Annotated in this window: 55 protein-coding genes (2 of these 55 only partly in view); 25 read left to right on the top strand and 30 right to left on the bottom strand. The window is 68.6% G+C overall.

Annotated features, from left to right (window positions below):
- The 4 genes in view from LFM09_RS39080 to LFM09_RS39065 are tightly spaced (at most 50 nt apart) and all read right to left on the bottom strand, a layout consistent with a single transcriptional unit that may run on beyond the window.
- On the bottom strand, nt 1-813 hold the beginning of the coding sequence (locus tag LFM09_RS39080; protein ID WP_414101669.1) for an NACHT domain-containing protein. It extends 4197 nt beyond the left edge of the window; 813 of the gene's 5010 nt are visible here — the first part of the coding sequence; its start codon is at nt 811-813; the stop codon falls past the left edge of the window.
- 50 nt (nt 814-863) lie between these two features.
- Nucleotides 864-2471, bottom strand: coding sequence for a 5-guanidino-2-oxopentanoate decarboxylase (locus LFM09_RS39075; protein WP_414101668.1), 1608 nt, complete (start codon nt 2469-2471; stop codon nt 864-866).
- Complete coding sequence (locus tag LFM09_RS39070; protein WP_414101667.1) at nt 2468-4414, bottom strand: acetate--CoA ligase family protein; 1947 nt, start codon at nt 4412-4414, stop codon at nt 2468-2470. The genes LFM09_RS39075 and LFM09_RS39070 overlap by 4 nt, the downstream gene beginning before the upstream one ends.
- Nucleotides 4411-5577 (bottom strand): acyl-CoA dehydrogenase family protein, encoded by a 1167-nt coding sequence (locus tag LFM09_RS39065; protein WP_414101666.1) that lies wholly within the window; start codon nt 5575-5577, stop codon nt 4411-4413. Before LFM09_RS39065 ends, LFM09_RS39070 begins: the two co-directional genes overlap by 4 nt.
- Before the next feature lie 119 nt (nt 5578-5696).
- On the opposite strand from LFM09_RS39065, the gene LFM09_RS39060 reads away from it, so the two are divergent.
- The gene (locus LFM09_RS39060; protein WP_414101665.1) at nt 5697-6101 is read left to right on the top strand and encodes a DUF6228 family protein; all 405 of its coding nucleotides are present in this window, start codon (nt 5697-5699) and stop codon (nt 6099-6101) included.
- A gap of 1 nt (nt 6102) precedes the next feature.
- On the opposite strand, the gene LFM09_RS39055 is transcribed toward LFM09_RS39060, so the two are convergent.
- Nucleotides 6103-6885, bottom strand: coding sequence for a LuxR C-terminal-related transcriptional regulator (locus LFM09_RS39055; protein WP_414101664.1), 783 nt, complete (start codon nt 6883-6885; stop codon nt 6103-6105).
- Nucleotides 6886-7135: 250 nt separating this feature from the next.
- On the opposite strand from LFM09_RS39055, the gene LFM09_RS39050 reads away from it, so the two are divergent.
- Nucleotides 7136-8110: a methyltransferase gene (locus LFM09_RS39050; protein ID WP_414101663.1), complete on the top strand. Its 975-nt coding sequence runs from the start codon at nt 7136-7138 to the stop codon at nt 8108-8110.
- A gap of 3 nt (nt 8111-8113) precedes the next feature.
- Here LFM09_RS39050 and LFM09_RS39045 read toward each other — a convergent pair whose 3' ends face one another.
- From LFM09_RS39045 to LFM09_RS38990, 12 genes are all read right to left on the bottom strand, one after another.
- Nucleotides 8114-8467, bottom strand: a complete 354-nt coding sequence (locus LFM09_RS39045) for a GntR family transcriptional regulator (RefSeq protein ID WP_414101662.1) — start codon at nt 8465-8467, stop codon at nt 8114-8116.
- A 76-nt stretch (nt 8468-8543) separates the two neighbouring features.
- On the bottom strand, nt 8544-8855 hold the full coding sequence (locus LFM09_RS39040) for a hypothetical protein (RefSeq protein WP_414101661.1): 312 nt from the start codon (nt 8853-8855) through the stop codon (nt 8544-8546).
- A gap of 14 nt (nt 8856-8869) precedes the next feature.
- Nucleotides 8870-10192 (bottom strand): nickel/cobalt transporter, encoded by a 1323-nt coding sequence (locus LFM09_RS39035; RefSeq protein WP_414101660.1) that lies wholly within the window; start codon nt 10190-10192, stop codon nt 8870-8872.
- Complete coding sequence (locus LFM09_RS39030) at nt 10189-11220, bottom strand: tetratricopeptide repeat protein (RefSeq protein WP_414101659.1); 1032 nt, start codon at nt 11218-11220, stop codon at nt 10189-10191. Before LFM09_RS39030 ends, LFM09_RS39035 begins: the two co-directional genes overlap by 4 nt.
- A 76-nt stretch (nt 11221-11296) precedes the next feature.
- Nucleotides 11297-12712, bottom strand: a complete 1416-nt coding sequence (locus tag LFM09_RS39025; RefSeq protein WP_414101658.1) for a DUF4331 domain-containing protein — start codon at nt 12710-12712, stop codon at nt 11297-11299.
- 70 nt (nt 12713-12782) lie between these two features.
- The gene (locus tag LFM09_RS39020; protein ID WP_414101677.1) at nt 12783-13151 is read right to left on the bottom strand and encodes a hotdog domain-containing protein; all 369 of its coding nucleotides are present in this window, start codon (nt 13149-13151) and stop codon (nt 12783-12785) included.
- Nucleotides 13152-13177: 26 nt separating this feature from the next.
- Nucleotides 13178-13921: an OAM dimerization domain-containing protein gene (locus LFM09_RS39015; protein ID WP_414101657.1), complete on the bottom strand. Its 744-nt coding sequence runs from the start codon at nt 13919-13921 to the stop codon at nt 13178-13180.
- Nucleotides 13918-15486, bottom strand: a complete 1569-nt coding sequence (locus LFM09_RS39010; protein ID WP_414101655.1) for a lysine 5,6-aminomutase subunit alpha — start codon at nt 15484-15486, stop codon at nt 13918-13920. Before LFM09_RS39010 ends, LFM09_RS39015 begins: the two co-directional genes overlap by 4 nt.
- A 3-nt stretch (nt 15487-15489) precedes the next feature.
- The gene (locus LFM09_RS39005; RefSeq protein ID WP_414101676.1) at nt 15490-17037 is read right to left on the bottom strand and encodes an amidohydrolase; all 1548 of its coding nucleotides are present in this window, start codon (nt 17035-17037) and stop codon (nt 15490-15492) included.
- Nucleotides 17030-18040, bottom strand: coding sequence for an L-erythro-3,5-diaminohexanoate dehydrogenase (locus LFM09_RS39000; protein WP_414101654.1), 1011 nt, complete (start codon nt 18038-18040; stop codon nt 17030-17032). Before LFM09_RS39000 ends, LFM09_RS39005 begins: the two co-directional genes overlap by 8 nt.
- A gap of 70 nt (nt 18041-18110) precedes the next feature.
- The gene (locus tag LFM09_RS38995; RefSeq protein WP_414101653.1) at nt 18111-19619 is read right to left on the bottom strand and encodes an alpha-amylase family protein; all 1509 of its coding nucleotides are present in this window, start codon (nt 19617-19619) and stop codon (nt 18111-18113) included.
- Nucleotides 19616-20575, bottom strand: a complete 960-nt coding sequence (locus tag LFM09_RS38990; RefSeq protein WP_414101652.1) for a TIGR03885 family FMN-dependent LLM class oxidoreductase — start codon at nt 20573-20575, stop codon at nt 19616-19618. Before LFM09_RS38990 ends, LFM09_RS38995 begins: the two co-directional genes overlap by 4 nt.
- A 101-nt stretch (nt 20576-20676) precedes the next feature.
- On the opposite strand from LFM09_RS38990, the gene LFM09_RS38985 reads away from it, so the two are divergent.
- Nucleotides 20677-21072, top strand: coding sequence for an SsgA family sporulation/cell division regulator (locus LFM09_RS38985; RefSeq protein ID WP_414101651.1), 396 nt, complete (start codon nt 20677-20679; stop codon nt 21070-21072).
- On the opposite strand, the gene LFM09_RS38980 is transcribed toward LFM09_RS38985, so the two are convergent.
- Both LFM09_RS38980 and LFM09_RS38975 read right to left on the bottom strand, forming a co-directional pair.
- Complete coding sequence (locus tag LFM09_RS38980; protein ID WP_414101650.1) at nt 21069-21629, bottom strand: GNAT family N-acetyltransferase; 561 nt, start codon at nt 21627-21629, stop codon at nt 21069-21071. The genes LFM09_RS38985 and LFM09_RS38980 overlap by 4 nt on opposite strands.
- Nucleotides 21626-22090 (bottom strand): FxsA family protein, encoded by a 465-nt coding sequence (locus LFM09_RS38975; protein ID WP_414101649.1) that lies wholly within the window; start codon nt 22088-22090, stop codon nt 21626-21628. The genes LFM09_RS38980 and LFM09_RS38975 overlap by 4 nt, the downstream gene beginning before the upstream one ends.
- A gap of 130 nt (nt 22091-22220) precedes the next feature.
- Between LFM09_RS38975 and LFM09_RS38970 the strand changes: the two genes are divergently transcribed.
- Complete coding sequence (locus tag LFM09_RS38970) at nt 22221-23609, top strand: KamA family radical SAM protein (protein WP_414101648.1); 1389 nt, start codon at nt 22221-22223, stop codon at nt 23607-23609.
- A gap of 161 nt (nt 23610-23770) precedes the next feature.
- A complete protein-coding gene (locus LFM09_RS38965; protein WP_414101647.1) occupies nt 23771-24178 on the top strand; it encodes an ATP-binding protein in 408 nt (135 codons plus the stop codon).
- Nucleotides 24179-24266: 88 nt separating this feature from the next.
- Here LFM09_RS38965 and LFM09_RS38960 read toward each other — a convergent pair whose 3' ends face one another.
- On the bottom strand, nt 24267-24410 hold the full coding sequence (locus tag LFM09_RS38960; RefSeq protein WP_414101646.1) for a hypothetical protein: 144 nt from the start codon (nt 24408-24410) through the stop codon (nt 24267-24269).
- A 337-nt stretch (nt 24411-24747) separates the two neighbouring features.
- Here LFM09_RS38960 and LFM09_RS38955 point away from each other — a divergent pair, with 337 nt between their 5' ends.
- Nucleotides 24748-25539, top strand: coding sequence for an ANTAR domain-containing response regulator (locus tag LFM09_RS38955; protein ID WP_414101645.1), 792 nt, complete (start codon nt 24748-24750; stop codon nt 25537-25539).
- Nucleotides 25540-25606: 67 nt separating this feature from the next.
- Here LFM09_RS38955 and LFM09_RS38950 read toward each other — a convergent pair whose 3' ends face one another.
- Both LFM09_RS38950 and LFM09_RS38945 read right to left on the bottom strand, forming a co-directional pair.
- Nucleotides 25607-26626 carry a glycosyltransferase gene (locus LFM09_RS38950; RefSeq protein WP_414101644.1) on the bottom strand — a complete coding sequence of 340 codons (1020 nt, stop codon included), beginning with the start codon at nt 26624-26626 and terminating at the stop codon, nt 25607-25609.
- A 135-nt stretch (nt 26627-26761) separates the two neighbouring features.
- A complete protein-coding gene (locus LFM09_RS38945; RefSeq protein WP_414101643.1) occupies nt 26762-26902 on the bottom strand; it encodes a hypothetical protein in 141 nt (46 codons plus the stop codon).
- A gap of 16 nt (nt 26903-26918) precedes the next feature.
- On the opposite strand from LFM09_RS38945, the gene LFM09_RS38940 reads away from it, so the two are divergent.
- The 3 genes from LFM09_RS38940 (at nt 26919) to LFM09_RS38930 (ending at nt 30384) form a co-directional block, all read left to right on the top strand.
- A complete protein-coding gene (locus tag LFM09_RS38940; RefSeq protein WP_414101675.1) occupies nt 26919-27881 on the top strand; it encodes a flavin monoamine oxidase family protein in 963 nt (320 codons plus the stop codon).
- 396 nt (nt 27882-28277) lie between these two features.
- Entirely contained in the window at nt 28278-29159 is an 882-nt protein-coding gene (locus tag LFM09_RS38935; protein WP_414101642.1) for a ParB/RepB/Spo0J family partition protein, read from the top strand.
- Between the two features lie 31 nt (nt 29160-29190).
- Complete coding sequence (locus LFM09_RS38930; protein WP_414101641.1) at nt 29191-30384, top strand: MFS transporter; 1194 nt, start codon at nt 29191-29193, stop codon at nt 30382-30384.
- Here LFM09_RS38930 and LFM09_RS38925 read toward each other — a convergent pair.
- The gene (locus LFM09_RS38925) at nt 30381-30641 is read right to left on the bottom strand and encodes a hypothetical protein (protein ID WP_414101640.1); all 261 of its coding nucleotides are present in this window, start codon (nt 30639-30641) and stop codon (nt 30381-30383) included. The genes LFM09_RS38930 and LFM09_RS38925 overlap by 4 nt on opposite strands.
- Nucleotides 30642-30680: 39 nt before the next feature.
- Here LFM09_RS38925 and LFM09_RS38920 point away from each other — a divergent pair, with 39 nt between their 5' ends.
- Nucleotides 30681-30959, top strand: a complete 279-nt coding sequence (locus LFM09_RS38920; protein WP_414101639.1) for a LuxR C-terminal-related transcriptional regulator — start codon at nt 30681-30683, stop codon at nt 30957-30959.
- A 2-nt stretch (nt 30960-30961) separates the two neighbouring features.
- Here LFM09_RS38920 and ispG read toward each other — a convergent pair whose 3' ends face one another.
- From ispG to ispH, 3 genes are read right to left on the bottom strand one after another with little or no spacing between them, the layout of a single operon-like run.
- Nucleotides 30962-32086 (bottom strand): flavodoxin-dependent (E)-4-hydroxy-3-methylbut-2-enyl-diphosphate synthase, encoded by a 1125-nt coding sequence (gene ispG, locus LFM09_RS38915; RefSeq protein WP_414101638.1) that lies wholly within the window; start codon nt 32084-32086, stop codon nt 30962-30964.
- Nucleotides 32083-33873: a 1-deoxy-D-xylulose-5-phosphate synthase gene (locus tag LFM09_RS38910; RefSeq protein ID WP_414101637.1), complete on the bottom strand. Its 1791-nt coding sequence runs from the start codon at nt 33871-33873 to the stop codon at nt 32083-32085. The genes ispG and LFM09_RS38910 overlap by 4 nt, the downstream gene beginning before the upstream one ends.
- Before the next feature lie 15 nt (nt 33874-33888).
- Nucleotides 33889-34830, bottom strand: coding sequence for a 4-hydroxy-3-methylbut-2-enyl diphosphate reductase (ispH, locus tag LFM09_RS38905; protein ID WP_414101636.1), 942 nt, complete (start codon nt 34828-34830; stop codon nt 33889-33891).
- Nucleotides 34831-35096: 266 nt separating this feature from the next.
- Between ispH and LFM09_RS38900 the strand changes: the two genes are divergently transcribed.
- Entirely contained in the window at nt 35097-35963 is an 867-nt protein-coding gene (locus tag LFM09_RS38900; protein ID WP_414101635.1) for an SAM-dependent methyltransferase, read from the top strand.
- Nucleotides 35945-36790 (top strand): methyltransferase domain-containing protein, encoded by an 846-nt coding sequence (locus tag LFM09_RS38895; protein ID WP_414101634.1) that lies wholly within the window; start codon nt 35945-35947, stop codon nt 36788-36790. The genes LFM09_RS38900 and LFM09_RS38895 overlap by 19 nt, the downstream gene beginning before the upstream one ends.
- A gap of 37 nt (nt 36791-36827) precedes the next feature.
- On the opposite strand, the gene LFM09_RS38890 is transcribed toward LFM09_RS38895, so the two are convergent.
- Together LFM09_RS38890 and LFM09_RS38885 are read right to left on the bottom strand one after the other, a co-directional pair.
- Entirely contained in the window at nt 36828-37175 is a 348-nt protein-coding gene (locus LFM09_RS38890) for a hypothetical protein (RefSeq protein ID WP_414101633.1), read from the bottom strand.
- Nucleotides 37176-37207: 32 nt separating this feature from the next.
- Entirely contained in the window at nt 37208-38428 is a 1221-nt protein-coding gene (locus LFM09_RS38885; protein ID WP_414101631.1) for a cytochrome P450, read from the bottom strand.
- A gap of 283 nt (nt 38429-38711) precedes the next feature.
- On the opposite strand from LFM09_RS38885, the gene LFM09_RS38880 reads away from it, so the two are divergent.
- Genes LFM09_RS38880 through LFM09_RS38845 form a run of 8 tightly spaced genes read left to right on the top strand, consistent with a single transcriptional unit; the run spans nt 38712 to nt 47494 of the window.
- Complete coding sequence (locus tag LFM09_RS38880) at nt 38712-39716, top strand: polyprenyl synthetase family protein (RefSeq protein ID WP_414101630.1); 1005 nt, start codon at nt 38712-38714, stop codon at nt 39714-39716.
- A 25-nt stretch (nt 39717-39741) separates the two neighbouring features.
- Nucleotides 39742-40908, top strand: coding sequence for a cytochrome P450 (locus LFM09_RS38875; RefSeq protein ID WP_414101629.1), 1167 nt, complete (start codon nt 39742-39744; stop codon nt 40906-40908).
- A 10-nt stretch (nt 40909-40918) separates the two neighbouring features.
- On the top strand, nt 40919-41815 hold the full coding sequence (locus LFM09_RS38870) for a UbiA family prenyltransferase (RefSeq protein WP_414101628.1): 897 nt from the start codon (nt 40919-40921) through the stop codon (nt 41813-41815).
- On the top strand, nt 41812-42642 hold the full coding sequence (locus LFM09_RS38865) for an arylamine N-acetyltransferase family protein (RefSeq protein WP_414101627.1): 831 nt from the start codon (nt 41812-41814) through the stop codon (nt 42640-42642). The genes LFM09_RS38870 and LFM09_RS38865 overlap by 4 nt, the downstream gene beginning before the upstream one ends.
- Nucleotides 42639-44672, top strand: coding sequence for an aminodeoxychorismate synthase component I (gene pabB, locus LFM09_RS38860; RefSeq protein WP_414101626.1), 2034 nt, complete (start codon nt 42639-42641; stop codon nt 44670-44672). The genes LFM09_RS38865 and pabB overlap by 4 nt, the downstream gene beginning before the upstream one ends.
- Nucleotides 44669-45430 (top strand): aminotransferase class IV, encoded by a 762-nt coding sequence (locus LFM09_RS38855; RefSeq protein ID WP_414101625.1) that lies wholly within the window; start codon nt 44669-44671, stop codon nt 45428-45430. The genes pabB and LFM09_RS38855 overlap by 4 nt, the downstream gene beginning before the upstream one ends.
- Nucleotides 45420-46331 carry an AurF N-oxygenase family protein gene (locus tag LFM09_RS38850; protein ID WP_414101624.1) on the top strand — a complete coding sequence of 304 codons (912 nt, stop codon included), beginning with the start codon at nt 45420-45422 and terminating at the stop codon, nt 46329-46331. The genes LFM09_RS38855 and LFM09_RS38850 overlap by 11 nt, the downstream gene beginning before the upstream one ends.
- Nucleotides 46328-47494 (top strand): 3-deoxy-7-phosphoheptulonate synthase, encoded by a 1167-nt coding sequence (locus tag LFM09_RS38845; RefSeq protein WP_414101623.1) that lies wholly within the window; start codon nt 46328-46330, stop codon nt 47492-47494. Before LFM09_RS38850 ends, LFM09_RS38845 begins: the two co-directional genes overlap by 4 nt.
- Before the next feature lie 16 nt (nt 47495-47510).
- Here LFM09_RS38845 and LFM09_RS38840 read toward each other — a convergent pair whose 3' ends face one another.
- Together LFM09_RS38840 and LFM09_RS38835 are read right to left on the bottom strand one after the other, a co-directional pair.
- Nucleotides 47511-49160 carry a carbamoyltransferase N-terminal domain-containing protein gene (locus LFM09_RS38840; protein WP_414101622.1) on the bottom strand — a complete coding sequence of 550 codons (1650 nt, stop codon included), beginning with the start codon at nt 49158-49160 and terminating at the stop codon, nt 47511-47513.
- Nucleotides 49161-49198: 38 nt separating this feature from the next.
- Entirely contained in the window at nt 49199-50434 is a 1236-nt protein-coding gene (locus tag LFM09_RS38835; RefSeq protein ID WP_414101621.1) for a cytochrome P450 family protein, read from the bottom strand.
- A gap of 162 nt (nt 50435-50596) precedes the next feature.
- On the opposite strand from LFM09_RS38835, the gene car reads away from it, so the two are divergent.
- From car to LFM09_RS38810, 5 genes are all read left to right on the top strand, one after another.
- Complete coding sequence (car, locus tag LFM09_RS38830; protein ID WP_414101620.1) at nt 50597-53809, top strand: carboxylic acid reductase; 3213 nt, start codon at nt 50597-50599, stop codon at nt 53807-53809.
- The gene (locus LFM09_RS38825; protein ID WP_414101619.1) at nt 53802-55205 is read left to right on the top strand and encodes a GMC family oxidoreductase; all 1404 of its coding nucleotides are present in this window, start codon (nt 53802-53804) and stop codon (nt 55203-55205) included. The genes car and LFM09_RS38825 overlap by 8 nt, the downstream gene beginning before the upstream one ends.
- 59 nt (nt 55206-55264) lie before the next feature.
- Nucleotides 55265-56464: a cytochrome P450 family protein gene (locus LFM09_RS38820; RefSeq protein ID WP_414101618.1), complete on the top strand. Its 1200-nt coding sequence runs from the start codon at nt 55265-55267 to the stop codon at nt 56462-56464.
- Nucleotides 56465-56639: 175 nt separating this feature from the next.
- Entirely contained in the window at nt 56640-56900 is a 261-nt protein-coding gene (locus LFM09_RS38815) for a hypothetical protein (RefSeq protein WP_414101617.1), read from the top strand.
- A gap of 19 nt (nt 56901-56919) precedes the next feature.
- Nucleotides 56920-57130 carry the start of a PucR family transcriptional regulator gene (locus tag LFM09_RS38810; RefSeq protein ID WP_414101616.1) on the top strand. The gene runs 707 nt beyond the window's last position, so only the first 211 of its 918 coding nucleotides appear in the window; its start codon is at nt 56920-56922; the stop codon falls past the right edge of the window.

The raw sequence follows: 57130 nt of genomic DNA, 5'->3' as shown, positions 1-57130 counted from the left end.
CAGTTCGTAGCGCCCGGCCCCTGCCCGTTGCAGGGGCGCCAGCGTCCCGCCCTCGGCCGGCCTGGTCGTGAGCAGGACCCGGTAGGTCGACTTGGTCGCCCACGCCGCCAGGGTGTGCACGATCCTGAGGCGAAGGTCGCTGTCCGCCACCTCGTCCAGCGCGTCGATCAACAGCAGCCACCGGTGGCCGGCCACCCGGCGCGCGAACAGCGCCGAGTCCAGTGGTCCGCTCAGGTAAGGCCCGTACTCGGCGGTGGCGCTGCTCGCCAGCGTCTGCGAGAACGACTGGCCGAGGTGCGCCGCCAGCACGCGAGCGGGGATGCGCAGCGGCACCACGGGTTCGTCGAGGGGAGGTTCGTCCTCGTCCGGCACCGACCAGGCTCGCACGATCTCGGCGGTGAGCCTGAGGGTGAGGGTCGACTTGCCCTGGCCGGGGCCTCCGGTGATCACCAGGTGTTCGTCGGCGTCCAGCGCGGCTCGCATCGGTTTCGACGGCGGTCGCACCGTCACCCGGATCGTCGCGGGTCCCGACGGCGGCTCGATCAGCTGGCCGTGCTCGTCCAGCAACGGGGCGGGCGGCTGGTCCCCTGGCGCGTCGTCGACCCCGCTGCCGACGTCCTGGCGCACGTACACCGTGCCGAGTGAGGGTGTGCGGGCGCCGGGGAGCTGGTAGGGCAGCAGGTCGGCGGCCTGTTCCTGGGCCCAGAGCAGGTCCTTGATCTCGGTGGGCAGGCCGGTGGCCGAGGCCCAGCCAGAACGGGGCGCCATGCTGCTGCGGGCTTGGATGTTGAATTCCAGGTCATCCTCCGCCATCGGGGGATGGTCTCACGGCTGGGCGGTCCATTTAGTGCCAAATCGTGGACTTATGCGCCGGCCAGATCACCCGTCACGTGGATCACCGTGGGACGGTCGGCGGCGAACGCCTTGCGCAGGGCGTTGGCGAACTTGTCCTCGTCGTCGACGGTCAGGCCGTGGCAGTTGAGGCCCTTGGCGACCTTGGCGAAGTCGATTCCGGGGAGGTTCACGCCGTGGACGGGTTCGCTGCGGTCGACCATCTCGCGGCGGATCTCGCCGTAGCCGCCGTTGTCGGCGATGATCACCGGTAGGGGCAGACGTTCCTGAGCCGCAGTGGCGAGTTCGGGGAGCGTGAACATCACGCCGCCGTCGCCGTGCAGAGCGATCACCTGACGGTCGGGGGCGCCCATCTTGGCGCCGATCGCTGCCGGGAGGCCGTAGCCGAGGGTGCCGAAACCCGTGGGGTACAGGAAGCTTGCCGGGCCTTCGAGCGGCAGGTTGGACAAAGTGCCGTAGTAGCAGGCCATTGCGCTGTCGCCGGCGATGATCGCGCCTGGGGACAGGACTTCTCGCATGGCATCGACGAGTGGGAGCCAGGGGGCGCCTTGGGCTCGGGCGTGTTTGCGGAAGAGGCGTTGCCAGCGTTCGGCACGCTTCAGGGCTTCCTGGGTCGCTTGGGCCTTGCCGAGGCGCTGGTTCAGGGCCGTGACGGTGGCTTGGGCGTCGCCGACCAGGCGGTAGTCCGGGAGGGCGTTGGTGATCATCTGGGCCGGGTCGACGTCGATGCGGATGAGGTCGCCGGGGAACTTCAGCGGGCCGTTCCACAGGTCGGTGCTCGCCAGTTCGGTTCCGATGGCGAGGACCACGTCGCATTCAGCCACGAACTCGGCCACTGCTTTGTGGTGCAGGCCGGCGCCGATGGAGAGCTGGTGGTGTTCGGAGAAGGTGCCCTTGCCGTTGGCTGTGGCGACCACCGGGGCGCCGAGGCGTTCGGCGAGTGCGGTGATCTCCTCGGCAGCGCCCTTCGCGCCGCCGCCGATGATCAGGCCCGGTCGCGTTGCCGAGTTGAGGCGGCCTGCCGCTGCGGCGATCGTGACGGCGTCCGCGGGCGGGTGGGCGACGAGGACGGGTGCGACGTCGCTGACCTTCTCGACGGCGTCGATGAGGTCGAGCGGGATCTCCAGGTGTGCTGGGCGGGGGCGACTGGAGGTCATGTGCGCGAAGGCTTGTGCGATGGCCAGCGGGATCTCGGCGACGCTGTGCACGCGGTTCGAGTAGCCGATCGCCGCTTCCAGCGCGGCGCTCTGGTGGCGGACCTCGTGCAGGGTGCCGTTGCCGCGGCCGGGGTGGCGCAGGGGCATGCCCGGGGAGATCAGCAGGACCGGCACGGAGTCGGAGTACGACTGGGTCACCGCGGTCATCGCGTTGAGCACGGCCGGGCCGCTTGTCGTGAGGCAGATACCGGGCTTGCCGGTGACGCGGGCGTAACCGTCGGCGGCGAAACCGGCGCCCTGCTCGTGGCGCGGGGTGACGTGCTTGACGTCGTGCTCGGCGAGGTAGCGGTAGATGCCGAGGTTGTGGGTGCCGGGGATGCCGAACACCAGCTCGGTGCCGTGCGCGACGAGTGCGCGCACCAGCGCGTCACCCCCGCTGATGCGAGGAGGGGTCATCCTCATGCCACGCGTCGTCCGCTCGTGTCGTTCACCTTGTCCCCCGAAGGGATGATCAGCGCGTCGACGGCCAGCACGCCGTCGGGCCCCACGCGCACGGGGTTCAGCTCGATCTCGGCCAGGTCCGGTCTGGCCACGAGCGTCTCGGAGATCTGGGCGATCACCTCGGCCAACGCTGTCACGTCGACCGGTTCCGCGCCACGCCAGCCTGACAGGAGAGGGGCAGAGATGAGGCGTGCCAGCATTTCCCGCGCTGTGGCGGGGGTCACGGGGGCGAGCTCGATCGCGGTGTCCTTGAGCAACTCTGCGTGGATGCCGCCCGCGCCAACGAGAATCACTGGGCCGAACGAGTGATCGCGCTTCGCGCCGATGATCAGTTCGACGGTGTTCTCGCGCGTGTCCATCTCTTCGAGGACGTACGTGCCGGGGCCCAGCCTGGCCGTCATCTCGTCGAACGCGGTGGCCGGGTCGGTGAGGTTGATCTTCACGCCGCCGTGTTCGCTCTTGTGCTGGAGCCAGTCGGCCTTCAAAGCGTACGGGCCGTTGAGGTTGGTGGCTTTGACTTCCGCGGCGCTCGTGACGGCGTGAGCCTTGGGGAACCTGACGAAGCTCAGCAGTTCGCGGGCCGCGAGGTAACCGGGCTGGAACGGAACGACGGCCTTTGTCTGTGGCACGACCGTCTGCGTTGGCCTGCCGAGCCGTGCCGCGCCGCCCAACGCGTTCAGCGCGCGCTCGATCGTGTGCTGCACGGGCACTCCGCCGGCCTTGAGCGTCCGCACCGCGGCGGAGTCGGCGCACATGCTGTGCACCACCACGGAAACGCCGGTTTCCCTTGCCAGCGAACAGATTCTGTCGGAGACCGCCACTTCGAGGGCTTCCAGCGAGGGCGTGTCCGGGCCGTAGCTGCCGAAATAGCCGGACAACACGACCGAGTCGACCTCACCCCCGCGTGCCAGAACATCGATCGCGCGGACGTAGTTCTCCAGATCCTGCTCCCCCGCCCCGGCGAGGTCGACCGGGTTCCGCGGCACCGACAACCCCGCCGCCACCGCGAGATCAGCCGCGATCGCACCCTGTCCACCGGAGTCGGAGACCACCCCGACCCGGCTCCCGCGCGGCACCCCGGACGACACGACCGCCGCCAGGTCGACCAGCGCGGCCGGCGTCGCCACCCGCACCGCACCGGCACGACGGCAAGCCGCGTCCACAACGTCCAAAGAGGACGTCAACGCGCCAGTGTGGGAACGTGCCGCCTCCTGCGCCGCCCTGGAGGAACCGACCGTCAGCAGCACGACCGGCTTACCGGCCGCGCGCAGCTCCGACATCGCCGTGACGATCCCCGGCCCGAAGCTCTCCAGGTACACCCCCACGACCGTCGTCATGTCGTGGGAAACGAGGTCCAGCAACGCTTCCGTCGCCGTCACGTCCGCCTGGTTGCCGACCGAGACGAACCGCGACACCCCGATCCCCGACGCGGCCGCCAGCCCGGCGATCTCCAGCCCGACCTGCCCGCTCTGCGACACCACCCCCAGCGAACCGGGCTGGAACCGCCCCCACGCCAGGTGCAACGAGGTGGCCGCGTCGAACACACCCAGACAGTTCGGCCCGAGCAACCGCGCGCCGGCCGCACGGATGCGCGCGATCACCCCGTCGTCGATTCCCGAGGTGATGCCGACGAATCCACGCACGCCGACCGACAACGCCTCGTCCACCACAGCGGGCACGTGCGCCGCGGGTACCGCCAGCACAACGAGTTCGGGCGCCTCGGCCAGTTCTGACAGCGACCGGACCGTCGGCTCCGAGAGCACCGAGCCACCACCGCGGTTGACGAGGTGGACCGCACGACGATCACGGCCCGTGAGAGCCCCGCGCGCCAGCCAGTGCCCCCACTTCGCGGGGTCGTCGCTCGCACCGACGACCGCGACGGACGCGGGATCAGAGAAGATCATCTCGCACCGAGACCGCGGGAGATGATGAGGCGCTGGATGTCCGACGTGCCTTCCTCGATCTCTTCGAGCTTGGCGTCACGCATCCACCGCTCGACGGGGTACTCGCGGGAGTACCCGTAGCCCCCCAACGTCTGCACAGCCGCGTGCGTGCACCACATGGCGTTCTCCGACCCGACGAGCTTGGCCATCGCCGACTCCTGCGCCACCGCGTGCCCCTCGTCGTACAACGTCGCCGCCCGCACGGTCAGCAGGTGCGAGGTGTCGACCCGCGTGGCCATGTCCGCGAGCCGGAACGCCACCGCCTGGTGCTGAATGATCGGCACCCCGAACTGCTCGCGCTCCCGCGCGTAGTCGGTGGCGAAGTCGAGCGCGGCCCTCGCGAGGCCCGTCGTGGCAGCGCCGATGAGGATTCGCGAGGCGTCGAACGTCCGCATGAGGCCGGCGAACCCCTGCCCCTCGTCACCGAGCCGGTTCTCGAGCGGCACCCGCACGTCGTCGAGGAACACCTCGGCGTTCACGATCGCCCGCTGCCCCATCTTCTGGAACGGCGGCCCGACCTTCAGCCCAGGGGTGTCCCGCGGCACCACGAAGGCCGTGACACCACGCGACCTCAGCGTCGCATCCACGGTCGCGAAGACCACGAAGTACTCGGCGTACGGAGCGTTGCTGATCCAGGTCTTCTGTCCGTTGAGGACGTATTCCTCGCCCTCGCGCCTGGCCGAGGTCTGAATGCTCGCCGCGTCCGACCCGCTGCCGGGCTCGGTGACCGCGACGGCGGTGAGCGGCGGCCGGTCGCTCCCCAGTGGACCGAGGAACCGCTCCTGCTGCTCGGGCGAGCCGAGGTGCTCGATCGGAGCACTGAAGAAGCCGTTGGACGTGATCAGGTTCCCGATGCCGATGTCCCCGTGGCACAGCTCCTGCTGCACGAGCACCTGGGTGAGCAGATCGGTGACCCCACCACCACCGAACTTCTCCGGGATCATGAACGACGTCAACCCGAGCTGCGACGCCTTCTCCCAGACGTCGAGCGGCGACTCGGTGTCCGCCTCGTCGACGGCGCGCCCCCGCGGACGGATCTCCCTGGCGGCGAACTCCCTGGCCAGCTCGACGAACTGCTCCTGTTCGGCCGTGAGCCGCAGGCCGTCCCGGACGGTCCGCCCCATCTCGCACCCCTAAATTGACTGACGAATCAGTTATTCACGATCCATCGGGCAGCCTAGCTGTGTCAAGACGCTTCCGAAGGGTCGCGAACGGGTGATCCGCCAGGGGTACTTCGACCGCTGTGGAGGTAGTGATCACCTGCGTCGAGACGACCGGTGCCCAGGTGCGGCTGCAGGACTGCGTGGCGTTCGATCAGGACATCACCACGATGTCCGTCGAGCTGAGCGCGAACGGCGTCGAGGCGCGGCAAGGCGTCGAGGTGCTGGACCACGACGGGCTCGCGGTGTTCTTCGAACGGCTCGCCGACGACTTCCAGGGCTGGGACGGCGAGCGGGCGTGGCGGTCGTATGACGAGGAACTGGCGGTCACGGCGCGCTTTCACTCGCGCGGACACGTCGAGCTGAGGTGGAGCCTCGCGGACAACCTGACCCACGCGTGGTCGGTGAGCGTCACGACGTGGATCTACGCAGGCGAGGACATGCGCGGTCTCGCGGGCCGTCTGCGTGAGCTGTTCGACGCGCGCTGACTCACGTGTTCTCGATGCCCCGGACGATCAACCCGGGTGGCTCGGAAACCGGCTTCTCCCACCGAGTCGCGTAGTGGTCGAGGAAGATCTGCCCGACCAACTCCCCGCGCGTCCGCACCCCGGTCTTGTCGAAAATGGACTTCAAGTGGTCCTGCACGGTGTACGGCGACATGCACAACACCTTGGAGATCTCCTTGGTGGGCCGCCCCTGGATGCACTGCATCGCCACCGACGACTCACGATCGGTGAGCCCATAAGCCAACGCCACCACCGGTGCGACGTCGTGCGGGGTGGCAGGATGGATGATCACCGCGGTCCGCCCGCCAGGCCCGAGACAGGTCCCGTACAACAGCTGCCACGTACCGGCACGCGTGCGGACCCGAGCCCGCGCGGCCAGCTCGAGCGGGTCGGTCCCCGGCGGAATCACCCTGGCCCGGGCCGCGATCGACTGCACGATCTTCGACTCGCTCGGGTGATCCGGCGGCGGATGCTCGACCAGCTCGCTGATCCAGCGTTCCGCCGCGGCCGAAGTCGACTCGGGCGACCCGTCGGCGTCGAACACCACAACGCCCGGACCCCAGTCCACGCGCGGAGAACCCGCCAGCGAGGTGGCGAGAGTGCGCCGCAGACCGGTCGCGACCAGTGACGACAACGCGGACAGGGCGGCGACCTCGGCGTCGGTGAACCACGGCTGGTCCGCGTGGCGCAGGAAGCCCGCCGCTCCCCAGTAGATGCCGTCGGCCACCAGCGAGACGCGCAGTTCGTCGCCGAAGCCGTACGTCACCTGCGATCGGTGTCTGGCGGAACGGGTCAGGTCGCCGTGGGTGTCGATGCTCGTCGCGCCGGCGATGCGTCCGCTGTTGGCCAGGAACGACCACTTGTTGACGTCGTCGACGACGTACTCGTAGTGCGCCAGCCAGGAGACTACGCCCGCCGCACGACACCCACACTCCCAGAAATCTGGGTCCTACCTGCGGCGATCACCCGGTGTTCTGGGATGGCCCAGGCCGCCGGACGAGCAGCACGCTCGCAGCATGACAACCACACCAGACCAGATCTTCCAGCTGGCACAAGGATTCATGGCCAGCAAGCACCTCTTCGCCGCCAGCGAGCTGGGGCTCTTCGAGGCCCTCGGCGAGGGACCGGCCGACCTCAAGGGTTTGGCCGCCCGCACCGGCCTGCCCGAACGCTCGGCCCGCATCAGCGCCGACGCCATGGTCGCGCTCGGGCTCCTCGAACGGCACGGCGACCAGTACGCGAACGCCCCGGTGGCCGCGACGTTCCTGTCCGGCGCCACGCCTGCCGACTTCAGACCGCTGCTGCGAATGTGGGACAGAGTCAGTTATCCGGCGTGGACGGACCTCGCCGGGACGCTCGGCCGAGGCAAGCCCGCCCACGAGATCTTCGACGTCGACGACGACCTCGTACCGATCGTGTCTGCCGGGATCGACGCCGCGACCGCCGGTGCCTGCCGAGCGCTGCCGCACGTCGCCGGGTTGCCGGCCGGAAGCCGGGTGCTGGACATCGGTGGCGGCCCGGGGTCGTGGTCGATCGCCCTCGCCCAGGCCGATCCCGGGCTCACGGCGACGGTGTTCGAACTGCCCGAGGTGGCCGCCATCGCCGCGGAGCGGGTGAAAGGCCACGAGCAGATCGATGTGCGCACCGGCAACCTCCTGACCGACGATCTCCCGCCGGGCCACGACGTCTTCCTGCTCGCCAACGTCATCCACTACTTCACCCAGGACACGAACCAGGCGATCCTGCGCAAGATCCGAGACGCCGCCGAGCCGAAAGCGCGCTTGCTGCTCGCGGACTTCTGGACCGACCCCACGCACACCCAGCCGTTGCCCGCGGCGCTCATGGCCGGGGAGTTCGCGATCCACCTCAACGACGGCGACGTCTACAGCGTCGAAGAAGGCGCCGAGTGGCTCGCAGACTGCGGCTGGTCGTTCACCGGCCACCTGCCGCTCGCCGGGCCGATCACCCTCGTCACGGCCGAGGCCGCCTGAAGCTCAGAACCGCCGCAAAGCCGCCCGAACGATCTCCAGCGCCTCATCGGACGTGAGGCCCAGCTCAGCGGACATCGTCGCGTAGTGCGCCGCCGCCGCCCGCACCCGCTCGCGGTTGCTGTCGCCGTTCGCGCTCACCACGGTCCCGGCGCGGCCTCGGGTTTCGACAAGACCGGCCTCTTCGAGCTCGCGGTACGCGCGCGCCACCGTGTTCACCGCTAAGCCCAGGTCTTTGGCCAGGGCTCGCACCGTCGGCAGTTTGGCGCCGACCGGCAGAGCGCGGTTCGCGATGGCGTGCGCGTAGTGCGTCCGCACCTGCTCGTACGGAGGTGTGTCCCCTTGGTGGTCGATCTTCACTGCGCCCCATCCTCCCCGACACGTCACTACCTCTGTATTGACCAACGGAGGAGTGCGGCGGAGGTTGCGGGTCGATTCAGCGAAGATTGGTCTGGTCCGCACCCATCTGCACGTAGAGCTTGCGCCAGCCCTGGTCGGCGGCGGTGGCTTCTCCGCCGTCGCAGTAGGGTTTCGACCCGTTCGAGGTGTAGTAGCGCAGGATCGACAACGAGACGACGGTGTCCCAGTTGCCCTCGTCGAAGTACTCCTCCCCCGGAGTCTGCTCCTGGTGTTTCATGCAGGAGATGTCGGACTGCTGTTCGTCGTCGAACTGGGCAGTTGCCGAACCCGACGTGGAACACGCACCCAGTGCGAGCAAAGCGAACACGGACACAACCAGCTTCTTCATGATCCCTCTCTCAGTTAACCGGCCAGCGCGCGCGTGGCCAGACCGACTCCGACGAGCATCACCAGCGCCGCCGTGCCCAGCGGCGTGAAGTCCGCGTATTTGCGGAAGCGGGCCAGACGCGGACCGAAACGGTCTCGTATCGAAACCAGCAACAGCCCCGCAGCGGTCAACGTCGCCGCCATGCCCAGGCCGTACGCCAGCACCAAGATCACTCCGAACCACGTGCGGCCCAGGGCGATCGCGCCCAGCAGCACGACGAGAGCGGAGGGGGACGGCACCAAGCCGCCCGCCACTCCCATTCCGACGAGCCCCGCCCGGCGGTGCCCATGACCATGACCGTGCCCATGGGAGTGCCCATGTCCGTGCCCATGACCATGTCCGTGGTCGTGCCGCTTACGACCACGGGAACGCACCGCCGAGCGGAGCAGCACTCCTCCGATCACCGCGACCAGCAGACCGCTCGTGACGCCGAGCCAGCGGAGGACTGACTCGCCGGCGATCACGCTGGACACGCTGAGCAGCAGCCCCAGCACCAAGACCCCCGCCGTGTGGGTGATGGTGACCGTGGCCCCCACGAGGAATGCGTCGCGGCGGGTTCCTCTCGAACCCGCCAGGTAGGCGGCCATCACGGTCTTGCCGTGGCCGGGCAGCGCCGCGTGTGACGCGCCCAGCACCAGAGACAGCAGGACCGCACCGATCCCGACCACCGGGGTGAGATCACCCACCAGGCCGACGGCCGCCTTCGTGGCCTCTCCCAACGCACCAGGCGGGGTCACAACGGTTCCCTCGCCTGGTTGAGCTACGAACCGGACCGCGCGCACGTCCAGAGGTGACGACAGCAGGTCCTCCGGGTACGAGCGCAGCTCGTTGCTGATCGACTCGGCCGGCGCGCCGGAGACCGCGACGTCGACACCGACGACGGTGATCTCGCGCCAGCCGGGCTTGTCCTTGAGGTACGAGTCGCTGAACGTCACCTCGACCTCACCGCGCACCGGCAGCAACGCGACATGGTCACAAGTCAGGCGCATGGTCGGCAGGCCGGCCTCACCGGGTGGGCGCACCACGTCGGCCTCGCGCACCTCGAACCGCAGTTCCTGCTCGTCCGCCATGGCGTTCAACGACTTCGCGCGTTCCGTGCACCGCTTGCGGGCGTCCACGAAGTCGCGGTCCTGCAGAGTCGGGATCTCCGCGCTGTCCACAACGGACCGCAGCTCGATCCGGTCGGGAAACACCCGCAGTCCGTCGTAGTGGTTCACGCTGAGGTTGCTCAACGGGTGCGCCTGCGCCACCCCGCCCATCAGCAGCATTCCGAACACCACCAACAAGAACACCCTCATCGCAGACTCCCCAGGATCGCCTCGCGGTGCCGGAGAACCTCCGGGTCCTTCCAACCGAGTGCGACGGCCTTGTCCGAGTACGGCAGGGCCTCCGCAGAGCGCTTGTTGACGTGCAACGCCCAGGCCATCGCGTCGGCGGTGAACACGCTCTGCCGCTTCGTCCATTCCTTCTCGGCGAACCGCAACGCCTCAGCGGGATCCCCGTGATCGGCGGCGATCAGCGCCGCGGTCAGGTCGTCGCCACCCAAGGCCCGCAACTGCTGCAACGCGAGGTCGAACTGCGCCCGCGCCTCCGCCGGCTTGCCCGTCTTGTCCAAAGCCTTGCCGTACTTCACGAGGTACTCCGGCGACGGCGCCTTCGACACGAGCCCGCCGTAGACCTCAAGCGCCTCCGCGTCGGTCCGCCCCTTCAGCTCGTCCAGGTGGAACTGGCAGAACCCGGCCTCCTCAGGCGAGGAAGCGGTCTCCAGCGCCCGTTCCAGAGCCACGCGCGCCTCGTCCAGACGGCCGTGCAGCTCGAAGTGGTACGCGGCGCGGGTGAACGACGCGACACCGGGCCTCAGGTCCAGCATCCGTTGCAGCGCAACGGCAGCACCGGCATCGTCACCGAGCTGCGTCAGCGCGTCGACCAGCACGCCCTGAGCCTGTGCGGAGTCCGGCAGCGCCGAAACCGCGCGCTGACCCCAGTCACGGGCGGCAACGAAGTCGTGCCGGGCGTTGAACAGCGCGCCCTGCCCCATGAACGCCTCACCGTTGCCTTCGGGCTTGAGCCGCAACGACTCCTTCAACGCGCGCTCGGCACGTGAATAGTGCTGCGGATCGAAAGTGGTGCGAGCCAGTTCGACGTGCGTGGCACCGAGCTGGGCCCACGCGGAGGCGTCATCGGGCGTGCGGCGGAGCTTGGCCTGCAGCGACTCGGCGTTGCGCTGCAAGGAAGAAGTCTGAGTGACGGGCTGAGAAACGGGCTCCTGCCGGGCACAGGCGGTGACCACGAGCAGGGCAGCGAGCAGCGGCACAACTTTCCACATTTTCCGGCTCCCTTGAAGGACCTGGGGACGCGTGCGGGGTGTCGGGGGGGGCGACCACGCGTCCCCAGGGGCTCACTCAGCGGTAGTTGACCGCCACGTTGCTCGGCAGGCCCACATAGGGGAACTTGTCGCCGAAGCGAACGTCGTTCTTGTCCACCCGGTCGCCCTTGGCGAGTGCCGGCACGAGCTTGCCGGTCAGGGCCGCGCCCACGACCGCCTGGATCTCGATGTCCACGACGTCGTCGGTGAGCCTGCGCCCGTTCGGGAACCCTTGCAGGTCACCGCCGAGCACACCGAGCCGGTTGGGCTTCGCCGACACCGGCGTGGACATGTTGAGCCGCAACATCTCCGACGGCGTGAACTTCTTCGGGTCCACGTCGGCGTTGTTCAGCTGCGAGTTGAGATCGGCCTTGATCGGGCCGCCCGCCTTCGTGGTGATCCCGGTCAGGAAGATCTCCACCAGGTCGGCCCGCGGCGTCTTCGGCGCCGGAATGCCGTAGATCGCCTGGATCAGCCGCGCCAGCTCCGGGTCGTTCACCCGGTCCAGCAACGCCTGCACCTTCCCGTCGTTCACCGGTTCCAGGCCGTTGAACGCGTCCTTGATGGGCGCCGACGCCACGACCTCGTTGACCAGCGGGTTGCCCAGCCTCGACACCTGCACGAACGGACCCTGCGGGGTCGCCTTGCCGGGTTCGAGCTTGAGCGAGCGCCGCTCGGTGTCGCTCCACACGCCGATCACCGGGTTGCGCGTCGGGTCGCCCTTCAGCGCGAGCATCGTCTTGGGCACCTGGATGGCGACGGTGTTGACGTTGTAGCCCATCAGGGTGTCCTGGTTGACCTCCTTCAGGTTTCCGCCGTAGAGGAGGTCGAACACCCGCAGGTCCAGGAAGAACGAGTCCTCCGCCGGTCCCACGTAGACCTGACCGCCGCCTGGGATCTTCAACGTGGCCTGGTCCCTGATCGCCCCGAAGTTCGGGAACGACGCGGGCCCGGTGTTCGACGGCGCCGCACGACCGTTGCGCACGAGCGTCATCGTCTTGCCGGGCTCGATGAGCTCCAGGTTGTAGTTCTGGCGGAACAACAGGTTGTCGTCGTTGATCGAGGTGACGGGCCCGTTGTTGTAGAGGAAGGTCGGCGACTTGCCACCGCGCCGGTCGTCGGTGGTGAACGTGAACCGGAAGGTCTTGTCCGGCACCGCATCGCCGTCGGCGTCGATGTTGACGTCGTACCTGGCGTCCGTGGCCCACGGGTAGAAGTTGGGGCCACCGTTGGGTTCCTGCAGTCCGAACCAGTTCGCGATGAGCGTCACGGTGTCGGGTCTGTCCGGGCTGGTGAACGCGTACACGTCGGTGTTGTCCACCGCCGGGTCCGCCGCGATCAGCGGTGCTTCGCGGTGGCTGGACGCCTGCGCCGCCGGCACCGCCGCCGCTATCGCGACCACAACGACGGCGATCGCACCGCGCTGTAATCGCTTCTTGTTGCTAGTTGGCATTGTCCTGCTCCCTTCCCACGGCCGGGGATTCGGAAGCAGGACGCCTGCCGGTTCGAGCGTTATTTTTCTGTTATTCGGCGGCTTTCGGTGCCACAACGGTGCCGCGAGCCCGCGTTACGACGATCGGCTCAACGAGCACGTCCGCCGCCGAAGGACCGCGATCGGGCGCCGAACGGCACACCACGCGTGCCTCGAACACGATCTCGCGCGAGCGCTTTCCTATGCGCACCAACGTCGCCGTGGCCTCGACGACGTCGCCTGCCTGGATCGGTGCCGCGAACTCGACCGAGCTGTACCCCGCGAACAGCCCCTCGTCCGAGTCCGTGTGGATGAGCAGCTCGGTGGCGACGTCGCCGAACATGCCGAGCCCGTACGCGCCGTCGACGAGGTTGCCGCCGTAGTGCGCGTGCGAGTGCGGCACGTAACGGCGGTGCGTCACGGAAAAGCCTTCGACCAAAGCCCCGCTCACGCGGCGACCCCCTTCTTCTCCTGCATCGCGTGCACCAGATAGCTCGCGACCTCCCCCGGAGTCGTACCCCGGGAGAACACGCGATCCACCCCCAACTCGGAGGCCATCAGCGGATCGAACCGCGGTCCGCCGGCCACCAGCAGCGGGCGCTTGTCCCCCATCGCCTCGCGGAACGCCGCGGACATCTCCTGCGTGTTCAGGATGTGCGCGTCCCGCTGGGTCACGACCTGGGAGATCAGCACGGCGTCGGCCTTCTCCGCGCGTGCGCTGCGGACCAGTTCGGGAACGGAGACCTGCGCGCCGAGGTTCACGACCTTCAGCTCGCGGTAGTACTCCAGGCCCTTCTCGCCCGCGAACCCCTTGATGTTGAGGATCGCGTCGATGCCCACGGTGTGCGCGTCCGTGCCGATGCAGCCGCCGACGACGACCAGCTTGCGGCGCAACACCTTCTTCAGCGTGGTGTTGACCTCGGCCGGGCTGAGCAACGGGTACTCGCGCTCGACGACCTTGACCTCGTCGAGGTCCACGAGGTGCTTGACCGAGCCGTAGACGACGAAGAACGTGAAGTTGTCGCCGATGGGGTTCGAGTGGACCACCATCGCGGGGTCCATGCCCATCTTGTTCGCGAGCTGCTGCGCCGCGCCGTCCGCCTTGGGGCCGAAGGGGATCGGCAGGGTGAACGACGTCTGGATCATGCCGTCGCCGGTGGTGTCGCCGTACGGCCGGACGTACCTGCTCATGCCTGTGCCTCCAGCATCTCGCTCGCCGGGTTGAAGTACGCCTCTGCCTTCTCGATGACGCCGTCCGCGCCCTTGCCCTTGTCCGCCGGACGCTTCATCAGGCCGAACGTGCCGTCCGCGATCGCGTTCAGCAGGCCGTCGTCGACGATTCGTTCGAGGAGGTCCACGGCCTCGCCGAGCACCTGGTGCGCGCGCTTGACGATCAGGCCGTCCGGTGCCGGGCGGAAGTCCTCGGCGAGGCTGCCCGCCGCGTTGAGCACGTACCGCACGTTCTGCAGCGCGAGGTCGCGGTCGGACAGGAACGGTGTGACCACCGCTTCCGTCATCATGCCGACGAGCAGAATGGACTGTCCTGTTAGGACACCAGCGAGGTTGAAGAACCCGTCCAGCAGATAGCCGTTGAACACGTCACCGGTCATGTGCTTGGTCGGCGGCATCCACTTCAACGGCGCGTCCGGGAAGAGCTCGCGGGCCAGCAGCGCGTGCGCGAGTTCGAGTCGGAACGAGTCGGGCACCTTCGGGTTGATCTCGAAGGCGTGCCCGAGGCCCAGCAGGTGGTCGGGCAGTCCCGCCTCGTGGGCGAAGTGCTCGTTGAGGAGCTGGCTCACCGTCACCGTGTGGGCGGCGTCGACGGCGTCCGCGGTGGTGAGGTAGTTGTCCTCGCCGGTGTTGATGATGATGCCGGCGCGGGCGTGGACCTGGCGGGAGAAGCGCTGGTCGACGAACGTGCGGATCGGGTTGATGTCGCGGAACAGGATGCCGTACATCGAGTCGTTCAACATCATGTCGAGCCGCTGCAGGCCCGCCAGGACCGCGATCTCGGGCATGCACAGGCCGGAAGCGTAGTTGGTCAGCCGCACGTACCGGCCGACCTCCTTCGACACGTCGTCCAGCGCCGCCCGCATGATCCGGAAGTTCTCCTGCGTGGCGTACGTGCCCGCGAACCCGTGGTGCGTGGCACCTTCCGGCACGTAGTCCAAAAGGGACTGTCCGGTCGAGCGGATCACCGCGATGATGTCGGCGCCCGCCCGTGCCGCGTTCTGGGCCTGGACGACGTCCTCGTCGATGTCGCCGGTCGCGACGATCAGGTAGATCCACGGGCGCTGTGCGGGGTCACCCCACTTCGCGACGAGCTTGTCGCGCTGGGCCTTGTTGCGGTCGACCGTCTTGAGGCCCTTCGACACCGCGGACGTGGCGGCTTTGCGGGCCGCCGTCAGGTCCTTGCCCGTGGGGATCCCGAACTGGATCTGACCGGCCGCAGTGGCTTCCGCGAGTTCGGTGAGGGTGCCGAGGTTGTGCTGGCGCAGCGCGTGGAACGCCGGGAGCACCACGCCGTGCTCCAGCCCGCACTGCTCGCGCACCGTGTCGATCACGCGGTTGACCCACGGCACGTCACCGGCGCGGTGGGTGGAGTCCGCGCCGGTGATGCCGGCCAGGCGGAGTGTGGCGCGCTCGACGGCGACGGTGGTGTGCGCCTTCGCGAGGGACACCACCGGTTCCGCCGCCCGCGCCGCGAGTTTGCGCGCGGTGGCGACGACCTTGGGGTCGAGGTCGAGCAACGCCATGAGTCACTTCCTCTCGTAAATTGTCCGGCCGTTCAGCACGGTTCGCACGCAGACGGGCGCGGGACCGGTGAGATCGGGCAGTCCGGGAACCCCGGAGCGGGGGTCGGTCGACCAGCGCTGCACCCGCGAGTCGCTCGCCGCCACGACGAGGTCGCCGGTCTCCCACACCGCGTAGGTCGCGGGCGCGCCGGGCTGAAGGGTGCCGGTCAGGCCGTCGTCCACGCCCGCCGCACGCCAGCCGCCACGGGTGTGCGCGGTGAACGCGGCGCGGGGCGAGATGCCGAAGCCCTCGGTGCGGTGATGAACAGCCGCCTTGACCGCGGCCCACGGGTCGATCGCGGTCACCGGGGTGTCCGAGCCGAACGCCAGCACCACCCCGGCCGCGGCAAGACGTGAAAAGGGGTTCAGCCCCACTCCGCGCTCGGCCCCGAGGCGCTGAACGTACATTCCGGCCTCGCCGCCCCACTCAGCGTCGAAAAGAGGCTGTACGGAGGCGATGACGCCCCACCCGGCCAATTTCTGCGCCTGCTCCGCGGAGACCATCTCGACGTGCTCCAGACGGTGGCGGGCACTCGCCAGGGTGGGCGCGCCGAGCACCTTCTCGGCCCGCTCGAAGCCGTCGATCACGGCGGCCATGCCGGCGTCGCCGATCACGTGGAAGCCCGCCTGGAGGCCCTGCTCGGTGCACCGGACGAGGTGGTCCGCGATCTGCTGTCCGTCCAGGTAGAGCGCGCCGGTGGTGTCCGCGTCGGCGTAGGGCTCGGTGAGGGCGGCGGTGCGGGAGCCGATCGCGCCGTCGACGAAGTGGTCACCGGCCAGGCCGCGGACCTCGACGCCGGGCAGTTCGTGGGCACCCCAGTAGGCGACGACCTCGGGGCCGTCCGTGTGCGCGAGGAGTTCGCGGAGATCGTCCTCGCCGGAGATGTCCGGGCCGGCGCACTCGTGGACACTTGCGATGCCCTTCGAGGCGGCGTGGCTCAGGAAGGTCTGCTGTGCGGCCTGACGCTGCTCAGGCGTGATCGCCGCCTTGGCGACGCCACGCACGTGATGGTGCGCTGCGCGCGCGAGAGGACCTTCTGCGTCGTACCCGTCGGCGTTCTTCGTTTCGTCGGTGATCAGGTTCGACGAGACCAGCGCCGAGTGCACGTCGATGCGCGACAGGTAGACGGTCTTGCCGCCGGCCGCCTCGTCGATCTCCGCACGCGACGGCGGACGGTTCTCCGGCCATCGGGTCTCGTCCCAGCCGTGACCCCACACGAGAGGCCCTTCGGCTTGGCGTACCTGATCGAGAAGTTCTTGCGCGGAACCCGTGCGGGTCAGGTCGAGACCGGTCAGCAGCAGACCGGCACTGGTGGCGTGCACGTGCGCGTCGACGAACGCGGGCGCCACGAACGCGCCGTTCAGCTCGATGACCTCCGCGTCCGGGTGCAGCGCGCGGCCGACCGAGTCCTGTCCGATCCACACGACGACGCCGTCCGTGACAGCCATCGCCGTCGCATCCGGTGCGTAGATGCGGCCACCGACCAAAAGTTGCGTACTCACGTCACGCAGTCTGCCGTTGCTCGAACAACGCCCGCACACCCGGCTGGGTCCGGACCAGGTCCAACGCGAAGGCGGCGTGACCAGGCACATACCCGTTGCCGACCAGCATCTCCACGTCGGCCGCCAGCCCCTCGGCCCCGAGGGCGGCGGCGCTGAACGAGGTCGCCATCGAGAAGAAGATCACGGTCCCGCCGTCCGCGGTCGCGAGGATGGCGCCGTGCTCGCACCCCGGCACGTCCACACACACGACCGTGACATCAACCTGCTTGCCGACCGCTTCGGCCACGGCGACGGGGTTGCGCGCGTCCGCGATCACGACCTCGTCCGCGAGGCCCGACTTCCTGACCTGCTCGGCTTCCTTCTCGGTCGGGACGAGCGCGACGAGTCGTTGCGCACCTGCCTGACGCGCGGCCGCAAGAGAGAGCGACCCAGACTTGCCGCCACCGCCGAGCACGAGGACAGACGCGCCGGGGTGCTTCCTGACCACACGGTCGGTCAGCGCCGGTGCACCACACACGTCCAGCACGGACAGCGCGAGCTCGTTCGACATGTCGTCCGGCAACACGGCCGCGATCGACCGCCCGAACAGCACCGCGGTCCCGCGGCACGGCACCTGCTCGTCCTCGCCGCTCCAGTCCTGCAGCCCGTCGTTGATCTTCAACGGCGTGAGCGTGAGGCTGACCAGCGTCGCGATCCGGTCGCCGGCCTTAAGCCCGAGTGGCGACTCCGGCCCCACCTCGAGGACCGTGCCGAGCAACATGCCGCCCGAGCCGGTGACCGGGTTCTGCATCTTGCCGCGCTCACCGACGATGTCCAGCACGGCCTGCCGAACGGCCGCACCGCTGCCATGCTGCTCCCTGAGCTGCCGGAACGACGCCGCGTCCAGGTTGAGCCGCTCGACCGCGACGATCACCTCGTCGGCGGCGGGGACGGGTTCCGCGTCCAGCCGCCACGCCTGCTGCGGCAGGACGCCCTGGGGCTCTAGGACGCGGTGCAGTCCGTACGCGCTCACCTGAAAATCCTTCGGTCGACGACGCTGTCTCGAAGATATCTTCACGTGAAGCGTAAAGATCCCGCAAGCATCACTCGGTAACGAGGCGGAACCAGCGGCAGTCGTAGGGCGCGAGATCGACCTTCGCGCCGATCTTCGCCGTCCTCACCTTCCCGCCGGTCAGCAGGTCCGTGAGGGCGCCTTCGGCCGGAACCCGCACGCTGACCTCGCGGTCCGCGAAGTTGTGCACGGCGATCACCGAGCCGCCGTCGCAGTCCGCACGATGGGCGAACACGGTCGGATCGCCGACGTCGAGCACCTTGACATCGCCCCACGCCAGCTCCGGGCACTCCCGGTAGACCTGGATCAGTTGACGCAGCCAGGTCAGCAACGACTCGGGGTCGTGGCGCTGCTCCCCCGCCTTCTCCCAGTCCATCGGGACGCGCACCGCGAGCCTGCCCTCCAGCGACAGGTCCTCCACCAGGCCGATCTCCTCGCCGTAGAACAGCACCGGGGTGCCCGGCAGCGTGAACAACAGGCTGTAGACCATCCGGATGCGGCGCTGGTCGCCGCCGAGCATGCTCGGCAACCGGCGGCGCAGGCCACGGCCGTAGAGCTGGTGCTCGGGCTTCGGGCCGAAAGCCTTGAAGACCTCCTGCCGTTCGTCGTCGGGCAGCTTGTCCAGGGTCAGCTCGTCGTGGTTGCGCACGAACGTCGCCCAGTGGCCGTCGCGGGGTGGCTGCGGGCGTTCCTGCAGGGCCTTGACCAGCGGGCCGGTCGAGTGGCGGGCCAGCGCCAGGTACATCGCCTGCATGCCCACGAAGTCGAAGCACATCGTCAGCTCGTCGCCGACGCCCTGGCCGTAGAAGGCCATCGTGTCCTTGTACGGCAGGTTGACCTCGCCGAGCAGGACGCCTTCGCCGTTGCGGCGGTTGAGGAACGCGCGCAGGTCGGTGAGGTAGTCGTGCGGGTCGGGCAACGAGAGGGCGTCCGTGGCGTCGTTGGGTTCCAGCAGGAACGGGACGGCGTCGACGCGGAAGCCGCTCAGCCCCAGTTCCATCCAGAAGCCCATGATCCGGGCGATCTCGTCGCGCACCTCGGGGTTGGAGACGTTCAGGTCCGGTTGGTGCTTGTAGAAGCGGTGCAGGTAGTACTTGCCGACCTCCTCGTCGTACTCCCAGAGGGAGTTCTCCTTGTCCGGGAACGTGATCCCCTGCGGGCCGTCGGTCTGCGGCTCGTCGGCCCAGACGTACCAGTCGCGCTTGTCCGGGTCGTGGAACCACGGGTGCTGGTCGGACGTGTGGTTGACGACGAGGTCCGCGATCACGCGCATGCCCCGGTCACGGGCGGCGCGGACGAACTCCACGAAGTCGCCGAGCGAGCCCAGGCGCGGGTCGACGCCGTAGAAGTCCGTGATGTCGTAGCCGTCGTCGCGTTCGGGCGTCGGGTAGAAGGGCATCAGCCACACACACGTGACGCCCAGGGCGTGGAGGTGGTCGATGCGTTCGGTGCAGCCGCGGAAACCGTTGTCGGAGAACGTTTCCACGTCGAGGCAGTAGAGGACGGCGTTCTTCCACCAGACGTCGGACGTGCGGATCATCTCGTCACCTCCGGGAGCACGTGCTCGCCGAACGCGTCGACGAACGGGATCAGGTCCTGGCCGACGTGGTGCAGGTAGATCTCCTCGAACCCCAGCGAGGCGTACTGGAACAGCTGCTCGGTGTGCCACTTCAGGTCCGAGGACACGTCGACGACCTCGGCGACCTGCTGCGGGGTGACGTGCTCGGCGATGACGTCGAAGTGCTCCGGCAGCTCCAGGTCCCAGCACACGGGCGGACGGAACACGTTCGAGCGCCACTGTTCGTGCGCGATCTTCAGCGCGGTGTCGTCGTCTTGTGCCCAGCTCAGGTGCACCTGCAGGTGGAGCTTGCCGCGACCGCCGGCGTCCCGGTACGCGTCGACCAGTTCGCGCAGGCGATCGGGCGGGGCGTTGACGGTGATCAGTCCGTCGGCCCACTCGGCGCACCAGCGGGCGGTCTTCGCGCTCACCGCCGCGCCGATCAGCAGCGGGGGTTCGGGTGGCCGGGTCCAGAGTTTGGCGCGGTCGACCCGGATCAGGCCGTCGTGGCTGACCTCCTCGCCGTTCAGGAGTGCGCGGATCACGTCGACGCACTCTCTCAGCCGCGCGGTGCGGACGTCCTTGCGCGGCCAGCCGTCACCGGTGATGTGCTCGTTGCTGGCCTCGCCGGTGCCCAGCGCGGCCCAGAACCGGCCGGGGTACATCGCGGCGAGCGTGCCGATGGCCTGGGCGGTGATGGCCGGGTGGTAGCGCTGGCCCGGGGCCGTGACCACGCCGAACGGCAGGTCGGTGGCCTGGAGTGCGGCGCCGAGCCAGGACCAGGCGTACCCGGACTGACCCTGGCGCGCGCTCCACGGTGAGAAGTGGTCGGAGCTCATCGCGGCTTGGAAGCCGGCCTCCTCGGCCCTGTGCACGGCGGCGAGCAGGTCGGTGGGGTGGATCTGCTCATGTGACGCGTGGATGCCGTAGAGGGTCATGCGACTTCAGGTACCCACAGAAGAGTTCAAGAAAGCGTTGAACCGAACCTGAACGGCATCCGTGTGTTCGTCAACGCCCTCGAAGCGGAGGAGGAACGGCGATGTTCAACGAGACGCGGGTCGGGACCGCCACCATCGTTGAGTTCATTCGGCCGGACGGCTCGGTCGAGCCGATGAACGTCGACCTCCAGTACCGCACGGACGATCCGCATGCCGTCACGCTGCGGTTTCACACCAAAGACCAGGAGTCGACCTGGCTGGTCGGGCGCGAGCTGCTGTCCGAAGGACTGCTGGCGCCCGCGGGCATCGGCGACGTGCGGCTGCGGCCCCACCACGGCGACGTGCTCGTGCTGGAGCTCTTCACCGAGGACTCGCACGCCGTGTTCCACCTGTCGGCCGACGAGCTGCACCGGTTCCTCGAGTCGACCTACGCGGTGGTGCCGGCCGGGGGCGAGGTCCTCGACTTCGAGCTGCTGCTGAAGGACCTGCTGGCTTAGAGGCGCAGCGCCATCGTGAGCTTGTCCGCGGAGTCGATCACGCGGAACCCCAGGTGCTCCCAGAAGCCGATCGCGTGTGTGTTGTGGTGCCGCACGTGCACGTGGACGCCCTTCTCCAGGCGTTCGAGCACGGTGCGCACGAGCTTGCCGCCGAAGCCCTTGCCCTTCGCGCGCGGCAGCAAGTTCGCGTGCATGTGCGCCGGATAGTCCAGCACCAACACCAGGTCGGCCCGCGCCGGCCTGTGGATGTGCTGCACGACCCGGTTCGCCGTTGGCGTCAGCGGATAGCGAACGCGCAGGTCAGGCCACCAGTCCCGTTCCATCCGGTCCTCGAAGGCCTCGCTGTCGGAGGCCGCGATGGCGTAACCGCAGATGCCCTCGTCGTCCTCGACGACGAACGCGAGGTCGGGCTCGAACGCCAGGTACGGGCCGACGTAGGCGTGACCGAGCAGACGCGGGTCGTCGAACAGATGGCGCGCACCCCGGCCACCATCACCGGTGTCGAGGCAGATGTCGTAGAGCGCGTCCAGGTCAGCGGGCCGGTACGCGCGGATCACGTCAGCTCGCGCCGGTCCGTGATGATCACCGGGTCGGCGTCGACGTCCACGACCTCGCCCTCGACGACCTGACCGGCCCCGAAGCGCCGCTCGTGCTCGAACTTCAGCGCGGCCGCCTCCGCCTTGCGCGCGATCCTGCGGCTCACCAGCTTGCGCGTCGGCGGGAACAGCAGGAACAGCGCCGCGACGTCGCTGATGAAGCCCGGCACCATGATCAGCGCACCGGCCGCCGCGATCAGCACGCCGTCGGCCATCTCCTGGTGCGGCTGCTGACGCTTCCACACCGCCTCGGAGAACGCGGCCATCGTCTGCGCACCCTGCCGGCGCACGAGTTGGAGGCCGACAAGGGTGCCGACCAGCAGCAACGCGATCATCCACAGCCCGCCGATGGCGTTACCCACGGCGACCATGACCGCGATCTCGGCGAACATCCCGAGCAGCAGCAGCGCGAAGAGGGGCATGCCGGTTGAACGTACGGGACGGCCCAAATGCTCCCGACCCGCCCTCCACCAGGCGTTGAGCTGAAATATTTACGGCTCGCTAGCGATGTGACAGGATATCTTTACGCGACCTCGACGCTGAGGAGTACGGATGACTGCGCTGCACGACGCCCCCACGGCGTTGGAACGGCTGGACCGCCAGCCGTACACGTACGTGCGCCGTGAGCTGGTCGAACCCGACTGGCGACGCTTCCCCGGCTGGTCACACGTGACCGAGGCGCAGTGGCGCGACGCCCAGTGGCAGCGCGTGAACTGCGTGAAGAACGTGAAGCAGCTCCGCAAGGTCGCGGGCGACCTGCTCACCGACAGGTTCTACGACGACCTGGCCGCGGACATGGAGAAGTTCGCGACCATGTCGATGCTGATCCCGCCGCAGATGTTCAACACGATGGCGGTGAACGCCGAACTTTCTCCGGACGCCTTCACCGAAGCGTTCCTGGCCGATCCGGTCCGCCGCTACATGCTGCCGGTCGCCTCCGACCGCGACCCGAACTGGCCGTCGCACCCGCACTCCCAGCGCGACTCGCTGCACGAGGCCGAGATGTGGGTCGTCGAGGGCCTGACCCACCGCTACCCCACCAAGGTCCTGGCCGAGATGGTGTCGACCTGCCCGCAGTACTGCGGCCACTGCACCCGCATGGACCTGGTCGGCAACTCGACGCCGTTGATCGACAAGCACAAGCTCTCCTTGAAGCCTGTCGACCGCCAGGACCAGATGATCGAGTACTTGAAGAAGACGCCCGGCGTGCGCGACGTCGTCGTCTCCGGCGGTGACGTGGCAAACGTGCCGTGGCCGCAGCTCGAGTCGTTCCTGATGCGCCTGCTGGACATCGAGACCGTGCGCGACATCCGCCTGGCCACCAAAGCCCTGGCCGGCCTGCCGCAGCACTGGCTCCAGCCTCGCGTCGTCGAGGGCCTGGAGCGCGTGGCCCGCACCGCTTCCCGCCGTGGCGTCAACCTCGCGATCCACACACACGTGAACCACGCCCAGTCCGTGACGCCCCTCGTCGCCGAGGCCGCGCGCACGGCTCTTGAGGTGGGCGTCCGAGACGTGCGCAACCAGGGTGTTCTGATGAAGGGCGTCAACGCCACGTCGGACGACCTGCTGGACCTTTGCTTTGCGCTGCAAGGGGAAGCGAACATCCTGCCGTACTACTTCTACATGTGCGACATGATCCCCAACGCCGAGCACTGGCGGGTGGCGGTGTGGGAGGCGCAGGAGCTGCAGCACGCGATCATGGGCTACCTGCCCGGGTACGCGACGCCGCGCATCGTGTGCGACGTGCCGTACGTCGGGAAGCGGTGGGTGCACCAGCTTGCCGAGTACGACCGCGAGCTGGGCATTTCCTACTGGACCAAGAACTACCGCACCGGGATCGAGCTCGAAGACCCCGAGGCGTTGGACCGCCGGTACCCGTACTACGACCCGATCTCCACGCTCGGCGAGTCCGGCCAGAAGTGGTGGACCGACCAGAGCTGACGAGTCACGACGAGGCCGCTTCCGGAGCAACTTCCGGAGGCGGCCTCAGTCGTTCGCGAACGAGCGATTCGCCACCGCGGCGAGCGGGCATCCAGCAGATACCGAAGGTGATCGAGAAGGCAGTGCTCTGAGGAGATCAGTGTGCGGCGGGGAGGATGATGGTGACGAACGGCACGGCCTCTTCTGATCCGGCGCACGTTCTGGAGCTGGACCGCGAGGCCGCCGATCTGGGCAGGGTTCGCAGGTGGGCGCAGGCGACGTTGTCCGGCTTGCACCAGGACGATCTCGTCGACGTGCTGCTGGTCGTCACCGAGCTCGTCACGAACGTCTACGACCACGCGCGGTTCCCGGCACGCCTCCGGTTGCGGAGGTCGGCTGGGCCGTGCCTCATCAGTGTCCTGGTCGAGGACGCCTCATCGTCGGCGCCCGTGTTGCGGCCGTCCTCGCCCGACTCGGTGCGCGGGCGTGGCATGGTGCTCGTGAACCAGCTGGCCAAGCAGTGGGGCGTTGTTCGGCGCACGGCGGGGAAGTCCGTGTGGGCCCTGGTCCCCTGTCCGCTCACGCTGTGAGTCGCTAGGCACGCCGTTGAGGTGGCAGCGAGGTGTCGCGAAGGCCGGGCAGGTTCGGGAACGACGACGAGGCCGACGGGCGCTCGGCTCAGCTCGTTTCCGCTTCGGCCAACAGCATTTCGTCCGTTGTCATGTCGATCTCGCCGCCCAGCGCGACGATCGCGATCGCGTCCTGGATCAGCACGTTGGAGAACACACCGTCCACGGCTCTGCTGGATGAGTCGTCCGTCATCACGTTCCCTCGGTCAACCGCGAGAAGAGCCAGCGCGAGCCGGCGCTCAACTCGCCTGAATGATCGACATGCGGTGACGGAGGAGTGAGATCTAAACCTGTGGGTACAGAGAGAACGCCGTGCACGTGCGTGCAAAGCACGGAAGGCCCGCCTCCGGGCGGTCCGGCCGGTACCGGCGCGGGATGTTGAGCACTACAGCTACCCGCTGCCGGTCCGGTTGAGCCGGAGTTCACCTCAGCAGGCCAAGCCTCCGCGTGGTCAACAGTCGTACCATGCACTGGCGAGCGTCGAGAAGCCTGCGCCGCAGCTTGGGCCGACGATCGAGGAGAGCTGCGGCATGGCCGATGAGATTCGAACGTTCCACCCGTCACCGGATTCTTCCCTCGACGGAGATCGGCCCGATCCCGTGGAACGTCTCGACGAGACCGCCGACGCGCTCGAGGTGCTGCGCGACGCGTTCACCGGCGAGGAATCGCTGGAAGACGCGCTGCGGCGGCTCGCGGAGACGGCGGCCAGGGCGATTCTGGACGCCGACGCGGTGACCGTCTCCGTGCTCACGCAGGACCAGCCCCGCACCGCTGCCGCCACCGACGAGCGGCTGATCGAGATCGACGAGAAGCAGTACAGCGCCGACCGCGGACCGTGCCTGGAGGCCGCCCGCACCCTCACGATCGTCCGCGCCGTCGTCGGCGAACACCGTGACGAATGGCCCGAGTTCGAGGCCGCGGCTGCGGACTGCGGCATCCGCGCCTACCTGTCCGTGCCGGTGGTGCTGCCGGCGTCAGAAAGATCCGAGGCGCGGCACGTGGGCTCGCTCAACGTCTACAGCCACACGGCCGCCGCCTTCGACCCGTTCGACGAAGGCCTGATGCGGCTCTTCACGACCGCGGCCTCCGCCACGATCACCAGCGCCCAGCGGTGGCAACGCTCCCGCGAACACATCGAGCACATGGAACGGGCACTCGTGTCGCGCGCTGTCATCGACCAGGCGAAGGGCGTGCTGATGGCCGCGCACCAGTGCACGGCCGACGAAGCGTTCCGGATGCTGGTCGAGCGGTCACAGCAGGAGAACGTCAAGCTCCGCGACGTCGCCCAGAACCTGCTGGAGACCGTGACGCGATCTGAGTGAGTGCCCAACGCCACGTCGGCAGTGACGGGTGGAACGGCAGGCGGCCGCCTCGCCGGAAGCCGTCACGTCATTCCTGCGCCACACGATCGAGCAACCCGCCGTGAGCGGAGATCGCTTGTTCGTACACGTAGGCGGTGTCGGTGGCGATGCGATCCCACGAGTAGCGGACACAAGCCCGGTCACGTGCCGATGTCCCGAGCAGATCGAGTTGCGAGGGATCGGCCAGCAAAGCGCGCAGGGTGCGAACGAGTTCGACGTGCGCGTCGCGGGACACGTGCACACCGGTGACACCGTGGACCACCACGTCGGTCGGCCCACCGGGAACGATCACCACGGCGGGCACACCGCACGCCATGGCCTCCAGCACCGTCCTCTCGTGTTCAGCCGTGGATCCCGCGCACACCACGACGTCGGCCGACCGGATGAAGGCTGCCCGCTCCGCCGTCGCCAACCTACGCGTGGACTCGTTCTCCTGCACGAACTCGGTGTCGCGCACTGCCTTGAGACGCTCGACGCCGTATCCCGACGGAGACTCCCCGACCCACAAGACTCGATGCGGCCGCGCACGACTCGCCCTCGGTCCGTCGGGCTGGAAGACGTCCGCGTTCACCCCAGGCGGCACCACGCGGACGCGCGCCTTCCTGGCGCCCGCGCTGACCAACTCCGCCGCCCTCCGCGCGCTGGTGACGATGATCCGGTCGGCTGCGTTGCAGAGCGCCCGTCGGGCTGAAGGTGGTTCGTTCTCGCCGTCCCCGTGCGGTGCCAGCACGAAGGGAACGCCGGCCCGGCGCGCGCTGAGCCCGCTCACGACGCCGGACTCCCAGGACCGCGCGTGGACGACATGCGGCCTGTCCTGCCAGTGCTCGACGAGCCCGTCGGCGAACTCTCCGAGATCCTGCGGAAGGTGCACGACCGCGTATCCGTCACGGGTGGTTCGTCCGGGAAAACCGTCGTGCGCACTCGTGTACACCGTCACGGAGTGCCGCTGCCGGGCGAGCGCTGCCGCGAGTTCAGCGATGTGCAGCCCGCGTGGATCGCTGTGTGCCGTCAGCGGACTGGCGCCGACGGACACCATTGCGATCTTCATGCCACGGCTGTGGAAATCGTGCACTGTCAACGGGGAGGCTCCTTGGACGACTCGGCATCACCACAACCGAGCTGTCACCTCAACCCGAGACTTCAACCGTATTGCGGTCACGGTGCCGCGGCAACTTGACGCGGGTCAGCCGTCCAACGCGTCGGAGGCTTCGTTGATCAGGTCGACGACGTGGCTGCCGGAGTCGGGGTAGGCGCGCAACAGCCCTCGCAGCGCTGACCCGCCGGCACGCGCCTGAACAGCGGCGACCAGCTGGACACGAGCCACCGCGGGCGTACAACGGCTGCACGGCAACCCGATCGACGTACCGGCACGCCGCTACCGGTCCGGTGCCGCCGCCCTGACCGACCGACTGACGGCCGCCCTGCCTGCGGGCACGCTGCACTTCAGCACACCCGTGACCGCGATCGCCGCCACCGATGACGGTCTGGACGTCCACACACCGGACACCGTTCACCGCGCCGATCATGTCGTACTCGCCGTCCCGCCCGCCCTCGCGCTAGCGCGCATCGACCTCGTGGACGGACTGCCCGCCGACCTGGTGCTGCTCGCCGAGTCGACCCCGGTGTGGATGGGCGCCGTGACCAAGGTCGTCGCCGTGTACGAGGACGCGTTCTGGCGGCGCGACGGCCTGGCCGGAGCCGCGTTCAGCCGCACCGGTCCCCTGCGGGAGATCCACGACATGTCAGGACCTGACGGCTCCCCCGCGGCGCTGTTCGGTTTCGCCCCGGCCACGGGACCGGGCTTCCGACAGGCCGTCGTGGGCCAGCTCACCGACCTGTTCGGCCCGGCAGCGCGGTGCGGGGAGCTGCACGTGCAGGACTGGAGCGCCGAACACTGGACGTCGCCCCGCGGTGTGCAGTTCCTGAACGACTACAGCAGCTTCGGACACCCGCTGTACCAGCGGGCCGCGCTGGACGGGCGGCTGCACCGGGCCTCGACCGAGACCGCCGCCGACCAGCCCGGCCACGTCGAGAGTGCACTGGCCGGAGGCGAACGCGCCGCCCACGCCGTTCTGACCGCGTACCAGGACAAATCCCAGGAACCGCAGATCGCTGAACAGTCCATTGTGGACTCTTTCTTGAACGAACATGTCAGCCTTCTGTCCACGCGTTCGAATTTCCATTCGAACGCGTGGAACAAATTCCCTTCGCGAGCCTTGCGGGCGCGTCTCAATTGGGTGGCACCTTCGGACAGGGTTTCCCCAGGTCAGCCGACCCGGTTCGGGGGCAAACCACAGGATTAGGCACACTCCGGGGTCGACTGTTGACCGAACGTGAGGTCTTTCGTAGCGTTGCAGTCAACAACCTGGAACTTTCGATTCTTTCACGAAATCGGCGCGTAACTGTCCTTTTAGGACGATCAGGTTTGTCGGGCAGTGGGACGGGACTCGATGAGGAGCCGGCGAAGACTGCGTACATGCGCAGTGTCGGGTCGCTCACCGACCTGATTCGCTGGTGAATGGATGAGTTGCTCGCGATCGATCGCGTACCGAAGGACGGCTTTGATGCGGCATCAGGGCTTTGAGTGCGGCGACCAGGAACTGCCATCTCCGTGGCGTGCCCATCAGGCAGGCGACGTACCGATCGAGATGGTGCCGATCAATCGGCTGCGGCTCGGTGGTTCGCCGAGGACGAGCGGTGTGAACGCCGAATACACACGTGCTTTGGCGCGAACCGGCACCCGGATGCCGCCGATTCTCGTGCACCGTCGCACCATGTGCGTCATCGACGGTGTGCATCGGGTGCGTGCCGCGGAACTGAGCGGTCGCGAGCACGTCGAGGCGCAGTTCTTCGACGGCGACGAGGACGACGCGTTCGTGCTCGCGGTCGAAGCCAACACGGCGAACGGTCTTCCGTTGTCGGTGGCTGATCGCAAAGCGGCCGCCGAGCGGATCATCGTCACTCATCCGGCCAGATCGGATCGGTGGATCGCCTTGGTCAGCGGGCTTTCCGCGAGCACCGTGGGCGAGATCCGCAAGTGTTCGAGTGTTCAGGGTGGTCAGTCGAACACCCGGATCGGCAGGGACGGCAGAGAACGCCCGCTCGACAACTCGGAAGGTCGCAGGCTCGCCGGTGAACTGATGCGTGCCAATCCGAACCGGTCGCTCCGCGACATCGCCAGAGCGGCGGGTATCGCGCCTTCGACAGTACTTGATGTGCGTAACCGGATCAGCTGCGGAGAAGACCCGGTTCCTGCCCGAAAAGACGCGGCGGAACGGCAAGCGGGCAGTGCGGGTCCGCCGCGTCGCCAGGCTGCCCCCAGGGACGAGCTCGATCCCGTCGCGATCATGCGGACCCTGTGCAAGGACCCGTCACTGCGGCTCAGCGAGGTCGGCCGGGCACTGCTGCGCTGGCTGGACACCCACAGCGTGACCGACCAGGCGCCACCACCGGTGGAGGAGATCCCGGCGCACTGCGCCGGCCCGATCGCCGCACTGGCGCGGCACAACGCGCGGTTCTGGACGGCGTACAGCGATCGGATCAGCGATCAGCCGCGAAGTGACGATCACACGGCTCTCTGACGAAACCCGACGACTGAATGGACTGGTTCGCGTGAGTGGATCCAACCGGTGGGTTGTGCTCGTCGGCTCGTTCGTCGCCTACATGTTCGACGCGCTGGAGATCCTGCTGCTGTCGTTCACACTGCCCGTGATCCGCGCCGAGCTGGGACTGACGACCACCCAGGGCGGTCTGCTCGCCACGGCGACGTTGCTCGGCATCGGGGTGAGCAGCCTGACCGTCGGCTGGCTCGCCGACAACTACGGGCGCAAGCGGGCGTTGATGGTGTCGCTCGCGGTGTTCGGCGTGTTCACGGCGGCGATCGCGTGGGTTCCCAGTTTCACCGTGTTCGTGGTGCTGCGTTTCCTGGCGGGCATGGGACTCGGCGGTGTTTGGGGTGTGGTGTCGGCCTACGTGGTCGAGACCTGGCCTGCCGCGCAACGAGGTCGTGCCGTCGCGTTCGTGCTCAGCTCGTTCCCGATCGGCGGTGTGGTCGCGGCGGTGCTGTCGGGTGCGTTGCTGCCGGACTGGCGGTTGTTGTTCTTCATCGGTGGTGCGGGTGTCGTGATTCCGTTGGTGATCGTCGGGTTGTTCTTCCGCGAGTCGGCCGAGTGGGCTCAGCAGAAGACCACGCCGGTGAAGGTGACGGAGATCTTCGCTCCGGAGCTGCGCAAGCGCACGGTGCTCGGTGCGATCGTGACCGGGTTCGCGATGTTCGGGGCCTGGGGCGCGTCCACGTGGCTGCCGACCTACCTGCAGACCGACAAGGGCATCCCCGCCGCGACGGTCGCGTTGTTCCTGACGGTGCTCAACCTCGGGATGTTCGTGGGCTACAACGTCTTCGGTCTGATCGCCGACCGGATCGGCCGCAAGAACGCATTGGTGCTGTCACTGGCCGGGGTGGCGCTGACCCTGCCGCTGTACGTGATCGCCGCCGACCGCACGGCGTTGCTGTGGCTGGGCCCGATGTTCGCCTTCTTCGCGGCCTACGCAGGCATCTTCGGCGCATACCTGGGCGAGCTGTTCCCGACCAGGGTGCGGACGACCGGTGCCGGGTTCTGCTTCAACATCGGGCGTGGTGTGTCCGCGTTCGCCCCGATCAGCTTGGGCGCGCTGGCGGCGGGCGCGGGGTTCGGCGCCGGGCTGTTGGTGTGCGCGGGTTTCATGGCTTGTGCGGCGGTCGTCATGACCTTCCTGCCCGACCTGCGTGACGCGACCCGCCTGCGAACACCCGCGGTGCGCGGCTAGCTGTCGCCGGTTCGCCACAGGTAGCTGCGCACCGAGAGCGACGCCGCGCGCATGGTCGCGCGGATGTGGTCGAGGTCCTCGCCGGCGAGCTCGTCACGCGTCTGGTCGAGGGTGTGCAGCATCAACCGGGCCGCTTCCAGCAGACACAGCACCGCGTCCAGCTGTGCACTGGCCGGCAGCCTGCTCAGGTCCTCGTGCAGGGACTGGATCAGCGCGTCCGCCGCTGCAGGCCTGGTATGACGTGTCAACGTTGTCACGGCCGTTCCTCAAAACTGTTCCGGGAATGGATGGGTGCCATGTACGCGCAGACCGAGATTCAGAACTGCGAGCACCACTGCTGGGTTCTCAGTTCCGTCCAGGCCAAGATCCTGGAGGGCGTCGCGGCCGGCTTCTCCAGCGGGCGGCTGTCGAGGGAGCTGTACCTCAGTTCGAAGACCATCGACTATCACGTCCGTGTCATGTCCGACAAGCTGCAGGCTCCGAACCGGGTCGCGTTGGTTTCGCGGGCGTTCGTCCTCGAAATCCTGCGAACGGATTCGTGGCCACCGCGTGTCACGTGCGAAATCGTGGACTGAGTTCACGCCTCCACGTCCACGCCCATCTCCTCGGCGATGCGGACCGCCTCGGCCAGGAGGGTCTCCACGATCTGCGACTCCGGGACCGTGCGGATCACCTCGCCCTTGACGAAGATCTGGCCCTTGCCGTTGCCGGAGGCGACTCCGAGGTCGGCCTCCCGCGCCTCGCCGGGCCCGTTCACCACGCAGCCCATCACCGCGACCCGCAACGGCACCGGGAACCCTTCGAGTGCGGCGGTGACTTGCTCGGCCAGCGTGTGCACGTCGACCTGAGCCCGGCCGCACGACGGGCACGACACGATGTCCAGTCCCCGCGGCCGCAGCCCCAGGGACTCCAGAATTTGGCTGCCCACCTTGACTTCCTCGACCGGTGGCGCGGACAACGACACCCGGATGGTGTCGCCGATGCCCTCCGCCAGCAGCGCGCCGAACGCGACCGCGGACTTGATCGTGCCCTGGAAACGCGGACCTGCCTCGGTCACGCCGAGGTGCAGCGGGTAGTCGCACCGGGCGGCGAGCTCGCGGTACGCCTCGATCATCACCACCGGGTCGTGGTGCTTCACCGAGATCTTCAGGTCCGTGTAGCCGTGCTCCTCGAACAGCGAGCACTCCCACAAAGCCGACTCCACCAACGCTTCCGGCGTCACGCCGCCGTGCTTGTCGAGCAGGCGCTTGTCGAGCGACCCCGCGTTCACGCCGATCCGGATCGGCACACCTGCATCCCCTGCCGCGCGGGCGATCGCGCCGACCTGGTCGTCGAACTGGCGGATGTTGCCCGGGTTGACCCGCACTGCGGCGCAACCTGCGTCTACAGCGGCGAACACGTACTTGGGCTGGAAGTGGATGTCGGCGATCACGGGGATCTGCGACTTGCGTGCGATCGCCGGCAAAGCGGCCGCGTCGTCCGCCGACGGCACCGCGACCCGCACGATCTCGCAGCCGGCCGCGGTGAGCTCGGCGATCTGCTGCAGCGTGGCGTCGACGTCCGCGGTGGGCGTGGTGGTCATCGACTGCACCGACACCGGCGCGTCGCCGCCGACCGGCACCGTGCCCACCATGATCTTGCGGGAGATCCGGCGCGTGGCCACGGAGAGCGGAACCGCGGGGATGCCCAGGTTGACGGTCATCGTTCGTCTCCTGACATGACCGGCCACGGATCCTCCACGGGCGTCAGCAACTCCACCACGGACCCGGAGATGTCCTGCGCGGTCAGCCCGCAGGCGGCGAGCACCTCGGCCCGGGAGCCGTGGCTGAGGAACCGCCGAGGGATGCCGAACTCGCGCAACGGGGTGGTGACGTCGTTGTCCCGCAACGACTGCCCGATCGCGGAACCGACACCGCCGACGCGGCTGTTGTCCTCGACCGTGATCGCGAGCCGGTGGCGGCGAGCCAGGCCGGCCAGCGCGGGGTTGACCGGGGCGACCCAGCGCGGGTCCACCACGGTCACCCCGATGCCCTGTGCCAGCAAGCTCTCCGCGACCGTGAGCGCGAGCCCCGCCAGCGCGCCGACCGCGACGATCAGCACGTCCAGCGAACCGGAGCGGCACAGCACGTCCATCCCGTCGAACCTGGCGATGGCCGGCAGGTCGTCACCGGCAGGTCCCTTGGGGAACCGCAGCAGTGTCGGACCTTCCTGCCACGCGACCGCCTCGGTCAGCAGCTCGGCCAGCCGGGTGCCGTCGCGTGGCGCCGCGATCCGCAGGCCCGGCACCACCTGCAACACCGACAGGTCCCACATGCCGTTGTGCGACGGCCCGTCGTCGCCGGTCACGCCGGAACGGTCGAGGACGAACGTCACCGGGCGCTTGTGCAGCGCCACGTCCATCAGCAACTGGTCCAGCGCGCGGTTCACGAACGTCGAGTAGATCGCCACCACCGGGTGCACACCGCCCAGCGAGAGGCCCGCGGCCATCGTGACCGCGTGCTGCTCGGCGATGCCGACGTCGATCACCCGGCCAGGATGCTTGCGCTGCAACGGGAGCAGCCCGGTCGGCTCGGCCATCGCGGCCGTGATCGCCACCAGGTCGTCGCGCTGTTCGGCCAGCTCCACCAGCTTCTCGCTGAACACCGAGGTGAACGACCGCGGCGAGGACTTCAGCGCCTGCCCGGTGTGCGGGTCCATCGGTTTGACGGCGTGACCGAGGTCCAGGTCGTTGCTCTCGGTGTGGAGACAACCCCGGCCCTTGGCGGTGATCACGTGCACGACGACCGGCCTGGCCAACGCGGCCGCGTGGCGCAACGCGTCCTGGACCGCCTCCAGGTCGTGGCCGTCGACCGGGCCGAGATAGGCGAGCCCGAGCTGTTCGAACACGCCGGGCCCGCGTCCGGCACGCAGGCCGGCCAGGTGCACGGCGAGGCCGCCGACCGTGGGCGCGTAGGAACGGCCGTTGTCGTTGAGCACGATGACGAGCGGCCGCTCCGGCCCGCCCGCGATGTTGTTGAGCGCCTCCCAGGCCATGCCGCCGGTCATCGCGCCGTCACCGATGACCGCGACGACGGCCCGGTCCCGCCGGCCGAGGTGGGCGTCCGCGCGCGCCAGACCGTCCGCATAGGACAGTGCGGTGGACGCGTGCGAGTTCTCCACCAGGTCGTGCTCGGACTCCTCCCGGCTCGGGTAGCCCGAGACCCCGCCGGAGCGGCGCAACCGGTCGAACCCGGCCTGGCGCCCGGTCAGGATCTTGTGCACGTACGACTGATGTCCGGTGTCCCACAACAACCTGTCGCGCGGGGACTCGAAGACGGTGTGCAACGCGATGGTCAGCTCCACCACCCCCAGGTTGGGCCCGAGGTGTCCCCCGGTCGCGGAGACCCGCTCGATCAGGAACGCGCGGATCTCCCCGGCGAGGTCGCGGAGCTCCGCGGTGGTCAGCTCACGCAACCGCGCCGGGTCGCGCACGGTTTCCAGCAGCGCCATGTCGAACAGTGCTCCTCAGCTGGTCTCGGTCAGCCGCGCGGGCGGGGTGAACACGATGTCCTCGGTCGCCACCCGGTGCACGGCCGTGTCCGCGTAGCCCAGTTCGGCGAGCAGGTCGAGCAGCTGGTTGACGAGGATCTCCGGCGCGCTCGCCCCGGCGCTCACGCCGACGGTGTTCACCCCGGTCAGCCACGCGGGGTCGAAGTGGGTCACGTCCGGCACCAGTTCCGCTTCGGCACCAAGCCTTCTCGCCACCTCGACCATCCGGATCGAGTTGCTGGAGTTGGTCGAACCGACCACCAGCACCAGGTCGCACCTGTCCACGATCGACCTGATGCCGTCCTGGCGGTTCTGGCTGGCGAAACAGATGTCGTCGGTGCCCGGCCCGCGCAGATCGGTGAATCTGCGCTGCAGCACGGCGATGATGTCCCTGGTCTCGTCCACGGAGAGCGTGGTCTGGGTGAGGTAGGCGACCGGTGCGTCGGACGGGAGGTCCAGTGCCTCCGCGTCGGCGACCGTCTCGACGATGATCGTCTGGTCGGGAGCGTGCCCGAAGGTGCCCTCGACCTCCTCGTGGTCCGCGTGCCCGACGAGCAGCAACGTCCGCCCGTCACGGGCGAACCGGCGGGCCTCCTGGTGCACTTTGGCCACCAGGGGGCAGGTCGCGTCGATCACGTCCAGCCCGCGCGTGTCCGCGTTCTGCCGCACCTGAGGGGAGACTCCGTGCGCGGAGAACACGCAGACCGCGCCCTCCGGCACCTCGTCCTCGGAGTCGACGAACCGCACGCCCCGTTGCTGGAACTCGCCCACCACGTGGTGGTTGTGCACGATCTCCTTGCGGACGTAGATCGGCGCGCCGTGCCGTTCCAGCGCGAGCTCGATGATGGCTATCGCGCGCCTCACGCCGGCACAAAAACCCTGCGGCTCGGCCAGCAGGACCTGCTTACCGCCACTCATTCTCACTCCGTTCCGCTGCTGCGGGTACGGGCATAAAAGACACCAATCCGCAGAATAGTGGATTCCAGGCTTTGCGCCGTCTCCTTTGGGGTTTTTCCCAAAGTCGAAACTGCACAGTCGGTGTCGTTGACACGACCCTTGACGCGCCTCCAGGATGGAATCCGATCGCTATTTGCGACTAATCCGGTCGGCATCCGAGCCCTGGAGACGTGACCGTGTCAAATCTTTCAAGTTCACCTCTGGCAGCGCTGGACCCTCAAGATGAGGTGAGGGTGGTCGGCCAGTACTACGACGACAAAACAGCCAAGCTCGTCCGCAAGTACGGGCCTGGGCCCCGGATCCACTACCACGTGGGCTACTACCCGTCCTCCGAAACGCCGCCGCACGCTCACAACGCGACGCCGGAGTCCATTCGCAGCAGCATCCGGCTTCATCAAGAAGGTCTGCTGCAGTACGCGGCCAAGATCTGGGGCGCCGAACACCGGCTGTCCGGGAAGGTTCTGGACGTCGGCTGCGGTCTCGGCGGGGGTTCGCTCTTCTGGGCGCAGGAATACGGCGCCGACGTCACCGCGGTCACCAATGCGCCGGAGCACGCGCCGATCGTCGAGGGGTTCGCCCGGGAATGCGGCCTGGACGGGAAGGTCAAGGCGCTGGTCTGCGACGCGAACCAGCTCACCGTGGACGACGGCCCCTACGACGCGGCGGTGGCGATCGAGAGCAGCGGTTACTTCAACCGCTCTCAGTGGTTCCAGCGGCTGGCACGCGTGATTCGCCCAGGTGGGAGCGTGTGCATCGAGGAGGTCTTCACCACCCGCCCGCACGGGGCCGATGTGTGGGCGGAGTACTTCTACTGCAAGCCGGCGACCGTGCTCGACTACGTGAAGGCCGCCGAGGCCGCGGGTTTCGAACTGGTCGACGAGTTCGACGCCACGGCGGAAACCGCGCCGTTCTGGGAAGAGAGCGCCGCCTGGACGAAAGCGGTGCTGGACTGCGACAACGGCCTTTCCGCCGTTGAGCGCAGGCAGATGAGGATCTCCCTGCTGGCGAACCAGGCGCAGGGCGCGGAATGGCGAGCAGGCGGCTTGCAGCTGGGTTTCCTGCGCTTCGAGAAGAAGTGGAGCTCCTCCCTATGACGCTCGGCCAAGCCCCCGCTCCCAGCGACGTCGCCGACGTCTACGACGGGATCGGTCAGATCTACGGTTCCGCGTGGGGCCCGAACTACCACTACGGCTACTGGGAGGACGACGCCGACGACAGCTCGATCGAGGTGGCCACGGACCGCCTGACCGACATGATGATCGCCGGTCTCGCCCCGCGGGCCGGCCAGCGGGTCCTGGACGTCGGCTGCGGCATCGGCCATCCCGCGCTGCGGCTCGTCCGCACGTCTGACGTGAACGTCGTGGGCATCTCCGTGAGCCACGCCCAGGTGGCGCAGGCCAACGAGCTCGCGGCCGCGGCCGGCCTCGCCGACAGAGCGACGTTCCAGTTCACGGACGCGATGGACATGGGCTTCCCCGACGCCTCGTTCGACGCGGCCTGGGCGTTCGAGTCGATGTGGCACATGCCCGACCGCGGCCAGGTGCTCTCCGAGATCACCCGCGTCCTGCGCCCCGGCGGCCGCCTCGCCATCGCCGACGTCATCGAGCGCGGCCCGGTCAGCCCCGAGGGGCGCAAGGTCCTGGACCACGTCTGCGAGAACTACGCGGTGAAGTCCCTGGGCACCATCGACGAGTACCGGACGGCGTTGGCCGCCAACGGGTTCGTCGACGTGGAGATCCGCGACATCAGCGCGAACTCCCGCCGCACGCTCGCGGTGATGGCCGACGCCGTGGAGACCAAACGCGACGAGCTGGTCGCGTTGGTCGGTGAGGAGCAGGCCACCTCGCTCCTGGCCTTCATGCGGCTGTCCGCGGTCACGCCGGAGCAGGGCTACGTCTACCTGACCGCGACCCGCGCCTGACCTGACGCAGATGAGCCCCGAACATGATCTCTCATGATCATGTTCGGGGCGTTCGTCGTGGAGGCCCTTCGTCAAGTCGGAGATGCTGCTCGATGCCGTCTGTCATGTCGGCGAACTCGGCGACGAGGTCGACTCCGCAGCGATCGGCCAGCACGAGAACCGACCAAAGGCAGTCAGCCAGCTCATGGCCGAGCCTGGCTTCGGCATCCGGGATGACTCGGCGGCCCTCGACTGCCATGACCAGCTTCGCGAGGTCACCGACATCGCCGACGAACCCCAATGCCAGATCCCCTGTGCTCCACTCCTGACGGCCGGCCGCACGGTGAGACCGGTCGTACATCCGGGCGATCTCCACCGCGCGCGCCTGCAGCTCTCCGATGTCCATGATCGAACTCTAGGCGGGGGTCCCGTGCGTTCTCACTGCCGTACGCGCAGCTCGGTCAGCGCCCGCAGCGGGAACACCGGCCGGTGACGTGGCGACTGCCCCGGCGCCAGCGTCAGACCGGGCATCCTGGAGGCGAGGGCCTGCACCGCGATCTCCAGTTCCGCACGGGCGAACGAAGCTCCGAGGCAGAAGTGGATGCCGTGCCCGAACGCGAGATGAGAGGAAGACCCGCTGCCAGGACTGAACGCCGCAGGACACGCGTGGGCGCGGCTGTCCCGGCCGGCCGCCCCGTACAGCAGGAGCAACCTGCTCCCCTCGGCCAGGTGCACGTCGCCGACCACCACGTCACGGGTCGCGGTCCGGTACATGCCGGCCAGCGGGGCGTCGAAACGCAGCCCCTCCTCGACGAGGTCACGCGTGGCGATCGTGCCGTCGGCGACCTCCGCCCAGCCGCCGGGGGCGCGCAGCTGCTGGTACATGATCGTGCCGAGCGCCTCGGCACAGGTCATGTGTCCCGCGAAGATGAGAGTGGGGATCTGCACGGCGACCTCGTCGGCGGTGAGGGTGTTGCCCGCCTTGCCGTGGTGCAGCAGCTCGCTGATCAGGTCGTCCTGCGGGTCGGCAAGCCGTTGTTTCGCGAGCTCACGGGCGAAGGCGCCGAAGTCCACCAGCCCCTGGGCCCATTCCCGCAGCAGGCCGGGATCGGTGTCGTGCTGCAACATCATGAGCTCGATGCGCTGCTCGGACCACAGGCGGCAGCGGTCGAGGTAGGAGTCCGGCACCCCGAGGCGCGCACACATCACCTCAAGGGCGTACGGGACGGTGAACGCCTCGATGAAGTCGAACTCCGCGTCGGCCGCGGCGCGCTCGACGAGGTCGGTGGCGATCTTGCGCATCGTGGGTTCGAACGCCCTGACCTTGGCCGGCGTGAACCCGATGTTGAGCACCTCGCGGACCCTGGCGTGCGCGGGCGGGTCGAGTGAGCCGACGCCCAGACCACCATCGCCGCGCCACGTCTTGAACATCCGGGCCACGTCGTCGGGCAGCTCGACCTTGGGACGGGGGTTGTGGTCGCGCGCCGAGTAGCTCTTGTCGTCCTTCAGCACGGCGAGCAGGTCTTCGCGTCGCGTGACGCACCACGCGTCGAGCAGAGGCGCGTAGAACACCGGCTCGTCATCACCGATGCCGGCCAGGAACGAGTACGGGTCGTCGCGATGTGCGCCATACGGGTCGAACGGCCGGCCTTCACGCAATTTCGCAGAATCGGCTGATACAGCCATTTCGCCTCTCAAGCTTTCCGTGAACCATCGCCAGGGGGCGGGTCGCGTCGAGCAGCCACCAATCCGCAGAATAGTCCGATCCGGGCTGTACGCCGCTCTCTTTGGGGTTTTTCCCAAAGTCGAACCCGAGCGCGCCGCGTCGTTGACACGAACAGGAGAGGTCGTTCAGGATACTGATCGGAACTACGGCTCAAATTCCCGATTACCGCTCTCAAAGCGACGACGAGTTTTCCGTGTTCAATTCCAGGAGAATCCGATGAGCACACTCGACACCCTGCTGTCGCCGGGGATGGTCCGGTCCGCGGTGTTGCCCGTCGTTCGGCAGCAGGTTTCCGCGCTGGAGCCGACGCTCGCCCGGATCAGCTCCTACCACCTCGGCTTCATCGACGAGCACGGCGAGCCCAGCACGGCCGCGAACGGCAAGCTGACCCGCGCCTCTCTCATGATGGCGGCGGCAGCGGGAGTCGGACTGCGGCCGGAGGACGTCCTGTCCCAGGCGGCGGCACTGGAGTTGCTGCACAACTCCACCCTGATCCACGACGACATCATCGACGCGGACGACCTGCGTCGCGGCCGCCCGGCCGCGTGGAAGGTGTTCGGCACCGGCCTGGCGATCCTGGCCGGAGACGCGTTGCAGGCACTGAGCCTGGAGATGGTCGTCGACGACCTCGGCCCCGCCCGTGCGGAGATCTCCAGCGCGTTCGCCGAAGCCAACCGCCTGGTGCTCGCCGGTCAGTCCCGCGAGCTCACCGTCCGGCTGGGTCCGGACGCCGGCATCGCGGAGTACGACCGGATCGTGGAGGAGAAGACGTCCGCGCTGCTGGAGTGCGCGCTGGTGACACCCGCACTGCGGGCGGGCAAACCCGAGCGCGTCCTGGCGGCCCTGCGCGGTGCGGGCAGGCACCTGGGCCTCGCTTTCCAGATCCTCAACGACGTCGAGGACATCTGGGGTGACCCCGCGGTGACCGGCAAGCCCGTCCGCGGCGACATCGGGCGGCGCAACCCGTCCTTTCCGGTGCTGGCGGTGTTTCCGGCCAGCGAACGACTGCGCGGGCTGTGGCAGGCCGGCGACACCACGGCGGCGCACCTGCAGGAGATGGCCGACCTCGTCGAGGAGTCCGGTGGCCGTCGCGCCGCCGAGCAGACCTCCCGCGACCACTTCGACTCGGCTCTGGCGCACCTCGGACGAGCCGAGCTGTCCCCTGCGGCGTCAACCGAACTGACCACCTTGTTCGACCGCATCGTCCATCGCACCGCATGAACCCCGATTCCGGCGGAGGTCGTCAGTGAGCACCCCGGTTCAACTGCCTTTCGAGCAGGCGAACGTGCTGCAGCTCGCGCCAGAGCTGCGCACTCTCCAGTCCCAGGGCGCGGTCCACCGGGTTCGCACGCCCGATGGCGGCGAGGCGTGGCTGGTCACCGGTCACGCCCAGGTGCGGCAGTTGCTGGACGACGACCGGCTGAGCCGCAACAACCCCGACCCGCAGGCGAAGGACAGCGGGTCTGCGCTTCTCGCCAGTCTGCTGGGCGGTTTCGCCACCGACCACGACCGGATGCGTGCCCTGCTGGAGCCGCACTTCTCCGCCGAGCGGATGGCGGAGCTGCGGCCGTACGTCGAGAAGCAGACCGGGCAGCTGCTGGACGAGCTGGCCGGGCGGCAGCCACCGGTCGACCTGCGTGAGGCGTTGGCGTTGTCGTTGCCGATCCTGGTGATGTGCGAGTGGCTCGGCGTGCCGCAGGAGGACAAGGACCGCTTCGGCGGCTGGACCCAGGACGCCGCGAACATCGGGGACCCGGTCCGGTCCAAGCAGGGGCTGGGCGGGTTGTTCGGCTACTGCAAGCAGCTCATCGCCGACAAGCGGCGGAACCCGGGCGATGACGCGATCTCCAGGATCTGCGCGACCGAGGGCATCACCGACGACGAAGTCCTTGGGCTGACAGCGTTGTTGTTGTTCGGCGGCTATGAGACCACGGTCGCGCGAATCGGTACAAGTGTCCTTTTGCTACTGTCTGATCCGGACCAGTGGCAGGCGTTGCAGGACGATCCGGGCCTCGTCTCCGGCGCCGTCGAGGAGACCCTGCGGAGGTCGATGCCGAACCCGCACAACGGCGGCATGCCCCGCTACGCGGTGACGGACTTCGAGATCGACGGTGTCACCATCCGGACCGGCGACTTCGTGCTGCTGAACATCATCGCGGCCAACCACGACGAGACGGTCTTCGCCGGCCCTGGCGAGGTCGACGTCACGCGTGACACCGCGGACAGCCTCGTTTTCGGTTACGGCGCTTACAACTGCGTGGGCGCGGCGCTGGCGCGGATGCAGCTGCAGGTGGTGCTCACCCAGCTCGTCGCGCGGTTCCCGGCTTTGCGCCTGGCCGTCGGTGTGGAGGAGCTGAGGCTGCGCCGAGACACGCTGATCGGCGGGTTGGTCGAACTTCCGGTGACCTGGTGATTGGACCCTGATGCTGCACAAGATATCCGCGGGCGTAGTCACGAGGAGCCCGGACTCGATCCGCTCGTACCTCCTGCTGATGCGGCTGGACCGGCCCACGGGGTACGTGCTCTACCTGCTGCCAGGCCTGTGGGCCGTCGTCTTCGCCTCGGGGAACCGGCCGGATCTGCTGTCGGTGGCGGCCGTCGCCGTCGCCGCGGTGCTGATCCGCGGCTTCGCCTGCGCGAGCAACGACGTGACAGACAAGGAGATCGACGTCCGCGTGGCCCGCACCGTGGCGCGGCCTGTCGCGGCGGGGACGATCAGCGTCCGGAACGGGATCCTCTGGGCCGCCGCACAGGCCGTGGCCGCGCTGCTGGTCCTCGCGATGGCGAACGTCGAGACGGCGCTGGTCGCGCTGGCCACGTACCCGTTGATCGTCGCGTACCCGTTCATGAAGCGCTTCTTCGTGTGGCCCTCGGCGTTCCTCGGGCTGGTGATGAGCACCTACGTGTTCGTCGGCTGGACCGCGGCGACCGGGAACACCGACTACCCGCCCGCGGTGTACGGCCTGTACGTCGCGGGGACCTTCTGGACCATGGTCCACGACGCGATCTACTCCCACCAGGACAAGGAGTACGACCGGAAGATCGGGGTCAAGTCCTCCGCCCTGCTGTTCGGCAGGGCGACCAAGGCGTGGCTGTCGCTCTTCGTCGTGCTCAGCGTCACCGGCGTGCTGTGGGCCGGTTCGCTGACGCCGATCGGCTGGGCGTTCTACGTGATCGTCGTGCTGGCCGCGATCTACCTGTCCTACCTGCTCTTCCGGGTGGACCTGGACGATCCGAAGGCGTGCTGGGACACCTTCGTCGCCAACACCAACTACGGCTGGATCGTGCTCGCCGCCGTGATCGCGGGGCAGTTCACATGAGCGACTCGATGTGGCAAGGAAGTGGCGTCGATCTGGACGCCTACCTGAGGCGCGTGGGCTACGAGGGCGACGTGGCCGCCGACCTCTCCACGTTGCGGCGCCTGCACACCGCCCACGTCGACGCGATCCCGTTCGACAACCTCGACGCGCTGCTCGGGCGCACGGCGGTGCCGCTGGACCTGGCGAACGTCCAGGAAAAGCTGGTGCAGCAAGGCCGGGGAGGCTGGTGTCTGGAACAGGTCGTGCTGATGGCGGCCGTGCTGGACCGCATCGGGTTCACGTTCACGGCGTTCGCCGGCAGGACGCGGGTCCGGACCGGCAGCAAGTTCGGGCCGGCCCTGCACGTCGCACTGCTCGTCGAGCTGGACGGCGAACGTTGGCTCCACGACGTGAGTTTCGGTGCTTTCGGGCCGCACGAGCCGATCCGGTTCGCGCAGAACGCGCGGCTGGACAGCGACTTCTCGTTCGACCTCGTGCAGGAGCCGACCGGTGAACACGTGCTGCGGTTCCTGCGGCCGGAGGGACCGGCGGAGCTCTACGGCTTCACCACGGACGTGCGCTATCCGTCGGACTTCGAGCTCCTCAACCACTTCTGCCTCACGCACCCGCGCTCGCCGTTCAACCACCGGGTGATCCTCCAGCGCACGCAGGCCAAGGTGAGGCACCTCCTCGCCGGCACCGTGCTCACCGAGATCCGGCCCGGTGAACCGGCGACGTTCCGCGAGCTCGACGAGGCCGAGGTGCTGTCCGCTCCCGAGGAGATCTTCGGGATCACCCTGGCGCCGGACGACATCCAGACCCTCCGCAAGACCTTGGCCGGCCCATGACGCGAACACTGCTGGTGGACAACTACGACTCGTACACCTTCAACCTGTTCCAGCTGATCGCCGAGATCAACGGCCGGGAACCGACGGTGGTGGTCAACGACGACCCGCTGCTGCTCGACCTGCCGCTGGAGGACTTCGACAACATCGTCGTCTCGCCCGGTCCCGGCCGTCCGCAGCACGCCCGTGACATCGGCCTGGTCGGCGACCTGTTGCGCCGGACCACGTTGCCGGTGCTGGGGGTCTGCCTCGGCCATCAGATCATCGGGCACCTGGCGGGCGCGACCGTGTCCGCCGCGCCCGAGCCACGGCACGGGCACCTCGCCAAGGTCTCCCACGACGGGGACCCGTTGTTCGCCGGGGTGCCTCGTGAGTTCGTCGCGGTGCGGTACCACTCGCTCGGCGTGCAGGAGCCGTTGCCGGAAGAGCTCGTCCCGATCGCGTGGGCGGACGACGGCGTGCTGATGGCGTTGCGGCACCGGGACTTGCCGCAGTGGGGCGTGCAGTTCCACCCCGAGTCGGTCGCCTCCGGGTACGGCAGGGAGATCCTGCGCAACTTCGCCGAGCTGAGCCGCCAGACCCACTCGCCCCGGTCCGGGGAGCTGGGACTGATCAGCACGGTCGTCCCGACCGCCGCCGACGCCGAGTCCATCTTCCTGCGGCTGTTCGACGACAGCCCCCACTGCTTCTGGCTCGACAGCAGCAGGGTCGAGCAAGGGCTGTCCCGGTTCTCGTTCCTGGGCGACACGTCCGGGCCGCTCAGCGAGGTCGTGACCTACCGCACCGGCAGCGGGGTGGTGCAGGTGCGCGACGCCGGCGGGGTCCGCCACGTTCCCGGCAGCGTGTTCGACTTCCTGGAGCAGCGGCTGCGCGAGCGGCGGGTTCCCGACACGACCCTGCCGTTCAACCTGACCGGTGGGTACGTCGGCTACTTCGGTTATGAGCTCAAGTCGGAGTGCGGTGCCGCGGTCCGGCACACCGCGGAAACCCCGGACGCCGCCTGGATGTTCGCCGACCGGATCGTCGCGGTCGACCACCAGGAGGGGCTGACCTACCTGGTCGCCGTGCACGACGAGGCGACCCGGCGGGACGCGCAGGAGTGGGTGGACCGGACGGCGACCGTTCTCACCGGACTGCGCCCTGTCGACGGCGAGCCCGCGGGCGAACCGTGCGCGCCGCCTGACGCCGAGGAGTACCTGGTCCGCGGCCGCGACCGGTACCTGGCGGACATCGCGGAGTGCCGGCGGCAGCTGGTCCTGGGCGAGAGCTACGAGATCTGCCTGACCGACCGGCTGCACCTGCCGTTCCACGACGACGACACCGCCTTCTACCGGCGGTTGCGCCGGGCGAACCCGGCGCCGTACGCCGCGCTGGTGCGCTTCGACGACGTCACGGTCTTCTGCTCGTCGCCGGAGCGCTTCCTGCGCATCGAGCGGGATCGCACGGTCACCAGCAAGCCGATCAAGGGCACCGCGCCCCGCGACGCCGACCCCGTGCGCGACGCCGAGATCGCCGCCACCCTCGCGTCGAGTGCCAAGACGCAGGCGGAGAACCTGATGATCGTGGACCTGCTGCGCAACGACCTGGGCCGGGTGTGCGAGGTCGGCAGCATCGACGTCGATCCGTACCTGGCCGTCGAGAGCTACGAGACCGTGCACCAGTTGGTGTCCACCGTCCACGGCCGGCTCAAGGACGGAGTCAGCGCGATGGACTGCGTCCGGCAGTGCTTCCCCGGCGGCTCGATGACCGGGGCGCCGAAGCTGCGGACGATGGAGATCATCGACGGCCTGGAGACGGAGGCCAGGGGCGTGTACTCCGGCACCCTCGGCTACTTCGGCCTCTCCGGCGGCACCGACCTGAACATCGTGATCCGCACCGCGGTCCGCGTCGGTGACCGGTTGACCATCGGTGCCGGCGGGGCGATCGTGCTCGACTCCGACGCTCAGGACGAGTACGAGGAGATGCTGCTCAAGGCGGCGGCGTCGCTGCGGGCCTGGCGTGCTCCGGCGGTGTCGGACGCGGGTCAGCGATGAGTGCCGACCGGCAGTGGTGGGACGACGGGTGGTCGCCATCCGACGCGAGCGGGATGGTGCGGGTCATCGACTCGTGGCTAGTGGACGACGGGCGGGTGCGGGGATTCGGTCTGCACGCCCAGCGCTTCGGTGCAGCCTGCTCCCGCTTCTCCGGCCCGGAGACGGACGGGTTCCTGCGCGCGGTCGCCGAGTCGTTGCCGGCGCAGGGCCGGTGGTTTCCTCGCGTCGAGCTGGTGGAGACCGGCTCCCGGCTGCGACTGCGGCTGTGGCTACGTCCTGCTCCCCCGCGCACCGCGACCGTTCGGTTGTGGAACTCAGGCCCCGACCGCCGCAGCCTTCCCGCCGTCAAGGGCGTCGACCTGGACCACCTGGCCGCCCTGCGCACCGCCGCGCTCGCGGCAGGTGCTGACGAGGCGCTGTTGCTCTCGCCGGAAGGACACGTGCTCGAAGGATCAACGACGAGCATCGTCTGGTGGCGTGGCGACACCCTGTGCGGTCCGCCGCCCGGACCCGGCCTGCTCCCCGGGATCACCCGTGCCCTTCTCGGGGAGCTGGCCGGGCAGGTCGTTCCGGAAACAGCCACCCCTGCAGAGCTTTCTGAAATTCCTGTGTGGACGGTCAACGCGCTGCACGGCATCCGGCCGGTCGCCGAGGGGCTGGGCCGGTTGTGCGAAGAGGATCTGGTGGTGGCCGAGCACTGGCAGTCGCGCCTCGACTCCTGTGCCGACCACGTGAGGAGGTTCACCGATGTCCGCTGACTACGAGCGCGATCTGCTGATCCAGCTGACCCGTCGCTGGGGCAAGCGGGTGGCCGTCAAGAAGGACGAGCTCGACCTGGACGGGCACTTCGACGCGGCGCTGCCGGACTTTCCCGAACACCTCGTGCCGGTACTGGACCTGCCGGGCGCCGACCGGCTCGACCGGGACGCCCGCGAGCGCATCCTGTCCGCGGCGTGGATCGCCTACAACGCCAAGACGGCGGCCATCGAGGACGAGATCATCCTGCCGGCCTGCCGGTTGATGCTGCAGGAACGGATCCCGGTCCGCCGTGACGACGTCGCCGTCGACGCGCTGCACCAGACGATCATCGACGAGCACTACCACATCCTCATGTGCCACAACGCTGTTGGCGTGACGCGGCGGCGCCGGGACATGGCGGATGTGCGGTTCGCGCCGGACGTCTGGTCGGTGGTCCAGGGACGGGCCTCGGCGCGCGCCGGGTTGTCCGGGTTCGACCGCGACATCGTCGACATCGCGTTCTCGCTGGCTGCCGAGACGACGATCAGCGGGTTCCTCTCGACGCTCTCCACGGCCCAGGACATCCAGCCGATGAACCGGATCACCACCGATCTGCACCGGCGGGACGAGAGCGGCCATGCGGTGGTGTTCCGCGAGCTGTGCGGCTCGCTCTACCGGAGTTTGGACAGCGCGCAGCAGCAGATGTTCCGTGAGGCACTGGTCTCCGGGCTGACCGCGTTCCGCTCCGCCGACCTGGAGCCGTGGGTGGCCGTTGCGGCCCAAGGCGGCTTCGAGATCGGTACCGACCAGCTGCGCGAGTGGGCGGCTGCGCGGCCCGTGCCGAAGCGGGACACCGGGCCGTTGCAGCTGCTGCTCGACGACCTGGGGATCAGCCACGACCTCGTCGAGACGGGCCGATGAGCGAGAGCACGATCGACACGGTCCCGGACTGGCGGACGCTCGTCGCCTGCCAGCAACCCGAGTGGCCCGACCAGGCCCGGCTCGGCGAGGTGGTGGACGACCTGGCGGCCTCGCCCGCCCTGGTCACGCCGTGGGAGTGCGACGCGCTCACCGCACGCCTCGCGAAGGTCGCTGAGGGCAGAGCGTTCCTGCTGCAGGGCGGTGACTGCGCCGAACGGCTCGACTCCGTCTCGGCACAGACGATCCGGCGCAAACTGCGTCTGCTGCAACAGATGTCCGTGATCCTCTCGTCCGCCTCGACCCTCCCGGTGGTCACCGTGGGCCGGATCGCCGGCCAGTACGCCAAGCCGCGGTCCTCGCCGACCGAGACCGTCGACGGGCGCACGCTGCCGGTGTACCGGGGCGACGCGGTGAACGGCACCGGCTTCACCCGGACCGAACGGCAGCCCGACCCGTTCCGGCTGCGTCGCGTGTACGACGCCTCTCAGTACACATTGGACGTTCTGCGGGCGAGCGGCGCGGAGGTGTTCGCGAGCCACGAGGGCCTGCTGCTCGACTACGAGGACGCGCTGACCCACGAGCGCTCCGGCCGGCGTTACGCAGGCAGCGGTCACATGCTGTGGATCGGTGACCGCACCAGACAGCTCGACGGCGCCCACGTCGCCTACTTCGCGACCATCGACAACCCGATCGCGGTGAAGCTGGGCCCGTCCACCACACCCGAGCACGCGCTGGCCCTGATCGACCGCCTCGACCCCGACCGGCGGCCGGGCAGGCTGACGTTCATCGTGCGCCTGGGAGCCCGCCGGGTGCGGGACCTGCTGCCCGAGCTCGTGGAGAAGGTCAACGCCTCGGGAGCGCCGGTGGTGTGGGTGTGCGATCCCATGCACGGCAACACCTTCCAGGCACCCTGCCGGCACAAGACGCGGCGTGTCGACGACGTTCTCGACGAGGTCGCCGGTTTCCTGGAGGTGCACAGGGCGCTCGGCACCCACGCGGGTGGCCTGCACATGGAGCTGACCGGTGAAGACGTGACCGAGTGCGTCGGCGGCGGAGTGGGGTTCGAGGACCTGCACCGCGTCTACGAGTCGGCGTGCGATCCGCGCCTCAACGCCGGTCAGGCTCTCGAACTGGCCTTCCTGGTCGCCGAAATGCTTCGGTGACCAGGAAGGCGAGCGATCACGCCGGGTTCGTGTAGAGCGTTCCCTCCGACCAGATGTACCTGGTTCCGCCCCATCGGGCCGCCGACTCGACGTCGGGGAAGAAGCCCCGCCCCTCCAGGTTCGCGCTGGTGTTGCACAGCACGGGGATGCCGCTGATCTCCGCGTATGCACGGAGGATGCGCACGGTGGCGGTGTCCTGAGTGGACTTGATGGTCTGCAGCCGGGCGGTGCCGTCCAGGTGCACGATCGCCGGGACACGTTCCGCCCAGCCCGGACGCATGCGGTGCTCGAAGATCATGTACGGGTCGGGCGTGCCGGGTTCGAAGACCTCCGGCGCGCGGTCCTCCAGGCAGATGGGCGCGACGGGGCGGTAGGAGGCCCGGTTCTTGATGTCGTTGAGCCGGTCCTTCATCCGGGTGCTGGTCGCGGGCGCGATGATGCTGCGGTTGCCCAGGGCGCGCGGGCCCAGCTCCGCCCGGCCGGACAGGACGACCACCGGTTCGTCCTCGGCGTGCAGGAGAGCGGCCAGTTGCCGTTCGTCGCACGGTTGTGCGCGCCACCCGTCAGGCAGGGTGCCGGTGGCGATCTTCGGTCCACTGTAGACGTTCCACTCCAGTGCCGTCCGGCCGTGCCGGAACATCTCGCAGGCGGCTGTTCCGATCGCGGCACCCGCGTCGTTGGGGAAGGGCGGGATGAAGACCTCGCGGAACACGCCGCTGGCCCGGATCGCGCTGTTCCACTTGATGTTGAGCGCGCAGCCGCCGCCCATCACCAGGTTGTGGTCGCCGTCCGGAAACCGGCCGCGCACCGCCGAGGTGAGCCGTTCCAGCAGGTTGTGGCCGAGGTAGGCCTGGTAGGTGGCGATGAGGTCCGCGTTGGACAGGCCCGGCATCAGCTCGTCGCGGTTCGCGGCGACCTTGTCCCCCAGCACCCCCACCCTGTCGACGGTGATGTCGCTGAGTTCGGCCATGAGGTCGTCGAACACGGCGAAGGCACCGGTGTCGACCTTGCCCTTGGCCGCGTAGGCCATGGCCTTTCCCGCGACGGAGAGGTGGTGGCGGATGAACCGGTCCGACGCGATGTCGTCGGTGTCGGGCAGGTACGGCTCGAACCGCGCGCAGAACGCCGCGAAGCTGCCTCCGAAGACGGGCATGAGGACCTCGACCAAGGTCACCTCACGGGTCTCCGCCCGCACCAGGTAGAGGCGCGGCGTGATGATGCCGTCCCAGACCAGGACGAACGCGTCCTCGCCCCTGGCGGCGAACGGGCTCGACACGTACGTGCCGATGAGGTGGTTGGCGACGTGGTGGTAGCTGGCGTAGTCGCCGAGACCGTGGCCGCGGAAGGTGTGGCGTCGCAGCGGATCGCCGTCGCTCTCGACGTACGGTGCGACGCGGAGCTGCACCGGCAGACCGCCGGCGTTCACCGCGACCGCAGGCTCCCCCGCGTCGTCCTGCGTGTACCAGCCGTCGACCACGAACTGGTCGATGTCAGCGGGCGACAGACCCTCCGCGGCGAGGATCTCGGTCACGCGTTCCAGGTTTCCGAGGGAGCTGTACCGTTCGCCGTTCTGCAGCTTCTCGATCTCGTAGCTGAAGAGCAGGCGGCCGTCCTCGATGACCGCGACTCCGCCGTCGTGTGATGCCTTGATTCCGCATATCCGCATTGGTCAGCCACACCTTTTCGGGAAATGTGAGAAAGCGTCTAACGGTGGTTCAGCCGCACCGGAAGTGAATCGAGCCCGCGAATGATCGTGCTGTTGCGCCACCGCAGGTCCTCGGGGTCGGCGGCGAGCCTCATGGCGGGAAACGCGTCGAGCAGGGCGCCGAACGCCATCTGCACCTCCACCCTGGCCAGCGGTGCCCCGAGGCAGTGATGGATGCCGTGCCCGAACGCCAGGTGGCCGGCGGCGGGGCGGCGGACGTCCAGCACGTGCGGGTCGTCGAAGCGCTGCGGGTCGCGGTTGGCGGAGGCGATCGCCAGCAGCACGAAGTCGCCGGCCGGGATCTCGACGTCGCCGACGTTCAGCGACTCCTTGGCACAGCGGAAGGTGGCGTGCTTCAGCGGGCTCTCCAGCCTCAGGAACTCCTCGACCGCGCCCGGCAGGAGCGTTCGGTCCTCGCGCAGGACCTCCCACTGGTCGAGGTTCCGCATCAGGTGGAGCGTGCCGTTGCCGAGGGCGTTGAGCGTGGTCTCGAAACCGGCGATGAACAGCAGATAGGCGGACGAGATCAGTTCGGTCGTGGTCAGCCGGTCGTCGACGTCGTGCGCCGAGACCAACGCGCTGAGCACGTCGTCCGTGGTTGCGCGACGTTTGCGCTCGATCAGTTCGCCGAGGTACTCGGCCACCGCGGTCGCGGCGGCGGTGGCCTCTTCCGGCGAGGTGCCGGAGACGAGCGCCTTGGACCAGGACTTGAAGTTCGCCTGTTCCTCGACCGGTACGCCCAGCAGCAGGCAGATCACCCGGATCGGCAACGGGAACGCGAAGGCGTCCAGCAGGTCGACCTCGTCGTGGTCCGCGAGGGCAGCGACCAGTTCGTCGGTGATCTTCTGGATCTCCGGCCGGAGAGCTTGGATGGCGCGCCCGGTGAAGGCCTTGCTCACGAGCTTGCGCAGCCTGGTGTGGTCCGGTGGGTCGGTGTGCATCATGTGGCTGGCGATGACCGAGGAGAAGCCGCCGCGCTTGCTGCGGTCCGCCTCCTTCTGCGCGAACAGCCCGTCGATCCTGTTCAGGTCGGTGCTCAGCCGGGGATCCGCCAGCGCGGACCGCACCGCCTCGTACCCGGTGATGAGCCAGACCGGCAGCCCGCCGACCAGGGGAACTCCGGCGGGCATCCTCACCAGGTGCGCCGAGCCCTCGGTGCTGAGCTTCGCGTACACCGAGTAGGGGTCCTGCACGAACGCGTCGTCGAGTTCCAGAGGGGCGGAATCGTGGTCCATGGGCACATCCTCGATTGCAGGAGTCCTCGTGAAATCACTATCAAGGAACGACCGGCCGCCGCAATGATGCTTATCAAAAAGCCTAAACGCGGCCCGAACGGCGTGACTTGCCCGACGAACTGCTGCTAGTGTCGCAATTCGGGGCTGTTTCCATTTTCGGAGATGACATTGCGACTTGCGCAAGTAATGGCGAACGTCTTCGAGCGCTACGGGGAACGGCCCGCTGTCGGTGAGCGCGCGCGGGACGCCCAGGGGCGCCTGCTGCCCCGCTACGAGATGACCACCTACCGGGAGCTGTGGAGCCGCACCCGCGCGGTGGCGAGCGAATGGCACCACCACCCGCGGCGTCCTCTCGTCGCGGGCGAGCGAGTGGCGCTCCTCGGGTTCACGAGCCGGGACTACGCGACGCTGGAGCTGGCGTGCGGTTATCTGGGCACCGTCAGCGTTCCGTTGCAGACCGGGGCGTCGAACCTGGCGTCGATCATGGCGGAGACGGAGCCGTTCCTCCTCGCCGCGAGCAGCGAGCACCTGGGCGTGGCGACCGAACTGGCCCTGCGCACGCCTTCGGTCCAGCGGCTGGTGGTGTTCGACCACGACCCGCGCGTCGACGACCAGGCGGAGCGGCTCGCCGCTGCCCGCGCCAGCTTGGACGTGGATGTCGTTGCACTGCAAGAGGTTCTCGACCTTGGCGCTAGCCTGCCCGAAGCTCCGCCGTACATCCCCGGCGACGACGAGGACCCTCTGGCGAAGCTCGTGTACACATCGGGGAGCACCGGGACACCCAAGGGCGCGATCTACACCGAGCGGCTGGCGAGGGTCACGTGGGAGGACCGCGCGAACCGGGAGGGCCTGGTCGCCCTGCACTACACGCCGCTGAGCCATTTCGCGGGCTACTTCACGCTGACGAACGCACTGGCGCGCGGTGGCACCAGTTGCTTCACCGCCGGCAGCGATCTCTCGACGTTCTTCGAGGACGTCGCTCTCGTCCGGCCCACCGAGTTGTCCCTGGTGCCGCGGGTGTGCGAGATGCTTTACCAGCGCTACCAGAGCGAGCTGGCCGGAGGCGACCCGGCCGAGGTGCTCACGCGTTTGCGCGAGGACGTCCTCGGAGGGCGTGTCACCTGGGCCACCTGTGGCTCCGCGCCGCTGTCGGCCACGCTGAGCGAGTTCATCGAGTCGCTCCTCGGCATCCCCGTGTACGACATGTACGGCTCCACAGAGGTCCCGGGCATCGCCGTCAACGGCACCCTGATGAACCCGCCGGTGATCGACTACAGGCTGGCCGACGTGCCCGAGCTCGGTTACTTCCGCACCGACTCCCCGCACCCACGCGGCGAGCTGCGGGTGAAAGCGGACGGGATTCCCGGCTACTACAAGCAACCCGAGCTGACGGCGGATCTCTTCGACGAGGACGGTTACTACAAGACCGGTGACATCGTCGCCGAGCTCGGTCCACGCCGCATCGCCGTCGTGGACCGCCTCAAGAGCGTGCTGAAGCTGTCGCAGGGCGAGTTCGTGGCCGTCGCGCGGCTGGAGTCCGTCTTCGCCGCAGGGCCGCTGGTGCGGCAGATCTTCGTCTACGGCAACAGCGAGCGCTCTTACCTGCTCGCGGTCGTCGTGCCGACCGCGGATGCCCTGGAGCGGTACGACCGGGAACGTCTCGTAGAACTGCTGATCGACTCGTTCCGGCAGATCGCGAAGGACACGCGCCTGAAGTCGTACGAGATCCCCCGCGGTCTGCTGCTGGAGACCGAGCCGTTCAGCCAGGCCAACGGTTTGCTGTCCGACCAGCGCAAGCTGTTGTGGCCCAAGCTCGTGGAGCGTTACGGCGAGCGGCTGGAACAGCTGTACGCCGAGATCTCGGCGCGCGAGACCCAGGAGTTGCTCGACCTGCGCCGCGGTGACCTGCCGGTGCTGGAGACCGTCCAGCGGGCCGCGCGGGCATTGCTGGCGGGTTCGACGGCCGAGGTGAGTCCTTCCGCGCACTTCCGCGACCTCGGCGGCGACTCGCTGTCGGCGGTGTCGTTGTCGAACCTGTTGCACGACACGTTCGGCATCCGCGTGCCGGTCGACGTCATCATCAGCCCCGCACACGACCTGCAGCAGCTGGCCGCCTACGTCGAGGCCAAGCGTCGTGGCGGTGCGATGCGGCCCACCTTCGCGTCGGTGCACGGCTCGGACGTGACCGAGGTACGCGCGGAAGACCTTGTGCTGGAACGGTTTGTCGACGCTGAAACGCTGTCCGCTGCCCGTCAGCTCCCGCTGCCGGCCGGGGAGCCTCGCCGTGTTCTGCTGACGGGCGCGAGCGGCTACCTGGGGCGTTTCCTCGCCCTCGAATGGCTTCAGCGGCTGGCTCCCGTGGGCGGCAAGCTGATCGTCGTGGTCCGCGGCTCCAGTCCTGACGCCGCCCGGCAGCGTCTGTTCGATGCCTTCGGCGACTTCGAGGAGCACCTGGAGGTGCTGGCGGGAGACATCGCCGAGCCAGGGCTGGGGTTGGACGAGGCGACGTGGGAGCGGCTGACCGGTGAGGTGGACCTGGTCGTCCACGCGGGCGCCCTGGTGAACCACGTGCTGTCGTACCGGCATCTGTTCGACGCCAACGTTCTTGGCACCGCGGAACTCATCCGTCTGTCGCTGACTCAGCGGCTCAAGCCGATCACGTTCATCTCCAGCGTGGCGGTGGCCAGGTCGCGGAAGGGGCAGCCTCTCGACGAGGACTCCGACGTGCGTGCCGCGCTGCCGGTCCAGCCTGTCGACGACGGGTACGCCGGTGGGTACACAACCAGCAAGTGGGCCGGAGAGGTGCTGCTGCGGGAGGCGCACGACCTGTGCGGGCTGCCGGTGACGGTGTTCCGCTCCACCATGATCCTCGCGCACAGCAGGTATGCCGGGCAGCTGAACGTGCACGACATGTTCAGCCGGCTGATGTTCAGCCTTCTCGCGACTGGCGTTGCCCCGCAGTCCTTCTACCGCGGCGAGGGCGCCCACTACGACGGTCTGCCCGTCGACTTCACCGCAGCCTCGGTTGTCGCGCTGGGTCCTCGCGGGTACCAGACCTTCAACCTGATCAACCCGCACGACGACGGGATCTCGCTCGACACGTTCGTGGAGTGGCTGGTCGAAGACGGCCACGCGATCGAGCGGATCGCGGACTACGGCGACTGGCTCGTCCGCGTCGAGGCCGCGCTGCGCAGTCTGCCCGAGGACCGGCGGCAGTACTCGATCCTCCCGCTGCTGCACGGCTTTCAGGAGCCGGAGCCGGCAGTGCCCGGTTCGGACGTCCCCTCAGCCCGTTTCCGCGAGGCTGTCGGGGACATCCCGCACCTGTCTCGTTCCCTCATCCGCCAGTACGCACGAGGTCGCGAACATGAGTGAGTACGACTACATCGTGGTGGGCGGCGGGAGCGCGGGGTGCGTGGTGGCCGCCCGCCTGGCCGAGAACGCGACCGTGCTGTTGCTGGAGGCGGGTAGCGCGTCTCCGGTGACCACCACGCCGAACAACTGGCTGTCGCTTCTGGGCACCGAGTCGGACTGGCAGGACACGACTCTGCCGGAGCCGGAACTCGGCAGAGCTCTCGCCTGGCCACGCGGGAAAGCGCTGGGTGGCTCTTCCAGCATCAACGGGATGATCTTCGCCAGGGGGCACCGGAGCAGCTACGACTGGGGCAAGGGGTGGGAGTTCGACGACCTGCTGCCGTTCTTCCGGCGCAGTGAGCACGCGCCCACCCGTGATCCGGCTCTGCGCGGTGTCGGTGGCCCGCTGGTGGTCGCCCCGGCGGAGCAACAGCATCCGGCGGCGGCAGCGTTCGTGGATGCAGCTGTGGAGGCGGGCCACCGGCGTGCGACGGACATCAGTGGCGGCTTGGAGGAGGGCGTCGGCTGGGTCGACCTGAACATCGTCTCCGGCGCCAGGCAAAGCGCTGCCGACGCCTACCTGGGCTCGCAGACCAATCTGGACGTCGTGACGGACGCGCTGGTCAAGCGAGTGGTGTTCGACGGACGCAGGGCCACCGGCGTCGAGTACACCGTTGGCGGCCAGCACCACCGCGCCTCAGCCGCCGAGGTGGTGCTGTGCGCGGGCACCATCGGGACCGCTGAGCTGATGATGCGGAGCGGGCTCGGTCCGGCCGGTCACCTGCGTGACATGAACATCGGCGTGGTCGCCGACCTGCCCGGCGTGGGCGAGAACCTGCACGATCACCCGCTCTGCTTCGTGATGTACAGCAGTGCGCGACCACTCCCGATGAGCTCGTACAACAACGTCGAGGTGCTCGGGCTGCTGCGCAGCGATCCCGAGCTGGACGCGCCGGATCTGCAGTCCTGCCTGTCGCCGGCCGGGGACAGCGCCTACGTGATCACGTTCTCCCTGATGACGCCGCACAGCCGCGGCCGGCTCCGGTTGTCCGACCGGGGAGTCGAGCTGGCTCCGCGCTACCTGACCGATCCGCGGGACATGACCGCGATGGTGAACGGGATGCGGCTGGTGCGCGAGATCGGTGCGGCTAGCGCGCTCAGGCCGTGGCGTGGGCAGGAAGCGGAGACGGGTGGCGAGGCCTACATCCGGGCGACCACGGGGACGTACTACCACTACGTCGGCACGTGCAAGCTGGGTGCGGACGAGATGTCGGTGGTGGACGAGGAACTGCGCGTGCACGGCGTCGAGGGCCTGCGGATCGCGGACGCCTCGGTGATCCCGCGGATCCCGTCGGCCAACACCTGCGCGACCGTGGTCGCGATCGCGGAACGAGCCGCGAGCCTCATGACCCGTTGACCGGTGCGGTTTCGCCAAATCGTTGGCGAGCAATGCGTTAACGCGGTTTAGTCGATGGGGTGACTGACTACTACCGGCTGCCGCTCGAGTACGTCGACGACCCGCACGCGCTGCACGACGTGCTGCGCGCCGAAGGACCGGTCAAGGAGCTCCGCCTCGTGCACGGGCTCAAGGTCTGGCTCGTCAGCCGCTACGAAGAGGCGCGCACGGCGCTGAGCGACCCGCGGATCAGCAAGGACATCAGCAAGGGCGGCTGGTTGTTCGAGCACCACGCGGACTCGAACTCCGGCAAGCGGATGTTCGACGACGTGCTGAACTCGCACATGCTCAACGCCGACCAGCCGGACCACACCCGGCTGCGCAAGCTGGTGAACAAGGCCTTCACCTCGCGCCGTGTCGAGATGCTCCGGCCCAGGGTCGAGGAGATCACCAAGGAGCTGCTCGACGACATGGAGGGCACCGTCGACCTGCTCGACGCGTTCGCGTTCCCGCTGCCGATCACGGTGATCTGCGAGCTGTTCGACATCCCTACCAAGGACCGCGACTCGTTCCGCGAGTGGACCACCACGCTGCTGACCTACAACACGCAGGAGGCGGTCGCCGCGGCCGGAGCGGCCATGTCGCAGTACCTGCTCGGGATGGTCGAGGAGAAGCGGAAGGCGCCGGGCGACGACTTCTTCTCCGCACTCGTGCACGCCGAGGACGAGGGCAGCCGGCTGTCGGAGATGGAGCTGGTCTCCATGGCGTTCCTGCTGCTGGTGGCCGGGCACGAGACGACGGTCAACCTCATCGGCAACGCCGTGTTCGCGCTGCTGCGCCACCCCGCCCAGCTGGCGCTGCTCAAGGAGAAGCCCGAGCTGATCGCGGGGTCGACCGAGGAGTTCCTGCGCTACGAGGGACCGGTCAACCTGGCGACCTTCCGCTACACCACCGAACCCGTCGAGCTGGGCGGCGTGACCATCCCGAAGGACGAGCTGGTTTTGGTGTCGCTGCTCGCGGCGAACCGCGACTCGGCCCGTTTCGCGGCGCCGGACGAGCTGGACGTCACCCGTCAGGCGGCCGGGCACGTGGCGTTCGGGCACGGGATCCACTACTGCCTCGGCGCGCCGCTGGCGCGGCTGGAGTTCGAGATCGCGCTGCGCGGACTGCTCTCGCGGTTCCCGGACATCGAGCTCGCCGGGTCGCCGCAGGAGCTCGGGTGGCGCGACAGCACCCTGATCAGGGGCCTGATCACCCTGCCGGTGCGACTGGGTCCCTAGGCTTTTGCGGTAGAACAGCCCGTTGGCCCACGAAATCGGCGCCGCACAGGCCCAAAGATCAAGCGGCACCCAGACCTAGTCGGACCGGGTGACCGCAGACCGATCGTGACTCGACGCGCTGCGTCCCACCGAGGAGCGGACGAGGCTGGCCAGCAGGTCCGCGCTGCTCGCCGAGGTGGCGGAGCTCATCGGCGACGACCTGGTGGCGTGGGGCGTCGAGCACGCCCGCGCGCTGTTCGAATGTGCGTACGAACGGGATCCTGGTTCCTCCGAGGCGCGGGTCGCCGAGGCGGTGGTGCTCAGCGCGCTGGTCTCGGCGCGCACCGGCCGGGCGGACTGCGGTTCGCTCATCTCCGAGGGCGACAGGGCCACCAAGGCGGCGGTGGCCAGGGGCACATCAGTCGAGGTGGTCGTGCAGGGCGTGCAGCGGACCTAATGCCAACGTCGCCAGGGAGTTGTCGTCGCTGGCGGAGGAGAAGCTCTCCGTCTCGGAACGCGGTGCGGCCACGCGGCAGTTGATGTCGGATCTGTTCGGCGGGCTGGACTTCCTGTCCAGCACCCTGATCGCGCAGTTCACGGCCGAGCGGGAGCGGTGGCTGCGGAGTGCGGCGTTCACGCGGCGGGATCTCGTGGAGTCGGTGCTGAGCGGGGCGTCGGACGGTCAGG

It is taken from the genome of Lentzea alba (assembly GCF_047445655.1).
Lineage (GTDB): Bacteria > Actinomycetota > Actinomycetes > Mycobacteriales > Pseudonocardiaceae > Lentzea > Lentzea alba_A.
The sequence above is the reverse complement of the archived record's forward strand: the minus strand, read 5'-3'. Positions and strand labels throughout refer to the sequence as shown.

Bases quoted from the DNA above. Each gene is read 5' to 3' on its own strand.
- LFM09_RS39075 (WP_414101668.1), bottom strand. From the start codon at position 2,471: ATGAGGATGACCCCTCCTCGCATCAGCGGGGGTGACGCGCTGGTGCGC.
- LFM09_RS39070 (WP_414101667.1), bottom strand. From the start codon at position 4,414: ATGATCTTCTCTGATCCCGCGTCCGTCGCGGTCGTCGGTGCGAGCGAC.
- LFM09_RS39065 (WP_414101666.1), bottom strand. From the start codon at position 5,577: ATGGGGCGGACCGTCCGGGACGGCCTGCGGCTCACGGCCGAACAGGAG.
- LFM09_RS39050 (WP_414101663.1), top strand. From the start codon at position 7,136: ATGACAACCACACCAGACCAGATCTTCCAGCTGGCACAAGGATTCATG.
- LFM09_RS39040 (WP_414101661.1), bottom strand. From the start codon at position 8,855: ATGAAGAAGCTGGTTGTGTCCGTGTTCGCTTTGCTCGCACTGGGTGCG.
- LFM09_RS39035 (WP_414101660.1), bottom strand. From the start codon at position 10,192: ATGAGGGTGTTCTTGTTGGTGGTGTTCGGAATGCTGCTGATGGGCGGG.
- LFM09_RS39030 (WP_414101659.1), bottom strand. From the start codon at position 11,220: ATGTGGAAAGTTGTGCCGCTGCTCGCTGCCCTGCTCGTGGTCACCGCC.
- LFM09_RS39025 (WP_414101658.1), bottom strand. From the start codon at position 12,712: ATGCCAACTAGCAACAAGAAGCGATTACAGCGCGGTGCGATCGCCGTC.
- LFM09_RS39015 (WP_414101657.1), bottom strand. From the start codon at position 13,921: ATGAGCAGGTACGTCCGGCCGTACGGCGACACCACCGGCGACGGCATG.
- LFM09_RS39010 (WP_414101655.1), bottom strand. From the start codon at position 15,486: ATGGCGTTGCTCGACCTCGACCCCAAGGTCGTCGCCACCGCGCGCAAA.
- LFM09_RS38995 (WP_414101653.1), bottom strand. From the start codon at position 19,619: ATGATCCGCACGTCCGACGTCTGGTGGAAGAACGCCGTCCTCTACTGC.
- LFM09_RS38990 (WP_414101652.1), bottom strand. From the start codon at position 20,575: ATGACCCTCTACGGCATCCACGCGTCACATGAGCAGATCCACCCCACC.
- LFM09_RS38985 (WP_414101651.1), top strand. From the start codon at position 20,677: ATGTTCAACGAGACGCGGGTCGGGACCGCCACCATCGTTGAGTTCATT.
- LFM09_RS38975 (WP_414101649.1), bottom strand. From the start codon at position 22,090: ATGCCCCTCTTCGCGCTGCTGCTGCTCGGGATGTTCGCCGAGATCGCG.
- LFM09_RS38970 (WP_414101648.1), top strand. From the start codon at position 22,221: ATGACTGCGCTGCACGACGCCCCCACGGCGTTGGAACGGCTGGACCGC.
- LFM09_RS38960 (WP_414101646.1), bottom strand. From the start codon at position 24,410: ATGACGGACGACTCATCCAGCAGAGCCGTGGACGGTGTGTTCTCCAAC.
- LFM09_RS38955 (WP_414101645.1), top strand. From the start codon at position 24,748: ATGGCCGATGAGATTCGAACGTTCCACCCGTCACCGGATTCTTCCCTC.
- LFM09_RS38950 (WP_414101644.1), bottom strand. From the start codon at position 26,626: ATGAAGATCGCAATGGTGTCCGTCGGCGCCAGTCCGCTGACGGCACAC.
- LFM09_RS38920 (WP_414101639.1), top strand. From the start codon at position 30,681: ATGTACGCGCAGACCGAGATTCAGAACTGCGAGCACCACTGCTGGGTT.
- ispG (WP_414101638.1), bottom strand. From the start codon at position 32,086: ATGACCGTCAACCTGGGCATCCCCGCGGTTCCGCTCTCCGTGGCCACG.
- LFM09_RS38910 (WP_414101637.1), bottom strand. From the start codon at position 33,873: ATGGCGCTGCTGGAAACCGTGCGCGACCCGGCGCGGTTGCGTGAGCTG.
- ispH (WP_414101636.1), bottom strand. From the start codon at position 34,830: ATGAGTGGCGGTAAGCAGGTCCTGCTGGCCGAGCCGCAGGGTTTTTGT.
- LFM09_RS38890 (WP_414101633.1), bottom strand. From the start codon at position 37,175: ATGGACATCGGAGAGCTGCAGGCGCGCGCGGTGGAGATCGCCCGGATG.
- LFM09_RS38880 (WP_414101630.1), top strand. From the start codon at position 38,712: ATGAGCACACTCGACACCCTGCTGTCGCCGGGGATGGTCCGGTCCGCG.
- LFM09_RS38870 (WP_414101628.1), top strand. From the start codon at position 40,919: ATGCTGCACAAGATATCCGCGGGCGTAGTCACGAGGAGCCCGGACTCG.
- LFM09_RS38865 (WP_414101627.1), top strand. From the start codon at position 41,812: ATGAGCGACTCGATGTGGCAAGGAAGTGGCGTCGATCTGGACGCCTAC.
- pabB (WP_414101626.1), top strand. From the start codon at position 42,639: ATGACGCGAACACTGCTGGTGGACAACTACGACTCGTACACCTTCAAC.
- LFM09_RS38855 (WP_414101625.1), top strand. From the start codon at position 44,669: ATGAGTGCCGACCGGCAGTGGTGGGACGACGGGTGGTCGCCATCCGAC.
- LFM09_RS38850 (WP_414101624.1), top strand. From the start codon at position 45,420: ATGTCCGCTGACTACGAGCGCGATCTGCTGATCCAGCTGACCCGTCGC.
- LFM09_RS38845 (WP_414101623.1), top strand. From the start codon at position 46,328: ATGAGCGAGAGCACGATCGACACGGTCCCGGACTGGCGGACGCTCGTC.
- LFM09_RS38840 (WP_414101622.1), bottom strand. From the start codon at position 49,160: ATGCGGATATGCGGAATCAAGGCATCACACGACGGCGGAGTCGCGGTC.
- LFM09_RS38835 (WP_414101621.1), bottom strand. From the start codon at position 50,434: ATGGACCACGATTCCGCCCCTCTGGAACTCGACGACGCGTTCGTGCAG.
- car (WP_414101620.1), top strand. From the start codon at position 50,597: ATGACATTGCGACTTGCGCAAGTAATGGCGAACGTCTTCGAGCGCTAC.
- LFM09_RS38825 (WP_414101619.1), top strand. From the start codon at position 53,802: ATGAGTGAGTACGACTACATCGTGGTGGGCGGCGGGAGCGCGGGGTGC.